Raw genomic sequence first — 57,671 nt, 5'->3', positions numbered from 1 at the left:
CAGTATTGAATGTATAACTTAGTTGCTCTAACTCTAAAATTGACATTGCCCATAAAATTGTTTCGAATATTAGCTTGTTACTACGATACTCCTCCATCGCTTTTGATTTATGGATATCAATAACATTTAAAATTAGTCTACTAAAGTTTTGAAACTCTTCATTAATATCTTGCGAACTGTTATTGGTGAAATCATATAAAATATTTGTAATAGCGGCCCTATCAGTAGCACTAGCATACGTAGCTATTGGAAATTGGTTAAGAATTCTGTATTTTCGGATAATATCTAAATTTTGGGATATTATTGACGCACGATTATTATCTAACTTAGCTTTAGGGAAAAAACAATTGTTAAAACTCTCATAAAAAGAGTTATCATTTTGCAGTTTACTTTTAAACAAATCTGAGAATTCATCAGTATCATATCTAGCATTGTCTAGCTCATCTCTTGTAAGAGGTGTAATGCCAGTATTATATCGCCTAAATATTTCTTTCTTTACTTTATCTATTATGTCATCACTTAAATTTGGATGATTGATAACTTCAAACTCAAAAACTCGAATATTAGAGTCAAGAAAAGTTCTTGAATAAAATTCTGGTAACTTTATGAAATTATTTCGAGAAAGGTTTTCAAGCTCTTTAAGTCCTTTGGAAGAAAGGGAAAAATCACCTTCCTTAAACTTTTTTAAAGTTTCAAAACGTTGACGCCCATCAATAACTTCTATTTTTGTACCCGTTTTAAATAGAATTAAAGGCGGAACTTCAGTTCCCAAGATTACACTCTCTATAAAGAAAGACTGTTTTTCATTATCCCATACATAGTTTCTTTGATAATAAGGACTGTAATTAATTCTCCTTAAATTCCTCTCGCTTAAAAGAGTTTTAACAGATAGACTTCTGGAAGTAATTTTAAGAGAGTCTTGAAATACATCCCTAAATTGATCTGCTTTGGTTGTTTTATCCATTAAAACTTGTCCTCATTTAAACTAATTAACTCTTCTGTATTTATGGCTATGCAAAACGCTTTTTTATCTGCAAATTCTATTTTGGATTCTTCAATAACTATGACTTTCTCAACTAAATAAGTTTTAAAAATAACAAATTCATAAAAAAATAGTTTTATGAACCTAATTAATTCATCTTCACTAAGATTTATTTTATTTTCCTTTATATCTAAATTTGTATAAATCTTAATTTCGATTCCGTCATTAAAGTACACCCCAAGGATTATACCCAGCTCATTAAATTCCTCTTCAATCTTGCTTTCTTCAAATGTAACATCATAGAAAAGTGGGATATTTTTCATCATAAATTTGCATAAAATATCTACCAAAACCATTAGAACATGATCGTCTTGTTTAGATTGATATTCTTTTAATGACGGCAAGTTTAAAAGAGGTAGGTGTTTAAAAATATTGTACTTTAACGCGAAATTTTGAGTTTTCTTACCTAAGAAAGTAAATGAATTATAAAATAAAATCACAAGTTCATAATCAGATAACTGTGCGCGTAAAATTTTAGCATAAAAGTACTTTTCCTCTTCCGTCAGAGCCTTAGATGAATCAATTATGATTATCAACCTATAAAAAGCTCTAAAATAGCGAGACAGTGCCTCTCTTTCATTATTGTAAATATCTATAAAACCAGAAACTAATGACACATGTCTTTTAATTAAGCAAAGTTCATTTTCGTCATAGAAAGACTCCAATTTATCTGTGAGCTGCTTAAAATACTCAGGGTTCTGGTGACTTAGGGTATTTTTAATAGTTAGGTATACATTCAATAATGAATAAAAACTTGAATCAAACTGTTGAATTTTTGCAGTCTTACTTTGTTCTTCGTAAACCTTTCGGCTTAACCTTTGCTCTTCACGATTTAGCTTGAACTCTTCGATTTGTTGATTTAAAGCAGAGACTTGCAACTGCAATGTATCTTTATTGTTTTTAAAGTCCACTCTTTGTTCAGTTAGAGCTTTATAAAACAAAAAGACCCCTGCCAGTGCCCAAAGAGAGCCTACTACACCACCTATAAAATCTCCTAATTGTGCAAACTTTTCTGAATTAATAACTTCTTCGGTGTTAAAAAAGCTTTCATTCCATGCAAACGCTATAATAATTGTAAATGCAGTTAATAACCCCGTAATTATTACAGTTGAGATGACGGTTTCTTTTTTTAGAATAGCTAGCATATTCATCGTTGTATTGCTTCCATCTTCCATCCTTGTACTTATATGTAGCATTAACCCCTTTCTAAAAAAGAAATGCAACTTATTAATTAATAAAAAGAAAAATATTCTTATTCATTAAATATTTTAAAATTAAATCAACATTACGTTAACAACTTTAAGTGATATCTACTCCTTTAGTTATGAAAACTATAAGGCACCAAGCTAAAATTTTAATACATTAGGTTTTATTAGTGATTAGTTATTATTAGGCAACTTAAATGTGTCTTTTCTTTCACAATTGTCAACAAAGAATCTGTATCCCTTTTTTTCAATAGGTTTAACAGCAGATATTTGATTATTTTTAATGAAAGAGATAATAATTGTTTCATCAATAATATTGTCACAACTCTCATAACCCTTTACATGATAGGAACTGAAAACCAATGTATCTGCAATAATTTTGTCAAGATCAATATGCTTTTCACTAACAAAGCTACTCAACATATTAGGTAAGACAAATATTAGAACAATAAGCCCAATGAGAAGTGCGACATCAACCTTTTCATCGTTGTTTTGCTCCTTATTAATTTTTTCTCCCCTTATTACATAAACAATATTTCTAATCAGACTATTCAAGTAATTAAAATTTCTTATCTGTTTGATAAAAATATGAAAAGCATGAAAAAAATAGAACGTTAATATTCCATATAATGAAAATATGATTGCGAAAAACGGTGCTAAGCAAAAGAAAATTAATTTTTGAGCGTTCGGAAAGTTATTGGCGTTTAGTTGAGTGTATCTGAAAATTTCTGCGTCAACATATACATTAACATAGATACTAAAAGCAATGCCTACAAAAGTTGCTATCGGAGTAATAATTTTCCATTTATTTTTTACAAATTCGTGTAAATTGTATTGGGTTAAAACAAGTATGATTACGGTTAACATTATCAATAAAAATAATGGCTGAATTAATATACTAGTTTCACTTACCTCATCATTAAAAACTTTCTGAAATCCATAAGATATGCTCAGCAGCAATATACAAAGCCACATGATATTAGCCGCTATATCTCCAGCAGTAATCGACATGAAAAACTTTCTAAGAGCTTTAATTTTACTGACACTACTAAAATGAGCAATTTGACCGAATATTACTGCTGTAAATACAATGCCCAATATTAAATAAGTAAGTTCCATTTATTGTTTTCGCTTTTAATTAGACGAATATAACTTATTAAGCATATTCTCTTTTGCTTTCTTAATGAGTAAATTTGAGCTTTCGAAAACACTTACCAATGTATGCCAAAACTTGTCATTAAGCTCATATTCCTTTTGACCTCCAGAGTAATACTTTAACAAGCACCCTGCTTTAGTATTATGAGTTACTTTTCCATGAGCAAATGCGTTCCTCCAATCTATAATCGCTTTTAACTGCTGATTTAATTGGTCTTTTTCTTTTCCTTTAATAAAGCTTCTGGAATTTAAGATATTAAAAAGCAATTCTTTCTTATTTGATAACGTCAACTTATTAGACTTTAAAAGCTCGTTTTCAAGTATGGTTCTTCTTGGATCTTCTTCAATGAATGGCCCCATGAAGTAATTCAAAAGAAAGTTTTCAATTTCTTGCTCTAAAGATGTAGTTGCGTACAAAACTTTACCGCCATTAGACCTACAAATAAGCATGTTTTTAGAAATTTCATCATTAACGATATAACCAATCTCGTTAACGATATTTCCTTCGCTATCAATTTCTAATGTTGCTGAAACGGTTTGAGTGATTGGTAATTCAATTTCTTTCATTAATCTATTCACTGACATCTACCGCTCTTCTTTTATCTTTTACCCACGTAGATGAACCATGCGTTTGTTTCATTTCAAATAAATCAATCGCTGAGATTAAATCACTCAGCTTTTTATAACCATAATTTCGCTGATCAAATGATGCCTGATTAGAAATATGTTGCCCTATGGTTCCTAGCTGCGCCCATCCATCATCGTTTTCCACCGACTCAATAGCTTGTCTTATTAATGTAATCAGCTTTGTATCCCTTTTTAACTTTTGACCAGTGATTGGTTCAACTTTAGAGTTACTATTTACTTCGTCAACGAATAGAAACTTAGAGCAACTATTAACAAAAGGAGTTGGAGCTTTACGCTCACCAAAACCGATCACGAATTTACCGTCAGCCAAAGCACGAGTTACTAAAGGTGTGAAATCACAGTCGGAAGAAACTAAACAAATAATATCTACGTCTTTTGTATAAAGAGTGTCCATTACATCTATAACAAGCGCTATATCTGTGGCATTTTTACCTTTGGTCAGATCAAATTGTTGTATAGGTTGAATTGCGTATTCATGAAGAACTTCTTCCCATGACTGAATACATGGACTTTTCCAATTACCATAAGCTTTACCTATATTAACAACGCCATAACGAGCTAACTCAGAAAGTATCACATCGATTTTCTTAGCTGGCGCATTATCAGCATCAATAAATAGTGCTATTTTTTCCTTTTCTTTCAACTATACGTCCTTTTATCAATTTTCCACCTTATCTTTATGCCACAAACTGACATTCTTTTAAAACTATTTCCAATAAAATCAATCGGTTTTCTCATGTTTTAAACTGTGTTAACTACTTCTTAACACTAAACTGCAAAAAAGCTGGGATTAGATCCACGCTTTCGCTATGTTTTTAACCCGGTTATAGCTAATCTAAACAAAAACTAAAGACAGTGAGTAACTTATGGAAACATACGTAAAAGATTGGCAAATCGTAGAAGTTTTTGACGCAGAAACAGTTATAGGTGATGTTCTTTGGGGTATTGTAGAAGATGACCAAACTTATCGGTTCTACACAGGTGATTATGTTTGTAGTTCAAAAATAACCAGAGTTGATATTGTAAATCATGTTGTTATTACCGCTTCTAAAAGCATTTATAAGCTAGTTGGAGAAGGCATTAAAAGTAAGGTGGCTTTTTCTAATTTTGAACTGCTTAGAAATGGGTTTAGCCCCCAAGAGATTGAAATACTGAACCAATCGCCAACAACACTACATTAGCAGAACCAAGGCTCTGCTACCCACTTTTGAATAACCTTGATTTCTTTGTCGCCAAGCACACGCATTGCTCGAAACAGGTTGAATTCATATTCTATATTTAAACCACCTGTCCACACCTGAATTGCAAAACAGCACATTATGGCTTCACTAGAAGAGCAAACGCCAAGAAAGTTATCAACCAGTTCTTTTTCATATCTAGCCTCTGTAAAGTCCCATAATTTTGAAAGGTATGGCATGTTATCTTTTAGCCAATATTCGAATCTTTCTTCATGTGGTGTTAGGTAATTTGACTTGCTCATAAACTTTCCTCAGTAAACATTTATCCATTAACGTTTAACCATGTTCAGCAAAAAATCAAATCACTCTCTCTTATGGTTTTAATGACCTAGCTTAAAAAACTTAATGAACCTGTTGTTTTAAGTAGTCTTTATTTCATATTTAACCATTTGATTAGGTTAAAACTTTAAGTAAAAAGGAAGACAAAAATAAATAATAAAGCAATAAATAATTATAAATTAGTAATTTAGAATAAAAGTGTAACAAACCACAAACCTTTTGATATTAAAAAAGTCCCCTCTTATCACTCATAGTATTAAAAAACCTCTTAAAACTAACATTAGATAATTTTTATAAAAATATTTACTGACGATATTTATTAATATTTACAACGCTGTATGTATCCAGATTTATTTAATTAAAAATTAACAGACATATATTTTAATGATTATTAATCATAGAGTTACCGCCTTATTGCCCGTTGATTTTTGAAAATTATTACTCTTAACTTAAATGTAAGTTCTAACTTTCATATCAGAATGGTGACTCAAATGAAAAAATCAAAAAACACATCTTTACCAATACCAATTTTGGCCTACGCAAGAACTAACAGCTTAGATACAACCAACTCTTTGTGCGGCTCTATTGAGCAGCAATTTGAAGCTATCAACTATTGGGCTAGATATAACGACTGCGAAGTCGTGGGCAGATACCAAGATGCTGCTGTATCTGGCACACATGAGCGACCTCCCGGCTTAACGGAAATGATTGACACTTTAGATCGTTTTGAATTGTTTGCTAGATACATTGTTGTTTGTAGCACCACCAGAATTACTAGAAACCTAGTTGTTTATGACTGGTACAAATGTATGACTGACACTATTGATATAGAAACTATTTCTTTGAGTGATTCTTGGTCAGGCGTACCAATTTCCAAAGAAAAAACCATTTGTTTTAGCTGCTTATGGCAAGGTCTTCAAAAAAATAAGCACTGAGATATAGAGCGCTCTGCTCTTACGTTGGTTTAGAGGACTCATTATGAAGAAATTAACAATAAGTATAGGAAAACATAAAGCAGTCATACGCTTTAAAAACATTCCGCTAAAAGATTTTACTAAATTGAGGTGGCGGCTCGTTGAGCAAAACATTGCCGAAATAACTACTGATTGTTTTGAACAAATTGAAAGTTCGAAAAACTTGGCTCAAAACCAAACAAAATACAAACAGCACTTAAACGGAAAAACTGAGGAGTAAATAATGGCATTTTTACAAACGTTTTTGAAGATTGTTATTTACATACGAGTTAGTACGCTTACTCAAGTAAAAGAAAATATGTCTCTAGATGACCAACTCGCCACCCTATTAAAGTGGGCAGAAGAAAATGGTCACGAAGTTATAAAAGTCTATCAAGACGCTGGAGTATCTGCATTCAAAGGTAAAAGACAGCAATTTGATATGATGTTGAATGATATAGATTCCAAAGCAATAGATGTTGATTTGGTTGCTGTTTATGATTCAACGCGATTCAGTCGTAACGAAGCGACAAGATATAACGCAGAAAAGATACTTGAACGAAATGGCGTAAAACTATTTTACTTTATGGAATCAATTCCTGAGGACGCAGATGATGCTTTTATCATGAAAGGGATAAATGGCATTTTTGCCGAAACCTTCAGTAGAAAAAATAGTAAAAAATCAGCAGTAAAATTAAATAGCGTAGCAGAGCAAGGCTATGCTACAGGAGCTATACCACCTTTTGGCTACCAGACAATAGATGCACCTGACTTTGAAGGCAGCAAAAAGCGTAAAGTATATGCTTTGCACCCCGAAAATGCCGAAGTTGTAAAAAAGATATTTTCTTTGGCTGAGAATGGTGAATCAGGCTGCTCTTACGGCGTAAAGAAAATTGCAGCGTACTTAAATAAGAAAAAGATATTCAAGAACGGAGCTAGATGGACCCCAAACGCTATACATACGATATTAACCGATACTACTTATTATGGTGAAAGACGTTATGGCAAAAATAGAACAAGAAAGGATTTGAATAAAGATGTAGTTATTATACCTGTACCGAAAATCATTGAGAAAGATACGTACTTAGCAGTCAACAAGTTACTAAAAAGTCGTGCCCCAAATAAGTCTGACTCTTCAAACAAAGCAGTTGAATCGCCCAAATTACTGACCAGCATAATTAAATGTGGCTGCTGTGGCTGTAACATGGTCATTAACACTGGGAAAGGAGGTCGATACGACTACTATAAATGCCGAGATAAAATTAAGCATTCGGTAGATGTATGTAACACCCCAAATTTGCCTAGAGCAAAAATAGAAAAAGCAGTGCTTAGTGCTTTAACTGAAAACATATTTACAGCAGATTTCATTGAGGATAACTATCAGGAGCTTAAATCCCTTCTTGCAGCAGAGAAAAATAAGAACGCTCTGAAAAAAGCAAATTTGCAACGTAAGTGGAACAACGTAGATAGTCAGGTTTCGTCATTAATCAGTGAAATAGCAAACCAGAAACTAGGTACGTCAACAATGATTCAACGTCACTTAAAAGTCTACGAGGAAAAGCTTAGTGATATTGAAGCCTCTATTGATGCACTAGACAAAAAAACGTCCTTACCGATCATGCGCTTTGGTCGTAACCATATAGAAAACTTTGTTAGTTCTTGCAATAAAGTTTTATTAGGCGGCAATACAGAAGCAACAAAGGCATTATTGTTAGCTTTGGTAAAAGATATAACAGTCTACAAAGATAACGTTGAGATAAGAGGCGGACATTTGCCGCTACTAGCAAACGTTGCAAACAATAAGGCTGGGAACCCCGAAGGAGTGCCCAGCCTCATATCAATATGGCGGTGAGATAGGGATTTGAACCCTAGAAGGGCTACAAACCCTTGCCGGTTTTCAAGACCGGTGCTTTCGACCACTCAGCCATCTCACCAAATATTCGCTTTTATAAAAGCGGTGCGAATAGTAATAATTCGCTCGTCTGTTGTAAAGCATTTTTACATGTTTTTTTAAAGTAAAAAGCCTCGATTTCGCGAGGCTTTTATATATGGCGGTGAGATAGGGATTTGAACCCTAGAAGGGCTACAAACCCTTGCCGGTTTTCAAGACCGGTGCTTTCGACCACTCAGCCATCTCACCTGAAAAACATGTCTTGCTTAAAGACGGGGCGAATATTAAAGTGTCCCTACCCGCTTGTAAAGGGTTAATTTCACTAAGGTTGCTTGTTTGCTAAAAATTTAATCATTTTGCATAGCATTCAACCACAATACACAATTGAAGATAATAATAATGTCTGAAACACAACCACAATGTCGATGCCCTTGGCTCGATGAAACCAAACCTGATTACGTTGAATATCATGATAAAGAATGGGGTGTACCTGTTTATGATGACGTTAAGTTATTTGAATACCTAACACTTGAGTCAGCACAAGCAGGGCTTAGTTGGTACACTATTTTAAAACGCAGAGAGGGTTATCGAAAAGCATTTCACAATTTCGATGTGGTGCTTGTCGCTAAAATGAGCGAAGACGATGTTGATCGATTGGTGCAAGATACAAGCATTATTCGACACAGAAAAAAAATCGAAGCGACTATTAATAATGCTCAACGATTTATTGAGATTCAAGGCGAGTTTGGTAGCTTTAGTCAATATCAATGGCAATTTGTGAATCATAAAACCATTGTTAACTGCCCTATTACATTACAAGATTATGCCGCAACAACAGCAGAGTCTGATGCTTTTAGTAAAGATTTAAAAAAACGAGGGTTTAAATTTGTTGGTTCAACAATATGTTATGCTCATATGCAGGCATGCGGCATGATTAACGACCACAGTGTGAACTGTTATCGAAAGCAACAAATAATAGATAGCTTTGATCAGTAAAAAAGCGATAGCAATTTATAATTCGTATGTCATAATATGTCACAAGGTGTTAATAAGAAGATATTTAACTTGAACTTCTTAAATTTGGCCTTATCTTAAAATTACAACGTAAAAGTTCTTAGAGGAATATATATGAGACCTGATATGAGTTTTCAAACGGCGAGCAGAAGCTCTGCGATTGAAATCAACAAAGTGTTGAAGAACACCTACTTGTTATTGTCAATGACCTTAGCTTTTAGTGCCGTTACTGCCGGTGTTTCTATGGCCATGGGCTTGTCTCATATGGCTGGCTTAGTCATGACATTAGTTGCATTCGGTTTACTGTTTGTTGTTAATAAACAAGCTGACAAAGCAAGCGGTATCTTTTGGATATTTGCTTTTACAGGTTTAATGGGTGCCTCTTTAGGCCCTATTCTTAACTACTACCTGTCAATGGCAAATGGCGGTAGCATGATAATGCAAGCACTTGGTGGTACAGCCCTGATCTTCTTTGCTTTATCTGGTTATGCATTAACAAGTAAGAAAGACTTCTCATTCATGGGCGGCTTCTTAATGGTTGGCCTACTTGTTGTTATTGTTGCAGCCATTGCAAATATCTTCTTTGCAATTCCTGCATTGTCATTAGCATTAAGTGCAGCCATTATTATGATAATGTCTGGTTTGATTTTATTTGATACCAGTAGAATTATTCACGGTGGCGAAACTAACTATATTCGTGCAACCGTAGGTTTATACCTTAATATCTACAATATTTTCACTAGCCTATTACATTTATTAGGTGCATTTGGCGGCGACGATTAAATTTGTCTGAAAATTTGTTTATAATGAAAAGCCTCGTTTAACGAGGCTTTTTTTATGAGGTTAATGTGAAAAAAATTGCGGTTATAATTACTACTCCACCAACTAGTCATTTAACTAAAACTGCATTGCAGTTTGTCAAAGATGCTGAAGAACAGTTTAACGTGATAGGTGTATTTTTTTATCAATCTGGAGTGCTTAATGCTGCTCGTAATATCGACATTGCCAGTGATGAGGTTAATATAGCAGTTAGCTGGAGTACATTTGCTCAAGAAAGTAAAATTCCCATGCATTTATGTAGCACCGCCGCTGAGCGTTTTGGTTTAACCTGTTACCTTCAAAATGGCCAACCTGCAAAAGATACCCTACAAGATGGCTTCCAACCTTCTGGGCTCGGTGAATTAGTTTCGTTAATGAATAACGCTGATAAAGTAGTGCAATTATGACAAATAAAACATTAGCAATCCTTAACCAAACTGCACCATTTAGCGACTCTTCGGCAAAAGACTCGTTAGATATTGCATTGATTATGGGAAGTTATGAACAACCTACCTGTTTATATTTTCATGGAGATGGTGTTTGGCAGTTAGTTGATGGCACTCAACCCGAGATACTTGGCATTAAGAATTTTTTAAAAACGTTTGAGGCGTTTGCTTTTTACGATATCGAACACATTTATGTCTGCCAACAAAGTTTAGTACAGCGTGGATTAAAAGCGGTAAAAAGCTTAGCGGGTATAACACTATTAGATGAAGCAGAATTTGCCGCTTCTTTAAAACAACACCACTTTATTTTGAATTTTTAATCTTATGTCGACATTACATTTAATTAGAGGATCTGCGTTAAATAACAATTTTGATCATTATCAATCACTCGTTAGTGTAGATGATGACGTTATTTTAATGGATGATGGCTGTTACAACGTTAATATCCTATGGTTAGCCACTCTTTCAACAAACCGTATTTTCGTGGTGACAGAGCACATGCAAGCAAGAGGGTTAACCGTACCAGAAGGCGTAATGGAAATAACCGCTAAACAACTACCAAAACAACTATTTAAGCATACAAATAATATTACCTGGACTTAGCAATGACAATTGAATTCAACGGCAAAGCAATTGATTTAGATGAACAAGGGTATTTATTAAATGTGCATGATTGGAATGAGAGTATCGCAAGTCAATTAGCAACAAAAGATGGTGTTAATTTGTCTGAAAACCATTGGGAAGTCATACGTTTTGTACGTGAGTTTTACCTAACATACAACACATCACCAGCAATTCGTGCTTTAACCAAAGCGATGAAGCTTGAGTTTGGTGAAGAGAAAGCAAATAGTCGTTATCTGTATCGGTTATTCCCGGATGGGCCAGCAAAACAAGCAACAAAGTATGCAGGCTTACCTAAACCTGCACGCTGTATTTAACGTAGAACGTTTATTATTTAAGCTTTAATATTGATATTATGGCCGCTATTTCCTACTGGAGTTTGCGTGTTGATGACGCTCGATTCAATTAATTTTAACGCCATTTGTCCTTCTAACGCTTGTTGATCATTTGCTTTCTTAGCCACAATAACACCACCGCCTTTAGTGGTATTTTGTTGAACAGCATCAACCGTGTTTGAAATTGTTATTGACATAAAACCTCTCTTCTAACGACTACGTTTAATAACCCCTTCTTTATCGACTGTAACTTAATTTTCTTGATTAAAAAAGGCGCAATTAAGCGCCTATTTTAAAATCTATAACAATCAACTATTTACTCGGTAATGTAGGTACGTTGATCCCTGCCATTTCGTGCATTACACGAACAACCTGGCAGCTATAACCAAACTCATTATCATACCAAACATATAAAACTGCTCGGTCATCTTCAACAATCGTTGCTTGTGAATCAACCACTCCAGCATAACGAGAGCCCACGAGATCAGTCGAAACAATTTCAGTTGAAGCGGTATAATCTACTTGGTTTTGTAGATCAGAATTTAAAGAAATATTACGTAAATAATCATTTAACTCTTCAGTTGTTGTTGTTTCTTTTAAATTTAGGTTCATTATCGCCATTGAAACATTCGGCGTAGGCACACGAATCGCATTACCTGTTAATAAACCTTTTAATTCTGGTAAAGCTTTAGCAACTGCTTTTGCTGCACCCGTAGACGTGATCACCATGTTCAACGGCGCACTTCGGCCACGACGAGGTGATTTATGATAGTTATCGATTAAGTTTTGGTCATTAGTATAAGAGTGTACTGTTTCAACATGGCCATTTTTAATACCGAAACGATCATTTAGTGCTTTTAAAACAGGAGTTATTGCATTGGTTGTACAACTTGCTGCTGAAATAATCTTATCTTTCGCCAAGATCATATCTTGGTTTACACCGTAAACGATATTTTTGATATCACCTTTTGCAGGGGCTGTTAATAATACTTTTGAAGTACCCTTTGATTGCAAGTGTTGGCCAAGACCTTCTTCGTCACTCCAAATACCCGTGTTATCAACGACTAAAGCGTTATTAATTCCATATTTAGTATAGTCAATATCGGCGGGTGATTTCGCATAAATCACTTGTATAAAAGCACCATTTGCCTTTATTACATTATGCTCTTCATCGATAGTAATACTGCCGTTGAATGCACCATGTACAGAATCACGGCGTAATAGACTTGCACGCTTTGCTAAATCACCATCTTTACCCGGACGAATAACAATAGCACGTAAACGTAGTTTAGAGCTTGGCCCCGTACGTTCTATTAATAAACGAGCAAGCAAACGACCAATACGGCCAAACCCGTAAAGTACAACATCACGTGGCTCTTCTTCTTGTACGTTTTTACAAATCTGAGTTAATTCTTTTTCAAGAAATTGTTCAATTGATACACCATTGGCCTCACCTTTAAATAAATATCGGTAAGCAAGTTTACCAACATCGATGCGGGCAGGTGCTAAAGACATTTTTGTTAATGCTTCAATAAAAGGAAAGCTTTCACGCAATCTAAGTTTGCTTTCTTCATGTAACGCTACCGACTTATGCGCTTTGATAATATCAATAGCAGAAGCATTTACCAAAGGACGACCATAAACGGTGATTTCTATACCTTTATTACGAAATAGCTGCCCTATAATAGGTTGCATGTTTTCCGCGAAAGTTTGGCGTTCTAGCCAACTTGTTTGATACTGTTCCTCTAAATGAGAAGTCATTGCTTAAACCTTTTTATTTCAGTCAATTGAACCACGTACTATTATTAATTATAGTGTTAATTAATAATAGTGAATTGCGGCGCGTATTGTAATCGAATATGAAAGTTTTCTCTATAGATTACATAATATTTGTCGCAACATAATGGATTTACCAATGATAATTCGTTACCTAGTTGTTTTTACAGCTTTTTTATATCTTTCTGCCTGTGATTCTGGCCCTAATTTTGCCGCATTATGTAAAGAAAACCCTGAAATTTGTGAAGAATTTACTGAAGATTCTTGGTGTAAACGTGAGCGAATTGCGGTAGGAATCGCTAACGTGGAAGCAAAACTATCACCAAATAATGACTTACCAAAATTTAATCAACTAATTGCTTACGAAGGTTATGAGAAGTGTATTTCGCATGCAGCAAAAATTGAACATATAAAGTTAAAAGAAAAGAAAACACGCCGCATTAATAATATGATACTGGCGCGAGCAAGAATAGAAGAATTAACCCAAAGCACTAAAGGCTCAGAACACCCTCGCCTGTTATATTATCATTGGACAAGAGAGCTTGACGAACAAGCACTTGAAAAATTTTTAGCGTTAGAAGGAACTAAAGCGCTTGAAACATCAGAGTCTCAATATGAATTAGCCACGTATTATATAAAAAGAGATCCGACGAAAACATTACAACTACTGTTTAGATCACTAGAGCTTTTAGAAGATAGTACCGATATTAATGATGAGGTATTTAAATCATTATCATCAATTTTTGCGAAAAAAAATAAAGCTAAGCAAGCCTATATTTGGTTAAAGGTACTAAGTCTTTATGACCCTGAAGATCCAGTGCTAAATCATAATGCACTAGAAAATTATATTGCAACCCATGATTTAGATTATGAATTTTTAGATCAAGTGGCTGAAGCAACTCTCAATAAAATTGAATCATTACAATTTATTGCGCCGAAGTTTTAACAACAATAGGCAATTATCGTTACTGATCAGCAATAAAGTTTAAACTTAATGAATTAACACAATAACGTTTGCCCGTTGGTTGCGGACCGTCTTCAAATACATGCCCTAAGTGTGACTGGCAATGTTTACATTGAATTTCGGTTCTGACCATATGATGTGTATGATCAGGCAAATAATTAACCTGATTTTCAATACTTTGGAAAAAGCTCGGCCAGCCGCAACCGGCATTAAATTTTGCTGTTGACTCAAATAAAGGTTGTTCGCAGCAAGCACAATGATAAACACCTTTTTGCCAGTGATCATTATACTTGCCCGAAAAAGGCATTTCGGTCGCCCCTTGACGACAAACGTTAAAGGCTTCAGGTGATAGCTGCTTTTTATATTCGTCGTCAGTTTTCATATTATACCTTTATCATCTCTTTGGTATCAGTAGACCATTGCACATGATATTTCTTACCTTTAGGTTTATCTACTCTTTCAAAAGTATGTGCACCAAAATAATCACGCTGCCCTTGCAGTAAATTAGCTGGTAATACGTCAGATCGCATTGAATCGTAATAAGACAACGCAGAAGATAACGCCCCAGCAGGAATCCCCATTAAGGTAATATTCGCAATTGCATGACGCCAAGACTGCTGATTTTCATTAAGTTGTTTAGCAAAGAATTCATCTAATAATAAATTCTCTAAGTCATCATTGCGCTCGAATGCATCAGTAATAGATTGTAAAAATACTGCTCGAATAATACAGCCTGCACGCCATATTTTAGCTATACTGGCAAAATCTAACTTCCAACCGTGCTCTTTCTCAGCTTGTTTCATTAATTGAAAACCCTGCGCATATGCACAAATTTTAGCACAATATATTGCGTCATGAAGTTCATTAATAAAGGTTGCTTTTTCTTCATCAGAATAATGTTTTTGTACAGGCCCGGTTAAAATTTCACTTGCCTGTTCTCTCAGTGATTTGAAAGAAGATATTGAACGTGCATATACCGCTTGTGAAATTGTTGGTGCCGGTGCTCCTACTTGTAAACTACTAACAGCAGTCCAAAGTCCTGTTCCTTTTTGGCCGGCAGTATCCAAAATCAAATTAACTAAAGGTTCACCATCAACTTTGTGACGTAACACATCAACGGATATTTCCATTAAATAGCTATCTAGCGGGCCCTGATTCCATTTTGCAAAAATATCCGCAATTTCTTCGGTAGGTAACGATAAACCATTACGAAGCACGTGATATGCCTCACAAATTATTTGCATGTCAGCGTATTCAATACCGTTATGTACCATTTTAACATAATGACCTGCTCCAGCAGGGCCAATATACGCTGTACAAGGATCGCCTGACTCAACAATTTGTCCAGGCTTTGTTCTTTCTAAAGGTTTTCCTGTACTTGGATCAACTTTAGCGGCAATAGCTTCCCAAATAGGCTTGATTCGTGTCCAAGCATATGGTGAGCCACTTGGCATTAAAGATGGACCAAATCGTGCACCTTCTTCACCACCTGATACTGCTGAAGAAAACAAAATAAAATTATTTTTATACTTTTCTTCACGTGCAACTGTATCTACCCATAAGCTATTACCGGTATCTATTACTATGTCGTCTGGCTGTATGCCAGCTCCAATTAAGCTTTCTGAGACTTGATCAACAGGCTCACCTGCAGGTACAGATAGCACAATAAGATGCGGAGCCTTAAGTTTAGAAAGTAGCTCTGTATAAGAAAAGCAGCCCGTTACTCGTGCCACTTCAGAGGTGTTTTCTTCTTTATCAAGTGCGATAGCTTCTTTGACTTTTTCGTGGTCTAGGTCAAATGCAGCAATGCTATAACCATTATCAGCTAGGTTTAACACTAAGTTTTTACCCATTACGCCTAGCCCGATAAATCCTATATCGCAAAGTTGTTGTTCTTGTGTCATGTAATTTCCAGAGGGTCGCTAATATAAATGTTAAGAATCATTATTTTTTTATACTTTGCAGTACATTTTATCACGGTATTTTTAATAGTTCCTAGCCTATTTAGCGATATTTTTTAAAAATGTAGTATATTTTTATTTATCTGTAATTAAATTCACGTTAACCCGAGTTGTTTTTACTAAAATATAACTTTTTCTTGTTTTTTTTCTCAAATGATGTAATTTTACTACATTATCATTTTTTGGGAATTATTATGACGATTAAAGTAGGTATTAACGGTTTTGGCCGTATTGGCCGTTTCGTATTTAGAGCAGCAGCAGAGAGAAATGACATTGAAATAGTGGGTATCAACGACTTAATAGACGTTGAATACATGGCTTATATGTTAAAGTATGATTCTACGCATGGCCGCTTTAAGGGCACTGTTGATGTCGAAGGTGGCCAATTAATCGTTAATGGTAAAGCGGTTCGCGTAACAGCTGAGCGCAACCCAGCAGACTTAAAATGGGATGCGATTGGCGTAGATGTTGTTGTAGAATCAACAGGTTTATTTTTAACGGACGAAACAGCTCGCAAGCATATTGAAGCAGGCGCTAAAAAAGTAGTCATGTCTGCCCCGTCTAAAGATGCTACACCAATGTTTGTAATGGGTGTGAATAATGACAGTTACCAAGGGCAAGACATTGTATCAAATGCGTCTTGCACAACAAATTGTTTAGCGCCAATTGCAAAAGTATTGAATGATAAATGGGGTATCACTGATGGCCTAATGACAACGGTACACGCAACAACAGCGACACAAAAAACCGTTGATGGACCTTCCGTTAAAGATTGGCGTGGTGGCCGTGGTGCCAGCCAAAATATTATTCCTTCTTCAACCGGCGCAGCTAAAGCTGTAGGTAAAGTTATTCCAGAATTAAATGGCAAACTAACAGGTATGTCTTTTAGAGTACCTACCCCAAATGTTTCAGTTGTAGACTTAACAGTTAACTTAGCAAAACCCGCTTCATATAAAGAAATTTGCCAAGCAATGAAAGATGCTGCAAACAACGAATTAAATGGCGTGTTAGGTTATACAGAAGATCAAGTAGTATCTAACGATTTCATAGGTGAAACATGTACATCTGTCTTTGATGCAGGTGCTGGTATTGCCTTAACAGATACATTCGTTAAAGTTGTATCGTGGTATGATAATGAAATTGGTTATTCAACAAAAGTATTAGACTTAGTTGCTTTTATCTCTGAATAATTAAGCTTTTACGGCTTATATCATGATTTTGTATGATGTAGTAATGCTACATCATACAACGTAAATATTTCCTTCCTTGCACTATTTTAGGTTTCCCTACCGTTCAACACTTTAAACAAGGCTCAGCAATGCTAAGCGAAAAGTGCTGACTGCTCTACATTAATTGATATGAAGTTAAAAAGAATTAACAATAAACGCAAAAAGAGTTACTTATACCAATTCTATTAAATGCATTAAATGACAACCCGTAATTTCAACACCCTAGATAACCTTGACTGAGCACATGATTAAATTTTTGGACAAAAAAAGCGCTATCTAAATATAGCGCTTTTCACAACATTAAACATCAAACAATTACTTTTTAGTAAAGCGTCTTGCAAAACCTAATAAACTTAACAGCATTAAACTGATAATGCCTGTACTTGCACCTTTACGTTCAACATCTTCAACGACTTTTGCACAATCTTCGATTTCACCAGCAATAGGTTGCATTTTAATCGCTCGTACAACATCTTCTGTCAATGCGTCACCATCTTCATCATACATTATGTTACCTTTCGCATCTCGTCGTTCCACTTTTATTACAGCAGAGCCCGAAATTTCATTATTTTCATTAATATCTCTCACTTCAATAATGGTATATGGAGAGTCACATGATAATAATTCATTTAAATTCGTGAAGGTATCGGTATTAATATCGTACATAAAACCGTGAGTTCGGCGAGGGTTTGATGAGCTATCATTGTGCGTTTCTACTTCACCTTGACCTACTACAATGCCATGCTCATTAATTGCTCGAGCTGAACTAGAAGAACCGGTAAAAAAATCTTGTGGTAGTACCATTTGAGGGTTTTCCTGATTAGTATCTACGTAATAGAATTTTTTACGATAAGAGCCATTACTTAAAGTGGTTGCATGCCCGACAGCAATACCTGCATCATTAATATCATAAGCTCTTGAGTCAAAGTATTCCGTATGATCTTCAGTAAAGTCTTTTACTACACCGTCTTTAAAAACCACCGCATATAAGCTGGTTCGCTCATTTTCACTTGGGTTGGTTTCCGTTTCATCTTGCCAACCCGTGGCATAGCCAACAGCAACACCATGGCTATTTACCGCTTGTGCAATACTGATATGTTGTCTTGTGTCATCGGGGTGTGGGGTCACTAACAAGCCTAAGGCTTCTTTTGATACTTCGCCATTGACATCTAAATTCCATTTAAACGCTTCGTTGTTATACATGCCATTGGCACGTAATTGCACGCAAGCTTCAAAAGGTAGATCGTCTAAAACCTCAGGATCGCGACAACCTCCATCTTCACTTTCTATCAATTCTACAATATCTTCAACAATACTGGTACTTGCGTACCCTACCGCAATGCCGTTATTACTGATATCTAACACTGCAGACTCGCCACCATAAGTTGTTTCTGGCGGTAGTATAGGAATAATTGAGTTCCCACCATCAGTGGATAAGAAGCCACGCGTAGTGAATTCACTTAACCATAACGTTACTTCGTTATCATTTGAATCAGTAAAATCAACCGGTAAGAATGGCGCAGAGCCGTTGCCATACACCCAACCTTGATCAGTTATGCCATTAATATAATCAACGGTTGATCGCGTTAAGGTATCAGTACCATCAAAGTTGACATCAAAAACAGTAAACTCTGTGGACTCTTGGCCAGAATTTGTCATGGCAACAATATCGCCGTACTTTTGATAGAACAAACTGCTTTTTTGGGTGTCTTTTAAGTAATAAATCGCCCAAAACAAATCATTGGCTGTTGGGTTACCATTTCGTAAAGCAGTTTCATCTTCAATATCATTGATACCGCTGACTAATTCATGACTACGTTCTGCAGAAAGAACAATGTTATCGTAATCATTTTCGTCAAAATACTGAAACTGAACAGGAAAATTATAAGCATCTGTTGCTGATATAGCCATTTGGCCAACATTATTTTCTTGTTGAGAATACGTAAATTTAAATTTATCTGCAGCACCCTTATCAATAATTTTATAAGTGGCTGCTTGTGCCGTTGTTAGGGCTAATGCACTACTAATGCTGAGTGTTAAGACCGATCTTACCAATGTTTTCATGTAACTACTTAACTCTTTTGATTTCTATATTTCATCTAATTCTTGCCACCTTGCATAGGCAACTTCGAGTTTCGACTCATTTTCTTCAAGCTGGTTCAATATTTTCTGCGTGACGTTTTGTTCTTGCGTGAAAAAATCACCTTTATTCACTTGTGCTTGTAATTCTGTTATCTCATTTTCTAAATTATCGATAAGCTCGGGTAAAGCGTCGAGCTCTCTTGAATCTTTATACGATAATTTCTTTTTAACCGCTTGCTTTGGTTGTTCTTGCTGACTGTTATCTTTTGTAACGGAATGATGTGTATTATCTTCGTTGCCATGATGAGCTTTACGAGAAGCTTCAACACGTGCAACATAATGTTCAACATCATCATATCCTCCCACAATCTGGGTAATGTTGCCGGTACCATCAAAGTACAAACAAGCATTGACACAATTATCAACGAAATCGCGATCATGGCTGACTAAAATAACGGTTCCTGCATAATTTGCAACGACTTCTTCCAATAATTCCAAAGTTTCTATGTCTAAGTCATTGGTTGGTTCATCTAAAATCAACAAATTACTTGGTCTTAAAAATAACCGTGCAAGTAATAATCTATTTTTTTCGCCACCTGATAAAGCTCTAACGGGGGTTCTTGCCCGCTTAGGACTAAATAAAAAGTCTTGAAGGTAACCTAAAACATGTCGAGTTCGACCGTTAACCGTAACATCTTGCTTACCGTCTGCTACGGTATCTTGCACAGTTTTATCGGGATCTAACGCCTCGCGATGCTGATCAAAATAAGCAATGTCTAGATTAACACCGCTACGCATTTTTCCTTTAGTTGGCGTTAATTGCTCCATTAAACACTTGATCAGTGTTGATTTACCTGTGCCATTAGCACCAATGAACGCTAACCGATCGCCACGAGTAATTAATAAATCTAACTGATTAATAATCACTTTATCGTCAAAAGCAATGGTTAATTGCTCGGATTCAAACACTAACTTGCCCGAACGCTCACCTGTTGATATTTTCATATCACTTTGATGCGTTAATTCTCGGCGCTGCTTTCGAACGCTTCGAAGCTTTTCTAGTGCTCTAACCCTACCTTCGTTGCGAGTTCTTCTCGCTTTTATACCTTGTCTTATCCACACTTCTTCTTCAGCTAATTTTTTATCGAAAAGTGCATTTTGTTGTGCTTCAACCTGTAAATCATGCTGTTTTTGTTCAACATACACATCATAATTCCCTGGGTAGCTGGTGAGTTTACCACGATCTAAATCAACAATTCGTGTTGCTAAACGACGAATAAATGCTCGGTCATGGCTAATAAAAACAATAGTACCTTTAAACTCTTTTAAGAATTGCTCTAGCCATAACACACTGTTAATGTCTAAATGGTTGGTCGGCTCATCTAGTAATAATATTTCAGGATTTGATACTAACGCTTTTGCCAAAGCAAGTTTGCGTAACCATCCCCCTGATAGCTCACTGACTTTACTTTCAGCATTAAGAGCTAACGTTGTTAATACTTGCTCAATACGTTGCTCATCTTGCCAAGCATTGGCTTGTTCAAGTGCTTGTTGAATGACAGAAAGTTTTTCTAAGTTTGCTTCTGATGGTGATTCTGCAATAACCGCAATTAAGTGATGATATTGCTGAATCAGCTCCGCATTTTCGGCAATACCTTGTGCAACATAGTCAAAAACCGACATATCACATGATTCAGGCGGATCTTGCTCAAGCATGGCGACACGAACATCATTTGATATAACAAATTCACCATCATCAAGTAATTGCGATTTATTAATAATTTTTAATAATGATGATTTACCAGCACCATTGCGGCCAACTAAACAAACACGTTCACCTTGCTTTATTCTTAGTTCAGCATGATCGAGTATGCTATCAGTACCAAAAGCTAATTCGCCTTGTGTAATTCTTATTAATTCCATTCTGTTATTAATTCATTTATTTGATGTGGTGTAAATGGCCAGTAAAGTTTTTCGCCGTTATCTAATCGTTCTAAAACAGGAATATGAACCCCGTACTGTTCAACAAGTTCTTCTTGCTCAACAATATCAATCACACTTAGCTTTCCATTTGCAATAAAAGGGTTACACATCTGTAACGCTTGCTCACATAAATGACAGCCTTCACTACTATATAAATAATATTCAGCCTGCATTTATTTAGATGCTCGCGTAATTAGCCAACTGTTATGAATATGTTTATTACGCTGAAAATCTTTATCACGTGTTTGATCAGAAATATTCTTTGCAGTAAAACCTAATGCCGATAAGCCTTCGTGATCTATTTTAAAGTTGCGTTTATTATTGGTAAAAATAATTTCACCATTTTCACTTAAGCAATTAAGGGCATCGCGTATCACATCTACATGGTCTCGTTGTACGTCAAAACTGTCTTCCATACGTTTTGAATTTGAGAATGTTGGCGGATCGATAAAAATAACATCAAACGATTGTTTATTTTCTTTTAGCCAGGCTAAGCAGTCTGCTTGAACAAACTGGTACTGTTCACCCGATAAGTTATTAAGGCGAAAGTTCTCTTGTGCCCAAGATAAGTAAGTATTTGACATATCAACGGTTGTAATTGATTTAGCACCATGCAATGCCGCTTGAACAGACACAGAACCCGTGTAAGCAAACAAGTTTAACAATGATTTATTTTTTGCTTTTTCTGCAACAAGCTGGCGTGTTTTTCGGTGATCAAGAAAAAGCCCTGTATCAAGGTAATCCCATAGATTAATTGAAAATTTCGCACCATATTCAGTTAACGTAATGGCTTGTTTTTTCTGTGCTAATTTTTGATACTGATTAGTGCCCTTTTGTTTTGCTCTGGTTTTAATAACGACTTTATCAGCCGGTACATTGAGTGTTTTAGGGGCAAAGTAAAGCACTTCTTGCAACCGTTTTGCGGCTTTACTAGGATCAATATTTGCAGGTGCGGCATATTCTTGGATAACAAGATAATCACCATATACATCAACAGCTACATTGTATTCTGGAATATCAGCATCATAAAGGCGATAACATTCAACGTGTTCTTTTTTAAGCCAGCTTTTTAGGTTCTTACGATTTTTTAATAAGCGATTAGCAAACGCTGAGTCTTTACCATCAAAATCAGATTGAGGCGTTATTTGATCTTTTTCTCGTTGTTTATCATTGATGTCATAACAAGCAAGTTGACAATCTAAAGGTCCATTTTTAAATTTATAGCGTTTTTTACTACTCAACTTTAATAGTGTTAGTAATTCCGTATTCGCAGTGAAAATTGCTATTTTCCACTGATCAAAATTTTCTTTAAATGACTGACCTAAATGAACAAATGTTTCAACAAGCTCGGGTAATTCACCTATCCGTTCACCATAAGGTGGATTGAATACAATATGTCCATCTTCACTAAATTTATTTGTTAAGTGGTTTGCATCTGCTTCGGTAAACTCGATAAAATCTGAAAACCCAGCGTTACGTGCATTTTGTTTTGCTGCTTTTAGAACACGCCCGTCTGAATCGTATCCATAAACTTTCCCATTAAACTGCTTAAGTGCTTCTTCTGTTGCTTCGTAAGCTTGGTCGTATTGTGTTTGCCATAATTGTTCATTATGTTGTAACCAATGCGCAAAGCCCCAGTTTTCACGACGAATATTTGCAGCACAACCAATGGCCATCGACACGGCTTCAATCAATAACGTACCTGAACCACACATTGGATCAATCAAGGGTTTGTTTTGATTGTCTAACCAACCACTTCTCGTGATAATTGCAGCGGCAAGATTTTCTTTAAGGGGTGCAGCACCCGTAGTTTCACGATAACCACGCTGGAACAATGAACGACCTGAAAAATCAAGATAAAAGCGCACCTGCCCTTTTAGCAATCTTGCTTGAATTCTTATCTCTGGCTGATACTTATCAACATTTGGACGAGCTAAGCCACTATCGCGAAAGTGATCTACAATGGCATCTTTGACCGTTAAACCACCAAATTGACTGTTTCTTATTTCACTACTTTTACCGACAAAATCAACCGCAAAACTTGTATCACTTTCAAAGACTTCTGACCAAGCAACTTCACTAGCAGCTTGATGCAATGTTTCTTTATTATCCGCATCACTAGAAGACAACTGTAATAATACTCTTGAAGCATATCGAGTCCATAAACATATATGGTAAGCCTGCGAAATTGACGTTGAAAAATAAACACCCTCAGGTTTTTGTACGACATTCTCTGCACCAAGTGAACTAAGCTCCTGCGCTAATAGTATTTCAATACCAGGTGACGTTAATGCTAAAAATTGTTGTGTAGAGTTGATTTCCATACAGGGTTCCAAATGAGAGTAGAGCGCAATTATAAACAATAAGCATAGATACGAATAGTGCTTTTCAGTTAAAGGGGGTGATAAAAGAAGAAAAAAAGAACGAGTTGCTTAACTAACGTACGAACAGAAAAAAAATTACGAAAACGCCTTGCATTCTCAACCAAGTATCACTAACATACGCCTCGCTTTCAACAAGGTTGGAAGATACAGGCGCGGGATGGAGCAGCCTGGTAGCTCGTCGGGCTCATAACCCGAAGGTCGTCAGTTCAAATCTGGCTCCCGCAACCAATTCTTTACTAAGTTTAGAATTAAAATAAAGCTTAAATGGGATGTACGACCTTAGGTCGTCAGTTCACTCTCTTCAAAAATAGTGGCTCCCGCAACCAATTCTTTACTAAGTTTAGAATTAAAATAAAGCTTAAATGGGATGTACGACCTTAGGTCGTCAGTTCCTTTCTTAAGTTTGAATCAAAACAACTTGGCTTTCCTACTTTTTGTAGGTCATTCGGACGCGGGATGGAGCAGCCTGGTAGCTCGTCGGGCTCATAACCCGAAGGTCGTCAGTTCAAATCTGGCTCCCGCAACCAATTCTTTACTAAGTTTAGAATTAAAATAAAGCTTAAACGGGATGTACGACCTTAGGTCGTCAGTTCACTCTCTTCAAAAATAGTGGCTCCCGCAACCAATTCTTTATTAAGTTTAGAATTAAAATAAAGCTTAAATGGGATGTACGACCTTAGGTCGTCAGTTCACTCTCTTCAAAATAGTGGCTCCCGCAACCAACTTTTTACAAAGTTTAAAAATGTAATTCTTTTATAACAGAATCAAACAGTTATAGGCTTTCTTGATAAGTTCTTATCAAGTCATTCGGACGCGGGATGGAGCAGCCTGGTAGCTCGTCGGGCTCATAACCCGAAGGTCGTCAGTTCAAATCTGGCTCCCGCAACCAATTCTTTACTCAGTTTAAAATTAAAATAGACCTTAACCGATATGTACGACCTTAGGTCGTCAAGTCACTCTCTTCAAAAAAGTGGCTCCCGCAACCAATTCTTTACTCAGTTTAAAATTAAAATAGACCTTAACCGATATGTACGACCTTAGGTCGTCAGTTCACTCTCTTCATAAAAGTGGCTCCCGCAACCAATTCTTTACTAAGTTTAGAATTAAAATAAAGCTTAAACGGGATGTGCGACCTTAGGTCGTCAGTTCACTCTCTTCAAAAATAGTGGCTCCCGCAACCAATTCTTTACTAAGTTTAGAATTAAAATAAAGCTTAAACGGAATGTACGACCTTAGGTCGTCAGTTCACTCTCTTCAAAAAATAAAGGCTTTCCTAAAGTAGCCAAATATATTTTTCAATTGGTATAAGCACTTTTAAAAGAATAGTTAATTTTAGTCGCCTCCCCTATTATGCACTGTTAAAATAAAGCTCTATTTTATTCACACTTAAATAAGGCCTATGATGACTATTCCTATCGGTCGTTACCAACATTTTAAAGGGAACTATTATCAAGTTCTCCACATTGCAAAACATAGTGAAACGGAAGAATTGCATGTGGTATATCAACCAGAATATGGTGAAAAAGGTATTTGGATAAGGCCATTATCAATGTTTGACGAAACCATAGAAAGAAATGGTGTAACAATGAAGCGTTTTCAATACATAGCAGCATCTACGAATTAACAGCGTTACATCTGTTGAGTGTTTACAATTAAAGTAATGGAGTAAACTGCTAATAACTGTGCTCCATTACTTTTGTTTATAAGATTTCTACTAACCTATCGAAAAATGATTATACTGCTGCCAAGGTACTTTTTTGGTCTTAACAGCAATTACTTTTGCTTGTGGCGGACCTGTATTTAACCAATCTAGCATTTTATCAACGTTTTCTTCTTCTCCACATAATAAAATCTCTACTTCGCCATCTGCCAAATTATGTGCATAACCGCTTAACCCATATTCTATTGCCATTTGTTGGCTCGACGCGCGAAAATAAACGCCCTGCACTAATCCGCTTACATGAGCAAGGTAACTTACATTCATAAATTCATCCCTCAATTATTGAAATTATAAATTCTTTAATTGCACCTTATACAATGATTGACTAAACTCGGCGCAATTTTTATCGCTATGGTTAAGTATAGAATGTCAGCAAGAATTTATTTAAAAGATGGACGAGAAAAATCATTAAAAAGAAAACACCCATGGATATTCTCTAAAGCGATAAACAAAATCAAAGGTAAACCCATGCTAGGCGATACTGTAGATATCCTTGATAACAAAGGAAAATGGTTAGCTAAGGGCGCATATTCACCAGAATCACAAATAAGTATTCGAGTATGGTCTTTTATTGAAAATGAAGATATTGATCAATCATTTTTTTACAAAAAAATTCAAGATGCGCTAACTAGGCGTCAATGGTTCATTAATCGCGATGGCCTAACAGGCTACCGATTAATTGCAGGCGAGTCAGATGGTTTACCAGGGATTACGATTGACAAGTACAATAATTTAATCGTTTGTCAGTTACTAAGTGCTGGCGCTGAATCCCAACGTTATACGTTAGTTAATGTGTTACAACAATTGTTTCCAGATTGTCATATTTATGAACGTTCAGATGTTGATGTACGTAAAAAAGAAGGCTTAGCACCAGTCACGGGTTGGTTAACAGAAGCGCAAGACTCTACCGCTACGATAATTGAAGAACACGGATTAAAAATTCATGTTGATGTTGCTAAAGGCCATAAAACTGGATTCTATCTAGATCAACGTGATGCGCGTGCACTTGCAGGAAAATACTCTTCAGGAAAAACAGTGCTTAATTGCTTTTCTTACACCGGAACATTTGCACTACACTGTGCGGCAAATAACGCTAAAGAAGTGACAAATGTTGATGTTTCCCAGCAAGCTCTTGATTTAGCAAAAGAGAATATAGCACTTAATGGTTTATCAGACTGCAAAGTAAATTATGTTAAAGAGGATGTATTCAAACTACTTCGTCAATATAAAAAAGAAAATACGAAATTTGATATGATCATTTTAGATCCGCCAAAATTCGTTGATTCTAAAGCACAGTTAACATCAGCTTGTCGCGGATATAAAGACATTAATATGATTGCAATGCAATTACTTAACCCCGGTGGCTTATTGTTAACCTTTTCATGCTCAGGACTGCTAGAGGTGGGGTTATTTCAAAAAGTTGTTGCTGATGCCGCCTTAGACGCAGGAAAAACTGTTCATTTTATCGAACGAACAATGCAAGCGGCAGATCACCCTATTGCCAGTAATTATCCAGAAGGCTATTACTTAAAAGGGTTAGTTTGCCAAGTAAGTTGAACTGCATTAAACGTATAAACGTCAAACTTATCGTTAGAGCATATTATACGTAATATGTTCTAATCAATTTCAGAGATATTAATACCAATTAAGTAGTTATCAGCGGACTCTTCCTCTACACGAACAACTTTACCACTAACATCTAAAGGCTGAACATTACTACCTGAAGATTCCATATTAACGCGTACGTCTGTATTAAGCTCGATTGGATGTGCCATTTCTATTGCCATCCCAGTTGCACTCAAATCTCGACATGTCGCTAAAATAGTACTGTTTGCTTCATCGTCGATAATAGTAACTGTTACATCACTATTTAGCATCATTCGATAGAAATCACGTTTATCATCGTAACTTACAACCATTATACTGCTCCACCAAATCTACATTTATGAGTTTGCTGCCTATCGCTCTTTTTAGACGGCCTGTTGATCTTGCGCATTTATTTTTGCAGCAGTTTACTAGTATTTAGACAAGGCATTGCGATTAATGTGCGGTTATTCCACAAGAAAAGCAATAACGACGTTTAAATGACAAATATGCTGCCCTTTGGGTCCAACAACATTTAATCTCGAAAGATCAGCAGCCCCGATCCTTTACTCTTTATACGCAAGCAAAAAAGCCATGTCAAATGACAAAATAGCGAGGTTATTTTAACAATTGATTAATGTGGCTTTTAATTCGCTTTGCAGATATAGGGTACGGCGTGCCTAAATTTTGAGCGAAAAGTGAAACCCGTAATTCTTCTATCATCCACCTAACGCCTTCTAATTGCTCAATGAGAGTAAGATCATGTTTATGTTTACTTAGGGCATCTTGATATAAAGCGTATATTTTTTCTATTTCGATTACTTTCAATCTATCTTGGTTTGGATCAATAGCAAGTTTTTCTAAACGACGCGCTAATGCTTTTAAATATCTTTCAATATCTGAGATCCGTTGATACCCTGTCGCTGTTACAAACCCTTTATAGACTAATGATCCAAGATGACTTTTAACATCTCCATGCGCTTGAATCATATTTAAAGGGACATTGCCCTTCAATTTTTTGTTGATCTCATGTGCTAAACTCAATACCCGCTCAACTTGAATAGCGAGTGCTAAAACCGAATCAGCTAGTTCTGCACGAACAAATTCTTTTACTTGTTCAAACGCTACTTTATCTCTCGGATAATCACCCTGTTGTTGGATCAACTGTTGACAAGACGCAATAATGCAGTCATTTAAAAGCTCTGAAATTGAACCAAAAGGATTAAAATACAAACCTAGCTTTGACTTATTTGGCAGCTTCTCTTGTAAATACTTAATGGGTGATGGAATATTCAATAATACCAATCTCGCTACACCAAAATGCATCGCTTTATCTGCTAAAGGTTTATGCTCAAAGAGTTCAATAGCAACGGTATTATTGTGATCCACTAATGCTGGATATGCCTTTATCGCTAAATTAGCAACTTTCTTTTCATAATGCTCTGGTATTGATTCAAAATCCCATGTTTTAATATCTGCTCGTTCAATGCCTTTATCTGCTACTTTCTTAATAGATGCTTTTACTTTCCCTTGTAAACGTTCTTGTAATGCAATGAGATTACGGCCTTGAGCAATAAGTTTATTTTTTTCACTGATGACTTTAAAATTCATTTGTAAATGAACAGGTAGTTCAATTTTCCCCCACGCATCTTCTGGAATACGAACACCTGTCATACGTAATAACTGCTTTTCCATTGCTTGCTGTAACGTAAGTTCGCTTGGTGAAAGTGCATCAAAACACGCCTGAGCATAATTAGGCGCAGGAACATAATTACGTCGAACACTTTTAGGTAATGCTTTAATAAGAGAGATGATAAGCTCATATCGCAACGCAGGTATTTGCCAATCAAAACCCTGATCGGTCACCTGATTTAATACCCCTATCGGAATATGTACACTAACCCCATCATCTTCATCACCAGGCTTAAAATGGTAACTTAGCGGTAAGGTAAAGTTTCCTTGCTGCCATACGTCTGGGTAATCCGCTTTTGACAGTTTTTCACTGTTTTCATTTAATAAAAAAGCTTTGGTAAAATCGAGTAATTTAGGCGTTTGTTGTTTTTGGTTTTTCCACCATGCTAGAAAGCTACGTTGACAAACCACCTGTTCAGGTAACTTTTCATGATAAAATTGACAAAGTAACTCTTCATCTACGAGAAAGTCTTTACGCCGGGCTTTTTGTTCTAACTTTTCAATATCTTTAATTAAGTCTCTATTGCGCTGAAAGAATGGTTCCTGAATATTGGCGTCACCATTAACCAATGCCTCCCGAATAAAAATTTCTCGACAAGTACTTGGTTCAATTTTATTGAACACAACTTTACGTTTTGCAACTAACACTAAACCATAGAGTGTAACTTGTTCATACGCCATCACAGCGCCTTGCTTACGCTCCCAATGTGGCTCACTATAATTTCGTTTAACCAGGTGTTCGGACAGACTTTCAACCCATGCAGGGTCAATTTTTGCAACAACTCGGGCAAAAAGTCTACTCGTTTCTACTAACTCCGTTGCCATTAACCACTTAGGTGTTTTCTTAGCTAAATTAGAGCCAGGAAAAACATAAAATCGAGTGTTTCTCGCCCCTTTGTATTCTCGGTTTTCATCCAGTTGACCTAAGTGACTTAGTAAGCCTGACAATATAGCTTGATGAATAAGATCTCCTGATGAGTCATTATCCTTTGACCAACCAGTGGTTGTCAGAGCAATTTTTTGCTCTTTTAACGTCATCGATAGTTGATGATAAATGTCTTGCCATTCTCTTATACGGATATATGAAAGATATTCTTTTTGGCAAAGTTTACGAAACTGATTGTTAGTGAGTAACTTTTGTTGTTCATTAATATATTGCCAAAGTAGTAAAAAGCTAAAAAAGTCTGATTCTTTCACTTTAAAACGACTATGTTTTTCATCTGCTGCTTGCTGCTTTTCATGAGGTCGTTCTCGTGGATCTTGAATACTTAACGCACTGACAATAATAAATATCTCTTCAATACAGCCATATTGAATAGCCGTTAAAATCATTTTTGCTAAACGAGGATCAACTGGAAATCTAGCAAGTTGTCGGCCGCTAATTGTCAGCTGTGTTTTACCATGGTTTACTTGAATAGCAGCGAGTTCTTCAAGTAACCTAACGCCATCTTTTACTGTTCGGTTATCAGGTGATTGAACAAATGGAAATTGATCAATATGGCCAAGATCTAACGCTAGCATTTGTAAAATAACAGTAGCGAGGTTAGTACGTAATATTTCAGGATCTGTGAATTCATCGCGATTAAGAAAATCATCTTCAGCATATAGCCGTATACAAACCCCTTCAGATACACGACCACAACGACCTGCTCGTTGGTTCGCGCTGGCTTGTGAAATCGGCTCGATTGGAAGTCGTTGCACTTTAGTTCGATAGCTATAGCGAGATATTCTCGCCGTACCTGGGTCAATAACATACTTAATTCCAGGCACCGTGAGCGATGTTTCTGCTACATTAGTTGCAAGTACAATATTTCTGCCGGTATGGCGCTGAAAGATTCGGTTTTGCTCTTGCACCGTTAAACGAGAATAAAGTGGCAAAATTTGGGTATGTGCTAAATGTTCTTTTTCTAAAGCGCTTGCTGTATCACGTATTTCTCGTTCACCGTTAAGAAAAACCAAAATATCACCTAATGGAAGTTCTGATAATTCTTCAACAGCTTGAATAATGCCAGTGATCACATCTGAACTTTCATTGTGCTCATTTAACGGCCGGTAACGCATTTCAACGGGAAATGTTCGTCCTGATACTTCGATGATTGGAACTGGCTTTTTGTTATCTTGTTGAAAATGCTTAGCGAATCTCTCAGGGTCAATCGTTGCAGAGGTAATAATAATTTTTAAATCAGGTCGTTTATTTAGAATTTGACGTAAGTAACCCAATAAAAAATCAATGTTAAGACTTCGCTCGTGTGCTTCGTCGATGATAATTGTATCGTATTGTCTTAATAAACGATCACGTTGCATTTCAGCTAACAAGATACCATCAGTCATTAGCTTGACGTAACTGTTATCGCTGACTTGATCAGTAAAGCGTACTTTATAGCCAATAACATCACCTAAGGGTGTGTTTAACTCTTCAGCGATTCGCGTTGCTACAGTGCGAGCAGCAATTCTTCGCGGTTGTGTGTGGCCTATCATACCTTCAATTCCGCGCCCCAAAGCCATACAAATTTTTGGAATTTGAGTGGTTTTACCTGAGCCTGTTTCACCAGCAATAATTACCACTTGGTTTTCATCTATTGCTTTAGATATGCGTTCAACACTTTGTGATACTGGCAACCCTTCCGGGTAAGATATCGAAAGTTTACGATTAAGTTTATGTTGTTTTTTTGCAATTGAATTGTCAATTTGATCAGCTATTTGGCCAAGGACTTTTTGCTTTTTTCCCACATCCGATATTTTAGCAAGACCAGCTAATCGTTTTTTGAACAGACCAATATCGGCCCGTCTAACATCAGACAGTAATGCATTTAATTTTGCTATGGTAGGAGCATCGCCAGTGTTAATAGTTGTAGTTAATGTACTGTGTGAATTTTCGGAAGGCAAAATAGGCTCAAAACAACGTTTAAAACGCTTATTTTATCAATTATGTGTAGCAATACCAATACTAGAACACGTTGAACCTTTAACTTTGTTAATGTAGACAAGTATTGAGTTGAACTTATTGATCAGCATGTTGATTCGTTTTTAACGTGTTAGCCTGCTTTGTGAAGATCAATTACACAATAACCATGGAAGCTTTGTAAGTCATGAAACAATACAGAAAAACACACGCCGAAGCTCAACTCACCTATTTAGCTACTTAAACTTTATACGTAAGTGTTTATCCATCGCCATTAATACATCATTACGACAGATTGTTCCTAATAAATGACCATCGTCGTCAACTACTGGATACACCTTAGGTTTATTTCCTAACATTTTTTGTGCTAACTCAAGCACACTGTCATAAGGCTTTACTGATAACACTTCAGTACGCATAAGTTGTGCAACATCTGCAATATGTTCACTATAATAACTCGACTCCATCATTTTTCGCATGATGTCGCTTTCAGAAAGAAACCCTACTAAATGATTTTTATCATTAACAACTGGACCACCTATTTGTTTTGTTTTCAAAAACCTAAGTGATGCTTCTTCTATAACCATGTCAGGTGTAAATGTGACAGGATAATAGTTCATATAGTCTTTAACTTGTAATGATTCCATGCATTTGCCTTTTTATTACTTTGCTATTATTGTCTGTTCTTTTTAAGCGTAGACCTAATCGGTAATAATTCCCAAGATTATCATGCGATTGTCAAAATATTTTTTTCAGAACTACTTTGAAGTAGTTGTACTTGTTTAAACATTTTTTTGTATGAAGACCGTAAATGTTTTTTCAAATGTGGGGTTACATTCTTATAGTGTTCATTTTTAAGCACACAAAATATAGCAAGGGCGTAAAGCATATCGTTTTCAGGTAACGCTACTTGACGATTTGCCCGAGGGTTATAACATGAACCACACCCCCCTTTAAATTGATAAGCTGTATTTGTAAACATAACACCAAAGCCCATCACACATGCTAATACATCAATTGCTTGCGGTATCATAGGCTTACCTCCAGGAGGTAACACTTTCGCAGATAACACCAAGACACTAGCAAATTGCTGAACGTAAGTGGCAATCATATCTTGCGGTTGATTAATTTGTGCTGCTAGATACCCAACTTCAATTAGGGATGATTCATCATTGGCTATTACCTTACACTGCTCACCTCTTAAGGAACCGGTGATAGTTAAATGAGGTAATTGTTGTTGCGTTTTATATTGAAAAGGCTTCAACATAAAAGGCCAATTGGATAAGCCACAATAGCTTTTAGTATTTTCAAAAATTGTTCGCGCCATCTGTTCAACACTTGCAACTCTACCGGGGTAAAATTTATTCGTGGGTAATATAAGTTCGGTGTGATCCGTAAAGTATTGCTGTTCAAAAGTGCTTATTGCCCATTCAACACACGAAAATAACCATTGTTGAGTCTCTGAATCAATCAGTGGTTTACGGGAAAAAATGAAGTTAAACATACATTAATTATTCAATGTTCTACTTGGCAATGACCCAGCTTGCAATGCTTGGCTACCGAACAAAGGAACCGTCGAAATAGAATGGTGATGGCTGCCACTAGATTCTTTGGTTGAGTACGATAAATATATTAATGTTTGGTTTTCTTCATCAAAAATACGACGTACCTTTAAACTTTTAAATAAAATACTTTTAGATTGTTTAAAGACAATTTCACCATTTTTAGAACGATCTATTTGCACAATTTGCGCTGCCGTTATCACACCCGTTTGCCGACAAGCAATACTCATATCGGAGGGATCTGCAAAATCTAAGTCAGCTTCAACATGACTAATGTGGCAAGTAACGCCAGGTATTTTCGGGTCTTTTTTAGCTTCAATAACCACATCTTTCGTGGTAAATAAGCCTAAACTTACTTTACCAACATCGTCAGAGCAGCCTGCTAATAAAAGCATTGGTATGCATAGGAATAGTTTATTCATTTCTAAAAATCGCTACGTTAATTTTACTAGTAGAAGAACGACTTGCACGGTACATTCCTTCTGTATTAAATGGCATCGTAATATTGCCGTGTTTATCAATAACAATAACACCACCTGTTCCACCAGCCTTAACAAGCACTTTATTAATCACCGTATCGGCAGCTTGTTCAACTGAAATATTCTGATATTCCATTCGGGCACAAATATCTGCGGCAACGTGGTAGCGAATAAAATACTCACCATGGCCTGTAGCAGAAACCGCACAACTGTTATTATTGGCATAAGTACCAGCTCCAATAATAGGTGCGTCACCAATGCGTCCGAATCGTTTCGCAGTCATACCGCCAGTAGAAGTACCTGCGGCTAGGTTTCCGTTTTTATCCAACGCAACAGCGCCGACGGTGCCTACTTTATATTCTACATCTAATGTTTGGTGTGCAGCTTGATAATCTTTCAGTTCCTGTGCTTTTTGTTGTAATTTCTTTTTCGCACGTAGTAACGATTTATAACGTCTTTCAGTATTAAAGTATTGGTTCTCTACTAATGCTAGGTTTTCTTGTTTAGCAAAAGCTTCCGCTCCTTCGCCACTTAACATGACATGTACAGAGTTGTTCATAACAGATTGTGCTAACGCTATCGGACTTTTGACTGTTTTAACGCCGCTAACGGCACCAGCATTTAATGTTTTACCGTCCATAATTGAAGCGTCAAGCTCATGGTGTTCATCATAAGTATAAACCGCACCTTTACCGGCATTAAACAGCGGCGACTCTTCCATAATTTGAATAGCTGCGATAATGGCTTGCTCGCTAGAAGCACCCTTTTCAAGTAACGCGTAACCAGTATTGACTGCTTCAGTAAGCTTAGCATCATACTGTGCTCTGACTTTTGGGGTCATTTTCTTTTGACTGATAGCGCCAGCACCACCGTGGATAGCAATAGCAAATTTCGCCTCTTCCTCGGCTTTTGATTGGGGAGTTAATGATAGGCAAATTGCCAGTGTGGTTAAATTTAAGGCAGTAAAAATTCTCATAAGCTTATTATTATCGTGTAGTTAGCAATACAAAAATAACTCGTATCGATTTAAAGGTTCAGATAACAATACAGCGAGTAGCAAAGATTTAAAAGAGGTAATCAACTTTACCTCTTTTATTTGAAGTTTATCAGTTTATTTTGGTTGTACGAAATGAAAAGCGTTCAGTTTATTTTGGTTGTACGAAATGAAAAGCGTTCAGTTTATTACCGTCTAAATCTCTAAAATAAGCCGCATAAAAACCATCAAATTCTCTTGGCCCTGGTACTCCTTCACAGGTAGCACCCAATGCTATCGCTTTATTGTAAAGTGCATCAACTTGCTCATTTGAATTCATTTCTAAAGCCACCATCACACCATTACCAACAGTGGCAGCTTTTTCATCATGAGGTAAAGTTACACTTAAACCTGCTTTATCTGGCGCTGTTGCCCAAACAACAAACCGGTCGGTTTCCATAAAACGCCCTGCACCTATCACCGATAATAATTCATCGTAAAACGACACTGAGCGCGGTAGATCATTCGTACCTAAAGTTACATAACCAATCATTCTTCTTCTCCTTGAGTAATGTCTTTTAACATGTTTTCAGTAAATTGTTCTTTATCCAATTGCAACTGCTGCTGTTCTGCCTTTTCTTTCACTGCTTGATGTTTTTGATTCACAGACGACATGGTCAGTGTATTATCATCAAGTTGGTAAACTTGTTTTAAACTTTGATAATAAAAGTTGAGTATTATTAACGCTTGGTGATCACCATTTTCCATCGCCATGTTATTAATAATATTTAGTTTACGATAAATCTTGTTATGTAGTTGTTTTAACTGCCACACATAGTATACCTGATGAAAATAAGCTGTTTTTCTTAACCGATGCAGTAATGCAGCACATACTACTAGTGCACAGATAACACCGGCTAAGTTATAAGAAAAATTACTTGGTGCATCAGTATTATTAGCCATTTCAAAGTTAATGCTATTATCACTAAAGACACTAATAAACAGTGAGCCGAACAATAACGATAACAATGTGAGGCTTAAAATAAAACTGATGATAATGCGATTTAAACGCTGGCGGTATAATGTTTTGTCAATATTTTGTAACTGCATATTAATCTATTAATTTAATTCCAGAAAATCTTGTTACCTTTGCTTCAATAGCGTTAAACCAACTTTCTTTGTTGGTAACAAGGGTTAGATGTGATTTTGCTCGTGTAATGCCTGTATAAACAAGCTCACGGGATAATAACTGATTTTCAGCCCGTTCAGGTAATACCATAACAACATTGGTAAACTCGCTACCTTGTGTTTTATGAATTGTCATCGCATAAACCTTATCAAAAGCGGGTAAACGAGAAGGTATATATTGTGAAAAGCCCCCTTCTTCATTTTCAAAAAATACAACAAGTTGTCTAAGCTCGTTAGGCCAAACAATACCAATATCGCCATTATATAAACCAAGTGTGTAATCATTGGTTGTGATCATAATAGGTTTACCTTGATAAAGTGCACCAGATAACTGCTGCGCTGGCACTTCAGCACGAAGTCGTTCATCAATCGTGTCATTGATGTCATCAACACCTAGCGGACCCACACGCATGGCCGTTAAAATACGAAAATCAGCCAATACACTAAAAGCTTGTTCAACCGATTCACTTCGCATTACTTGACGGTAATACTCGACAGCTTGTTGAAAGATAGACTGAATATGTTGGTACGAACATCTTACAAGTTCGCTTGCTTTTTCATCTACTTGTTGATTGATCAACTGCCAGCTTAGTTCTGCTTGCCCATTAATCACCTGAGCTGCTAACTGTCCAATCCCCCCTTCGCTAGAGAAGCGGCGACTATGTGTTAAGTAAGTAACATGATCAACGAATTGTGTTTTATGGCTACATAGACTTTCACTACCTGTAACCTGCATTAAATACGTTGCATTTTCTTTACTATAAACAGCTGTAGAGATTGGTGCTAAATCGGATAATAGACTGCCTGCTGCAACTGAAGGTAATTGTTGAGCATCACCCAATAAAATTACACGGCAACCTTCAGGTAAAGCACGTATGACCCTAGCCATCATTGGTAAATCGACCATTGACACTTCATCAATCAACAAGACATCTACCGACAGTTTGTTTTGTTGATGATGTTTAAAGTTTGGTGAATGTGGAATTACCCCTAATAAACGATGTAGGGTTTGTGCCTTTGTTGGAATTTTAGCTAATATGTCCGCAGATATGCTTTCACTAAACCCAGAAAGTGCTTTATTAATCGACTCAGACAAACGTTGAGCTGCCTTGCCTGTAGGTGCTGTTAGCGCGATTTTTAAAGGTATTTGCTGAGCTAGCATAACCAAGGCTGCAAGTAATTTAGTAACGGTATAAGTTTTACCGGTACCAGGTCCTCCAGCAATAATGCTGAAATGTTTAGTTAACGCATTAGCAACTGCAACTTCTTGCCAATCTATTGTATTTACCGCTTGAGTGCCTTGGTGACTTTCAACAAACAATTGTGCAAGCGTATTTTCTATTATCTTCAGTTTACTGGCGCTTAACGCTGTTTGTTGGCGATTCACTGAATGTAAATATTCAATAACTTGTCGCTCAAAACAATAATAACGTCTTAAATATAAATTTTCTTTACTTAACACAATGGGTAATTCGCCTGAGGCTAAATTATTACACTGAGTTAGCAACTCAATAAGCGCTGTAATTGAAGTAAAATGATACCCTTGATGAGTAATAACACCTTGTTTATCTGCAAAACGAAATAGAAAGCGCGTAGCAACGTGGTTTAAAGGCAAACAAGTATGGCCACTACGTAATGCTTGACTCAATGCAATAAGTAAATGAAATATTTCTGCTATGTTTTCATTGCTTAATGGCCTATTTTCATCAAATCTCATTGCTAACACAGGTGTTAACTGCACAGCCAAAAAGTAATCTATCGATTCTATCGCATATAAATGATTTTTAGCATGCGTTACCGAACTATATGGTGCTTTAAAGTCAGTATGCTGCTTAACGTTAACACTCAACATTTATGTGTTTACTCCTAACTCGACAAATTGGCTATCAAAAAGCGAATCTAGTTGGGTCAATAATAATGAAGATATCGATGTATAGAAAACTCCAGAGGTACCTTGTTCGGGCTGCATACCACGAAGATACAAATACAAAATTCCGCCAAAATGTTGATCTGGGTGGTAATTAGGAAGCTGTTTTTTTAAGTGCCTATGTAACGCCACAGCATAAATCAAATACTGTAAATCATAATGATGACGTTGAATATCACCAAGTAACGCAGAGGGTAGATAGTCACTAAAGTCGTTCCCTAAATGCGTTGATTTATAATCACAGACATAATATTTTCCTTGATGCTCAAAAACTAAATCAATAAAACCATGCATCATACCTTTTAATGACTTAAATGCTGGTAAGTACAACTGTCGTTGAATCTCGGGCATAAGATGTACCTGACATTGTTGTTTTCGATGATTTAGCAAAAAACTCGTCAATGCTTTGGTGCTGACTCTTTCTAATGGGAAGTAGAACTCTACTTCCTTTAAGCAGCGGGAATTGTCTATTGTCGATAAACTAAAATTATCGATAGTTTGTTGTTCAATTAACGGAGTACCAACAATATCATCAAGCCAATCATATAAATGGTTTTGTTCAAAGCCATCTGGTAGCGCTCCGTATTTATTCAATGGCCACTGGCAATCAACAGACCAATTAGGCTCTTTAAACGAAGCATGCTCTAAAATATCATGTAATAGGTTACCTGCAACTGCGCCTTTAGTTAATGCAAACCTTAATAGACCTTGATGATCAACATTAAGTGCTTGATTGGGTAATTCACTTTGGCTATTTAGGGGATCATCATTACGTTCAGGTTGCGAAACCCCTACATCACGTAAATTTCGATTTAAGGCGGTAAACGATGTTAACCACCAATCTCGCTCTATATTGCCTTTGAATTTAGCAACCTCAGCATTTTTTACATCGAGTTGTTTTTGCTGATAGTGCTCAACTAAAATGTCTTCAACTACCGTCACGGTGATCTCATTAGGCTGTTCATGAGCTAACTGCGTAATCGCATTTAATAAGTCATCATTGGCGGATAACATTAAGGTCTTGCCTAGTGGTGACAAATGATATTTATCAAATGATGTTGTAAGCACAAAGCAATGTTGTTCAGCTCTAGTAACCGCCACATACAATAAACGGATCGACTCAGCATAAGCTTCATTAGCCATCGCAGTTAATGCTTGTTCGTCTGCAGACAGGGTGACTCGCGCATGTTCATTTTCATCATGGTAAGTAATTGCTTGTATATTTTTAGTGCCGAAACGTAGCGGGTTCTTAGCTCGAGTACTAAAAGGAATAAATACAACAGGATATTCTAATCCCTTAGCACCATGTTGTGTCACTATTTTGATTAGATTTTCTTCACTTTCTAACCTAAGTTCTGTTTCTTGATCTGGTAATTCTTGTTGATACTGTTGCTCAAGCCAGTGCAATAATTCATCTGGTTGCCTTAACTGCTGACTTTTCGCTTGTAACAATTCAAATAAATGCAATAAATTTGTTAAACTCCGTTCACTTTCATGGCCTTTTATTGCTATTAACGTATGCATCAATTTCAATGCCATGGTGACAAAGCCTTGTGATACCCAAATAGCTTTTAAATCAATAAATAGCTGTTTATACTGTTGCCATTGCAAGTCATCACCACGAATTTTGTAATATTCGCTAGGCGATATAGCTAATAATGGATTAGCCATAGCGCTACAAAAATAACGGTCGCTTTCAGGGTTTAATATACCTTTTAATAATGGGATCAGGTGTTGGGTTTCTTCGCTGTGCCAAAGGTTAGTACGATCACTTAGGTAAACGGATGACAATCCAGCCTGCTTCAACGCCTGTTTAATCTCTTGTGCTTCCGCACCATCACGGACTAACAAAGCAATATCTTGAGCCCGCAATTCAGGTTGCTCTTTCAGCAAAGAAATAATTTTATTGGCACACCAATTCGCCATCGATTGTCTGAAAGACTGAGTAACCGGTTTATCATCTTCAGTTGGAAAATGAATAAAATTCAAGGCTTTTTCGCAATTAAGTATACTTGAACGAGGATTTGGCGACGCATCTACGACACTGTAATCAATACCAAAACCAAAAACAGCTTTAGCTTGGCCGGATAAAGCATTTCCATAAAAAAGTCTATTGTAACCCGTGATCATAGCCTTAGTTGAACGCCAGTTTGTGTTCATACGCCACCGGTAAGTTGCTGCCTTACGCGCCGCCATGTAAGTAAAAATATCGCCTCCCCTAAAACCATATATTGCTTGTTTAGGGTCACCGATCATTACTAATCCGGTGTTTTCTTGATCTTGATACAGCGCATTTAAAATACGATATTGATCTTGATCAGTGTCTTGAAACTCATCCACAAGGGCAAAAGGATATTGTGCCGTCAGTGTACGAATTAAGGGTTCAGCACTGCTATCTGTTAGCGTATCTGCTAATGACTGGATCAAATCATCAAAACTTAGCATTTTTTGTTGTCTTTTTTGCTCAACAACATTTTCATTAATGTTTGCTAACCCAGAAGTAATTGCCTTTAAAGCATACAGTTTTCGAATATCACTTAGTAACGAATCTTTACGCTTCTTAACAAGGTTTACGGTTGAAAATATCTCAACAAGTTGCTCTTTAACTTTTGAGCGCCCAAAGCGCCGTCCGTTAAAAAAACTGGTCGGCATTGTTTCTTGACTGTACTCGTAATTGTCACTACAGGCTTTTAACCAATCAAGTAATTGCGTAAATTCTAATGTTCTACTTTCTTGTTCTTTTGCGGGTTTAGCATCTACTAGCTGTTCAAATAAAAAAGGTTGGGCTGTGATTAAATCGCTATGAGCTTGCATTGCTAATTGACAAAACTGTGCAATTTCATCGCTAGGCTCTTTTACTTCAATGGGTTCACGGTACCCTATTAGCCGACTAAATTGCTGTGAAAACGCCTGTGGTGTTAACCAAAATTCGCTCACTAATGCAAACGTATCTGGCTCTTTAATAGATAAAGTTCGATACCAATCTTCAATCGCTAAGGTGATAATATCATGCTGTTGGGCTTCTAGATTTGCGTTAAACGCAGTGCCTGTGGCAAAAGCGTGTTGTGATAACACTGTTTTACAAAAGCCATGTATTGTATAGATTGCTGCTTCATCTAAAAATAATAAAGCCCTTTTTAATAAAGCCTTAACTTCATTAGATGGTGTAATTTTGGCAATTTCAGTAAAAAAATCATCAGATAAAATTAGCTCTTCCCACTCGTTTAACGTGGTCCGTAAAAACTGATCAATTCTCCCTCGAAGCTCTTCTGTTGCGTCTTTGGTGAAAGTCATCACCAATATTTGCTGTACAGTAAGTTTTCGCTCTAATAACAAGCGTAAATAAATCCGGGTAATGTTAAACGTTTTCCCTGTTCCTGCGCTTGCTTCAATTAAATGACGGCCTTTCAGGGGCATATTCGCCACCATTAAGGGTAAGAACTCAATAGCTGACATTACACTTTCTCCTTGGTATACAAAGAGAATAAATTGCCGTAAACCTCAAAAATTGATTGTGTGAATGATGATAGTTCCGGGCACTGCTGCCAAAAATATTGTAGATATGGATCTTGGTGTAATCCTTGATTGTTTGCGTCACCTTGCCATAATTTATCTAGTTGCTGTTGTTCGAATACTTTAGCATTTTCAATAGCTAATGCTAAATCTGCATTGGTTAAATATGCTGCGTTTTGTCCTTGAATAAAATGTAGTATTAACCTTGTGATTGTTTGCCAATCAACATGAGATAAAGATAATGTAATAATTTTTTGTGCCTTGTTATCAAAAAAATAGCCAGTACATTGGCTGGCATCAATATTCATAATAGCATCAGAGCTCTCAGCAGTTTGCTGTGCTTGTTGCAATAAAGCCAAGGAAAAATATAAATGAAGATAATCTTTTGCTTTTGGCGTACTTGCTCTCACTACGATTAATTTATTGTTTTTAGACATCACATGATGCGTTAAATCTATCGTGCGATTAAAAGATGAGTGCGCTATTGTAACGGGTACTTGAAGCTCGTGCTCGATAACTTCACCTAATAATGTCTCATTAATATGATGATAGAGCGCTTCGCTATCATTAAGCAGTTTAGCAATATCTTCTTTTCCTGTTGAAGAATCTGCAAATTTACCCGATAACCCTGCGTATTGCTGCCAGTAAGATAACACCGCTTGTTCAGCCGATGTTAAATCTTTTGTTGCGTGTTGCAATAAATCAATAAGCGCATGCTGTTTAAGCAAGTATTTACTTATGTGATCAGCAACGAACGGTTCACTGTTTGATAATTCAACGGTTTGTTGGGCTAAGAACAAACCTAATTGTTGCTCTGCAAAGTATTTACTTGGATGAGCTAAAAAACGAAGCAGTTGCTTAACATCAATGCTCTCAAGTGACTTTTCAGGTTGTTCAGGAATATTAAATGGCATTGAATCTTGCTGCTCTGTTACTTGAGCAATGCTGACTTTTTGACCTAATGTAAACCAATTAGCATCAAAACTCGCATATTCATTTTCATAATTCGCCAGGCTATATGGATGCATAGCTAGCTGCCTAATATGTTGGTTTTGATCAGCAAAACATTGCCAGCCGTAACCTAAATGCAAGTATTCACATAGTTCATTGAGTACAATAGAGGGTTGTTTTTGTTTATTATTTTTTATACTACGACCTTGATAGCTTAAATATAATGCTTGCCTAGCTGATAACAGCCCTTCTAAAAATAGATACCTGTCATCTCCCCGACGTGACCGATCACCGATTCGCGATTTTGCTTGAGAAAGCAAGTCAAAACCAAACGGTGTTCTAACACGTGGAAAGTCACCATCATTAAGCCCTAATATGCATATCACTTTGAAGGGAATGCTACGCATCGGTAACATAGAACAAAACGTCACTTGCCCTATCATAAAATGGCGACCTGGATCAGGTTGACTAAAATGTTCCGTGAGAAACTCTCTAACGATACTCAGTTCAATGTCTTCATCAAAACTTCCTTGTTTGGTATACGTTAATAAGTTATCAATGGCTGTCGAAATTAGCGCAATACTATCATGACTTTCATCAAAAAATTCCAGTAACATCTCGCTCAACAATAGATGCCACTTTTCAGGCGTTTTACTTCGATTTAACGCCTGTCTAAACTGTTGTAACCGTTCGATTAACTCCATTAACAAACCGAGTAATACTGCGTCTTGACCTTCTATATCTGGTAACAATAAATGCTCATCGAAAATAACTTCATTGTCACCATAAGCAAAGCCCTGTAATAGGCGAGAAAAACCGTTTTGCCAAGTAAATTGAGCAGAGGCATTTTCAACGTTAAGCACTTGCGACTTATGTTGCGCATCTAACCCCCAATGAATGGCACTTTTTTCCAGCCATAACGCCATTTTATCTACATCAGCAGGCTGTAACTTAAAACGGCTTTGCAATGCTGCTAATCGCAACCAAGAAACTATTTGACTGACTTGAAATCGACTATCAGGTAAAGACAGCATTTCAGTAAAAGCGATGACTAAAGGGTCTGAATTCTTTGCAACACGATCTGCAATGGAGCACGGCAGCGGCGGCACATCATTCTCATAATCTTGCCAGCCCTGGGCGAATACAGCATTTACATATGGCGCATAATCTTCAATTTGAGGACACATGACCAAGACATCTTTCGGTGTTAACGTATCATCCTTATTAAATTGGTGTAATAACCAATCATGAACACCTTGAACTTCACGAAGAGCGCTGTGAGCGCTAGTGATCACAATAGAGTCATCGAGCTGGTTTACAGGTTGTTGCCGTTTATCAGTTAAGGTTAGAATATCGTGTTGAATAGATTGTAACACTGTTAATGTCAGATCATTTTGGGCGTCATCTCGGTCAAATGCCTCAATGCTAACTGTACTATATTGTTGTATTAAGGAAAGAAACTCTCGTCCTTGTTGCCCTAAATTAGCAAGTAAAGGGTTACCCACAGATTCATGCATCTGATCAAGGTTAGTTGTCCATTTATTTAATTGTTGGATAGCCTGTTTTTCACTAACAATATCGCCCCAATAGTCAAAACAAGGATTGAGATGATAAAAATGTACTTGTGTATATTGGCTCACTTGCTCCAGAAAGGATAACCAAATGGGTGCCATAGCATTTATGCCGAAGAAGCTAATACGTTTAGGTAGTAAGTCAGATTTTTCAGGCAATTGAGAAATTGCATGATTAACAAGTGCAATTGGATCATACGATTGTGTACGAGTTAACATCGCCCACAACTTTCGTTGCCAGCATTCATCTTTTGCTAAGGTACTCGTTTGATTGAATTCATCAGGTATTACGTTATTTTGCCACTGAGTTAACCAATCAGGACGATAAATTAAATACTGTTCATATAAATCAGCAACTTGGCAAGAAAGTTGATAGCGCTTTAACGGATCTTGCTGAGATATATTGCTAAACCAGTATTCTGTAACCGAGCTAAAGTCACTATCTTCGATAATCTCACTGGACGCTAACAACTGATAAATTCGCCAACTTAATGCTTCTCGAGTGAACGGATCTTGATCAATCATATGTTTTGGCAATACCAAAGCACGCATTAATTTCCACAAAAACTGGGCTGGCAATGCATATTGATGATTAAAGCTTATGCCTGATGATTGAGCTAAAGACATACTCAACCAGTGTTGCATACCTGCATTTTGTACAATATAAACGTCTTGTGAAAACAACGGTAAAGGCGAAACTTCTTGGATTTTACTAGCTAACAGCAATAAATTTTCCGTTTTATTTGCCGGGTAAAGGTATATCAAAATGACATCCACTAAAGCGTATTACTTTACGGTGAATTTAATCATATCAACCAAAGAAACTCTAGCGCCGTTTAATCCATAGCGTACCTTTCACGTTAAATTTCATTAGCTCTGTTTATTGCGAGTTATTTTAACGAATGAAATCTAGATGCTTTTGGTAGAAGTCACCAACAACCGGAAGATGTGTACGTTGGCCAGTTAATGCATGATAAAACCCAGTACACCAAAGTACGATAATACCTAAGCATAATACCCAACCAACAAAAGGGACTAATGCAAGCAGTGCTCCGGTGATAATTAACCCAAGTGAATCCCTTAAATGAAATTTGGCTAACGCAGAACGGTGATCACCATAGATGAAAAATGCAACTACCCATCCTAGAATAGTCATATAAGACAACACGGAAACGACTTTTACTACATCATATTTCAATCGACTATACGCACGGAAATACATAACGTTACCTCTTAATCGCTATTTTCTCGCCAAAATGAAATAGCATTCACACTAGCAAGAATCCTTGTATGTCTTAACCATAGTGAATAAATACACCAGCTTCAATTATGCTTATGTGAATAATTTGTTAAATCATCGTTAGCAATTAGGTAAGTAATTTATTTTAAAGTTAATCTAAGCTGGTGATTTTTTTAGATTGAATACTTATAGTGAGGTCATTTTTTATAGCAAAATACTAGAGCGTGTTGATCTTTCATGTTTACTTTTGCCGCAATTTGTTTGGTATTTATACAAGGCAACACTTGCGCCGTGTAGTTATTCTACTCCAGTCAAGGGTTAACACAGTAGAAATGCCAAACAGATACAGCCGGAAGGGTTCAACTAAACGCCTCCTGCTCTTTGTTACTTGAATTAACCATAGAATGACTATGCAATAATCCAAGTGCCTCGATCAAAAGGCGTTTAATTTGAACAAAATTTAAACAGCAAAGATCAACACGCTCTAGAGGCTATAGATCTATCGCGTTATTTTTTAGACATTTATTGGCTTTCAGACAAAGCATGCCTTTAATGTGTGGTTATTCCACATCAAAAACAATAACGGGCGCTATTTGCTTATTAGCGCCCATACGTATTCATTAGCGTTTAATATTAGCCATTTACACGTTTTTCAGCGGCAACTTTTAAGCCCGTATTAGCAAGTGCAGTTAAATTTTCAGATACGACACTTTTAGGTAATTTACCTATCATCATTGCACCTGTTTCATTAGCATTTGCTGAAGCAGCGAATTGCAAAAGGTTTTTACCATTACATTCTACCGTATCAAAAACACGGCGAATTTTAATTCGTTGTGATTTTAGGTAACTACGTAGTTTTGATTTTGCATCAGCAGCAACAAATTCACATAAATTTTGCGCCACATTATTGGCTTGAGCTTTAGGTGCTATAGTAGAAAGAAGGAATGTAACTAAAATAACAATAACGAAGTTTTTCATGATGACCTTTTCCAAAAAAGTAGATTAATAACTTTATAGAAACTGCAAGCATGATAAGCTTTTTGATCACTTAGGTAGCTCCACTGTCATAGAAAATCCGTAGACTGGTAGCTTTGCGTAATACCCTTTCAAGTATCTTGCCGTTTCTAGCTGCGCGCATTGTATAGATATCAACCAAAGATGCAAGCAATATTTTAACTATGTAAACTTACTGTTCAGGCAAGCGACAAAAAGATAAAATGTCTTAGAAAAATAAAATGTGTAAGGTTTAACATGACAATCGAAATAGAAGTTTCTTCTCAGCCCATCGAATTATATAAATTATTGAAGATAGCTAATCTTGTCAGTGGTGGCGGTGAAGCAAAAATTGTTATCACCGAAGGTTATGTGTATTTAAATGGTGAGCCGGAGTTTCAAAAACGTAAAAAAATTTTCCACCAAGATATCGTGCAATTTAATGGTGAAGAAATCCAATTGATATGTTTTCAAGCACCTAGTTCACCTCAAAAAAAGAAAAAACTTATTGGTGAGCACTCAACAAGTAAACCGTCTAATTCTATGCAAATAAAAGGTGGTCGTAAGAAAATATCACTGTAAATTGACAGTAAATATACAAGATTATGCTTTAAGATCTTAAATAATTGGACTGTATTTACTTCAATAGGTAATTAACTACATTTTTCTCTTTTGCACAATACCACCCCCTGTTAGAATAAAGGCACTATATTTATAATATTTTCATGATTCATACGGAACAAAAAACCCCATGCGTACTAGCCAATACTTACTTTCTACGTTGAAAGAAACCCCAGCGCACGCTGAAGTAATTAGCCATCAATTAATGCTACGAGCAGGTCTTGTTCGCAATGTTGCCTCAGGTTTATATACATGGTTACCCACAGGGCTTCGTGTGTTAAGAAAAGTAGAACATATTGTTCGTGAAGAAATGACAAAAGCGGGTGCTATTGAAACATTGATGCCAATGGTACAGCCTGCTGATTTGTGGCAAGAATCAGAGCGCTGGGAAGATTACGGTCCAGAACTGCTTCGACTTCAAGATCGTCACGATCGCTCTTTTGTTTTAGGCCCTACGCATGAAGAAGTTATTACTTCAATTGTGCGAAACGAAGTTAACAGCTACAAACAATTACCGTTAAATGTTTTTCAAATTCAAACTAAATTTCGTGATGAAATACGCCCACGTTTTGGTGTTATGCGAGGCCGAGAGTTTTTGATGAAAGACGCCTATTCATTTCATATTACCGATGAATGCTTGAAGAAAACGTACCAAACCATGTTCGATGCTTATTGTCGAATATTTGAAAGATTAGGTTTAGATTTCCGCCCTGTTGTTGCTGACAATGGTTCAATTGGTGGTGAAGGCTCGCATGAATTTCATGTGCTTGCTGATTCAGGCGAAGATGATATTGTTTTTTCTGATAGCTCTGAATACGCAGCAAACATCGAAAAAGCCGAAGCATTAGCCCCAGTAGGCGAGTGCCCTCAAGGCACTCAATCAATAACTGAAATAGCCACTCCTGATGCTAAAACAATTGATGCAGTGGCAACAACATTAAATATTGCAGCTAACCAAACCGTCAAAACGTTACTTGTCAAAGGTGCGACAGAAGATCAACCCGTAATAGCACTTGTTGTGCGAGGCGACCATCAACTTAATGAAGTTAAAGCTGAAAACCTACCACAAATTAGTAGTCCATTAACCTTTGCAACTGACGAAGAAGTACAGCAAGCGGTTAGCTGTAGTGTAGGTTCAATTGGTCCTGTAGGTTTATCAATTCCTGTGATTGTTGACCGAAGTGCAGTACATATCGCTGATTTTGTTTGTGGTGCAAATAAAGATGGCTTTCATTTCACTGGAGTAAACTGGGATAAAGATATAACCCGTTATACTGTTGCAGATATACGAAACGTTATTGAAGGTGATCCAAGCCCGTGTGGTAACGGGAATATCGTGATCAAACGTGGTATTGAAGTTGGACATATATTTCAACTAGGCAATAAATACGCTAAGGCGATGAATTGTGGTGTGCTGACAGAGTCAGGTAAAAACCAAACGTTAACCATGGGCTGTTATGGCATTGGTGTTTCTCGTATAGTCGCTGCGGCTATTGAACAAAACCATGACAAATATGGCATAAAATGGCCAAAAGCTATTGCGCCATTTCAAGCCGCGATCGTTCCAATGAACATGGCAAAATCAGAACGAGTGAAAGAAACGGCTGAAAATTTATACAAACAGTTATCTAATGTCGGGATAGATGTATTGTTCGATGATCGAAAAGAGCGCCCTGGTGTGATGTTTGCTGATCATGAACTAATAGGCACACCGATGTTACTCATCGTTGGTGAGCGAAATTTAGATGACAACAAAGTTGAAGTAAAAAATCGTATCACTGGTGAAAAATCATTGCTTGATATTGGTGATGTGTTAAGTCTATTTGAATAATCATACATAATATAAACGGCTAAACACCTCTCTTTAGCCGTTTATATTAACTTCGTATTCATATTTGATGTGATACACTTTAGTTGTATCATTTATAATATGGAGTTTATATGAAGTATCTTCTAGGTGCCTTAACCTTTCTCATCGCACCGCAATTATCGGCAGCTGATAATTTATTTAATTGGCGTCACGTACAGGCAGAACAACATACTAGCAATTCAGGTATAGGTGTTAAATATCAGCAAGGCGATAAATTTACGCTAAACTCCAGTACCCTGGCCTCTTTTAATATTGGTGATACGTTTACCGTAAATCTTAAAGATGGTAAAAGTTACCTCGCTAACATTATCAATATCAAAGAAAAAGCCCATACAAAACATATTATTGCTCATATTCATCAACAGCAACGAAACTTACCTTTGGTGATCACCCTAGGGGAAAAACAGTTTTTTATGCGAATTGTTGCACCAGAAAAAACATGGGTTGCGCAAGGTAAACAGCAATCAGGCTGGATAATCGAAGAAAAATTTAAACATCATGCACCACTTGTCAATGACGTAAAAACACCCAAAAAACGAATATTAACAAAGCACAAGAATATTGCAGCTCCTGAACAAAAACATTTTAAACATCACGGTAATATCAAACGTTCAGCACCAACCAAAGCAAGAAACTCTGCAGCAAACAATACAAATGTTGATGTATTATTTGTCTATGCCATACCACAAAGTTTTATCGACAGTGAATACAATGGTGATGTGTTAACGCGTATTGAACATCTAATAGAAGTAACTAATCAAATTTATATTGATAGCAATGTCAATATGCAAATAACAGCGGCTGATATTATGTCAGTCGATTACCCAACCGAATTAGATTCAGATACTGCACTTGATGATATAACCTTTAACGAACATGAAGCATTTAGTGATATAGAAAACATTCGTTTTGAACAAGGTGCCGATATGGTTGCCCTATTACGCCCTTTTGTTGATGGTGATACAGCTTGTGGTCTAGCGTGGGGTAATGCAACCATTGCTAATTCAACAAATTATATGTTTAGTCATACCAGTATCGATTGTGGTGATTATGTACTTGCCCATGAGTTAGGCCATAACATGGGGCTAGCCCACTCTCGTGCACAAGGAGATACAGGTTATACATTTCCTTACGCTTTAGGTCATCGAATACAAGATGTAGACAATGGTTTTTCATCGGTAATGGCTTATTCTGTTAACAACGCTGGTAAAATATATAAATTTTCAAATCCTGATATTTTATGTACAGAGTTACCTTGTGGTATCGATAGAAATGATCCTGTAAATGGCGCTGATGCTAGTTTCGCATTAAACCAAGTAAATACTGAGCTAGAAAACTTATTTCAGGCAGAGCCTAACTTAGCTCTTGCTAATGAAGCATTAGCCAATATAACCGATAACAATTTAAAACAATGTTTAAGTAATACCATTAACAACAGCGATATTAAATATGCTGGCCAAGTGACTGATCTTTATTGTAGTTTTAATAATGTTGATTTACTCAACGGCATTGAGCATTTTCCAAATATTGTTAGCTTAACGCTAGATAGTAATAACATAAGCGACTTATCACCACTTTCTGGGCTTACGAAACTTTCATACTTATCCTTATCAGATAACAACATTAACGATATTAGTGCGTTATCACAAACAAGCCAGTTGACCAATGTGTACCTTGATTTTAATAATATTGTTGATATATCTGCACTTTCAGCCAATAACCGAATGAAACAACTTTGGATAAATGATAATAATATTGAAAACCTTTCTGCGCTTGCTGGTAAAACCGAACTTTATTATTTATATGCAACCAATAATAGCATTCAATCTATTGAGGTATTAGAAAACTTAAATGCACTTGAATACTTGTATTTATCAAGTAACAACATAAGTGATATTTCTGCGTTAGCAAATCTCTCTTTTTTACGGTTTTTATATATAGGCTACAATGATGTAATAGATGTTTCGCCATTAGAGAACTTAAAAAAATTAGAAATTTTAGCACTTTATCACAATGAAATTACTGACATCTCGCCTCTCTTGAGTTTATTTTCACTAGAAACGCTTGAAATAGATCATAATGATATTGTTACGATTCCACTTGGCGAACAAATGCCGAGTTTGAACGTATTAGAAATTAACAACAATTCATTACAAAGCATTGAAAATATTATCCAGATGCCATTTTTGGAAAAATTATATTTAGCAGATAACAATATAAATAATATCAGTGCTCTTAATGCTTTAACTAATTTGGAAGAGTTAACGCTAAGCAATAACCCGTTCGTGAATACAACAAGTTTGGGCGAATTAACGCAGTTAACCAAGTTGCTGCTCGATAATACTCAAGTAAATTCTTTAGCATTTGTAAACAACCTACAGAAGTTATCCACCCTAAATATCACGAATACTATGGTTAATGATATTTCAGCTTTACAGTATGGCTTAGCGTTAAATAACTTGGACATCAGTAACTCGAATGTGACTGATGTTAGCGCTATATTTGAGCTTCATAATCAATGGCAAACTATCAATACATCAGGATTAATAGATATTCAATGCTGGCAACAAAACTATGTTGAACGTTTTATCAACGTCAGTAACTTCTTTAAAGCGTCATCGTGCGATCCAATCAGTGACTTACAAGATTTTGATGGTGATGGTGTGAGTAATGACGCTGAACTTGCGAATGATACCAACCCTATTTATCACAATACTCAGCCAGGTAGTATTCACTTTCAACTGACTCATTTTACCCTTGAAGAAAATAGTGAAATTAATTTGTTCAAAGTGATTCGATCTCAAGGTGGAAGTGGCGAAATAAGTATCGATTTAAAAGCAAATGCTGAAACAGCTACCGCTGGAAATGACTATGTAGAGTTATCGCAAACATTGACCTTTGCAGACAATGAGTTTTTTAAAGTACTTTATTTATCTTCAGTAAGAGATAATGAATTTGATCAGGGTAAAACCTTTAAGCTTTCCTTAGAGAATATATCTACTGGCAATATTGGCACCCCTGATAAAATTGATGTGACGATACAAGATACCGACCAAGCCAATATTTCTTGGTTAACAGAAAATTTAGAAGTTTCCGAGAGTGAAGCTAGTGTTACAGTGACCCTACAACGGCCGAATCAAGCACCTAACGAAGCATCAATAACGGTTGGAGCGATAGATGCAAGTGCAGTAAATGATGTGGATTATCAATTTGAAGAACAAGTGATCAATTTTGCACAAGGCGAATACACGAAAGAGGTTACTGTTAACATCATCAATAACTCTGATTATTCCGGCGATCGGGTTTTTTACTTATCACTTTCAAATGCCAATGGAGCTGTAATCAATGATGAGGATAAAAACCTTTCAATCACCATTTTAGAAGATGAACAACCCGTTGTTGGAAAAGTTGCATTCACAACGGCGAGTACTTCGATAAATGAAAATGATAATGAAGTATCATTAATAATATCCCGTTCAAATGGCTCATATGGAGCGTTATCGGTTAACTATCAAACCCATGATGCTAGCGCATTAAATGGCAGTGATTATGAGTTAACCGAAGGTACAATAACCTTTGAAGACGGTGAAATACAAAAAACGATCACCGTTAATATTACCAATGACACCCTTGATGAAAGCGATGAAACATTTACCGTGACACTGACGGCAGATGACATGAGTTTACTTGGCGAGAACGATACTGTTACAGTCACCATTATTGATAATGACAGTACTACTCCACCTCCAACTACTGGAGGTGGCAGCAGCAGTGGCGGAGGCGCTATATGGTACCTGATCTCGTTACTTATCTTTAGTACATTTGTTAAACGTAAAAAATAAATAAGCAATAAAAACGCCACTATCATGTGGCGTTTTTCCTAGGATAAAATTACAAAATAAATAATAACTTTAATGCTCAACAAGTTCTTTTTTAGATTCAAAACTTAACACTAACTTATCTTTTTTCACCCCTACTTTGGCTACACCACCTTGCACTAAATCCCCAAATAGCAATTCATTAGCCAATGGTTTTTTCAAGTGCTCTTGAATCAGGCGAGACATAGGTCTAGCTCCCATCGCTTTATCATAACCATTAACGGCAAGCCATTTTTTCGCATCTTTGGTTAATTCAAGAGAAACGCCTTTATCATCAAGTTGAGCTTGTAGCTCTACAATGAATTTATCTACGACTTGATGTATTACATTATCATCTAGATGATTAAACCAAATAATATTGTCTAAGCGGTTTCTAAATTCAGGTGAAAATATTTTATTGATTTCATTCAGTGCATCAAAACTATGATCTTGTTGTTTAAAACCAATTGATTGTCTTGTTGTTTCTGCTACACCAGCGTTTGTCGTTAGTACTAGCGTAATATTTCTAAAATCAGCTTTACGGCCATTGTTATCCGTTAGCGTACCGTGATCCATCACTTGCAATAGAATATTGTAAACATCAGGGTGTGCTTTTTCTATTTCATCTAATAACACAACGGCATGAGGATGTTTGATCACCGCATCTGTTAATAATCCGCCCTGCTCATAACCGACATAACCAGGAGGTGCGCCAATTAAGCGACTAACTGCGTGCTTTTCCATGTACTCAGACATATCGTAACGTAATAACTCAACTCCAAGCACTTTAGACAACTGTTGAGTCACCTCAGTTTTACCGACTCCTGTAGGACCTGCGAATAAAAATGAACCAACGGGTTTGTTTTCTTGGCCTAAACCAGCACGAGATAAACGTACCACTGATGTTAATTCATCAATCGCGTGATCTTGACCAAAAACGACTAATTTAAGGTTTCTATCTAAGGTATGTAAACTATCTTTCTCTGACGATGATACTGACTTTTCAGGGATCCTTGCCATTTTCGCCACTATTATTTCAATATCACCATCATTAATCACTTTTTTACGTTTAGAGCTAGCAAGCAATTGTTGTTTCGCACCGGCTTCATCAATAACATCTATTGCCTTATCAGGTAAAAAGCGTTCATTGATATATTTAGCCGATAACTGTGCTGCCGCACGCAATGCTTTATTGGTATAGCGAATACCGTGATGCGACTCATATTTTTCTTTCAAGCCTTGTAAAATTTTTGTGGTGTCATCAATACTTGGTTCAACAATATCAATTTTTTGGAACCTTCTTGCTAACGCGCGATCTTTCTCAAAAATATTTTGATATTCCTGATAAGTGGTAGAACCCACACAACGTAATTTACCTGATGAAAGTAATGGCTTAATTAAATTTGAGGCGTCCATCATACCGCCAGAAGCTGCACCAGCGCCAATAATTGTATGTATTTCATCAACAAATAAGATGGCATTCCCTTCTTGCTCAAGTTCTTTCAATAACGCTTTGAAGCGTTTTTCGAAATCACCACGATATTTAGTACCGGCAAGTAATGCGCCTAGATCTAAAGAATATATGATTGTGTCAGCTAAAAACTCAGGTACTTTTTCTGAAACAATCAGGTTTGCCAGACCTTCAGCAATCGCTGTTTTTCCTACCCCTGCCTCCCCGACAAATAAGGGGTTGTTTTTGCGACGACGGCCGAGGACTTGTAACGTTCTTTCTAACTCACTTGCACGACCAATAAGCGGATCAATTCTGCCGACTTTTGCTTGTTCATTTAAATTTGTGGCAAAATTTTCCACTGTGCGCGGTTCTTCTTCTTGCTGATTTATTTCTTCATGTGCTTTATTACTTGGCTGCCCTTCCGCCTTCGCGATACCATGGGAAATATAATTAACAATATCTAAACGGTTAATATCAGATTTTTTGAGAAAATAAGCCGCTTGAGATTCTTGCTCACTGAATATGGCAACTAAGACATTTGAACCACTAACTTCGCTTTTCCCTGACGATTGCACATGAAAAACTGCACGCTGTAATACTCGTTGAAACCCTAGGGTAGGTTGAGTTTCACGTTCTTCCTCTTCCGCAGGGATCACAGGTGTAGTTTCGGCAATAAAGTCGAGCAACTCTTGCCTAAGCTTTATCATATCAGCGCCACAAGCCTTTAAAGCTTGTATTGAAGACGGATTGTCTAACAACGCTAACAATAAGTGTTCTACCGTCATGAATTCATGACGAGACTCTTTCGCCTGACGAAAGGCCATATTTAACGAAATTTCTAAATCTTTATTTAACATAGGCTACTCCACTTCGACACTACGCAAAATCATACTTTTTCCATCGTACACATTAAAGGATGCTGATTTTCTATCGCATAATCGCATACTAAACTGACTTTGGTTTCAGCTACATCTGCAGTAAATGTGCCACAACGACCTTTACCTTTGTAATGAACTTCAAGCATAACATCGGTTGCTTTTTCTTCGTTCATACCAAAAAACTTTTTTAAAACGTCGATGACAAAATCCATCGGCGTGTAATCATCATTTAACAACACTACATTGTACATAGGCGGTTTTTGATGTTGATCAACAACCTCATCTTCCAACAATTCTTGGTTGTCGAATATTTCTTTCCAATTGCTCATTCTTTTATATTAGTCTGTGGTAGAAAAATTTGCTTTAACAATTTTGTTAAAAATTAAAAATAATAGGTTAATTAGTTGTGAATAAAACTTGACTAATTTATTTTATTATCTACGATTTAATCAGTGACTATTTTTTAGTCACTATTTACTGAACTTAATGTTTCTGGGGAAGCATAACGAATTACCGATGAATTTAGAAGGAAGTTGATGTATGGCTCACGGTAAAGTGAAGTGGTTTAACAACGCAAAAGGCTTTGGTTTTATCCGTCCTGATGACGGTGGTGAAGATATTTTCGCGCACTATTCCACAATCGAAATGGACGGCTATCGTACATTAAAAGCAGGACAAGATGTTGATTACGAACTAAATGCGGGGCCAAAAGGCCATCACGCATCTGTGATCAAACCGTCTGACTTTGACGATGTAACTGAATAGTAATACCGATATTAAAAAAACACAGCTGAGGCTGTGTTTTTTTATGTCTGCTATATGAAAAATATTATTGAGTAATTTTCATATGTTCAATGATGCAATCACCAAAGCCAGAGCTAGTTAGCATGGTACTATCTGCTATTTTGTTTGCTAGATCATAAGTGACTGTTTTAGCCCTGATCGCATCACGAATTCCTTTTACAATATTATCCGCCGCTTCGTGCCATCCCATATGTCTCAACATCAACACAGCAGCAAGTAATAAAGCGCTTGGGTTTACTTTATTTAATCCAGCATACTTTTGAGCAGTACCATGTGTTGCTTCGAATACAGCTGCATCATCACTTAAATAGCACGCAGGAGTAATACCTGTTGTATTGCTTAATGTAGATAATAAACTTTGTAAGCTTGGTCCGTAAGCAAACGGTGCAACTAACACTTGATATTCAGCAGGGTTTAAAACAAGTTGTGCTATCATCGACTCCACACTGATGTCTTTAATAATGATTTCAGTACCTGTTTTAGGGTTAACAAGACTCACCCAAGGACCACCATTAATAACTTTGCCATCAAATTCTGTTTTTGCTAACTGATATCCCCAACGACAAATCGCATCTGTAAAGTCTGCGGTATTTCCGCCATCATGTATTAAGGCAACACTTCTTTTATCTTGTGCAACCGCATGCTCAATCGCTTTTTTTAATAATTGTTCCACATCAGAACGATTAATAGCGATGGTACTCGTAAAGCTTTCATCATCCGTTTGTTGATTGAGTTCTTTATTCGAAAATAAAGAGGGTTGGCCTTGAAACACCTCAATATCTATTTGTTGTTGATGATTAATGAATTTAGGTAATCCATCAAAGCACTGAAACGAAAATATACTATGTTTCACTTTTAACTGTTCACGCAGTTGAATACTTAACGATTGTAAGCCACTACCTATTGGTGCATCTAACGGGCCTTTAATCCCTACTTTATATTGTTTAAATGCCTGAACCGTTTCATCAGGCAGCCAAATATCATCATTGAAATGTTCCGTAGCACTAACGCCTGCGTAGGTTTTCAACCAAACTATTCGTTTATCACCACCATATGCCTTTGCTACGGCAGCATCCACTACTTTTAACATCACTGGTGTAATATCAATGCCAATGCCATCACCGACGATATACGGAATAATAGGTGCATTAGGTACGTTTAAACTGCCATTGGTATTCAGCGTGATTTCTTGCCCATGTTTAGGAGTATTTTGTGTTGTTGTCATTTCGCCTTCCTCATCATTAAACCAAGCATAGTGGTATGACCTTTAAGCTAAACGACTTAGGTTTATTTCTCTAATATAGAATCAGTGATATTCATTATCACGCGGGTTAATAGTAGTAAATTTGAAGGGCTGTTCTCTATGGTCTGTTGATCACCATACGAATGCTTTTTCTGTGTTAATTGTTACTTTTTGACAATATTTTACAGCTTAAGAAAGGTTATAAATACCTTTAAAAATTGATTGATAAACTAAAAGCGCGATCAAAAATAAGCCTAGCATTTTGCTTTAAATTTAATGACACTCCTTCACGTTTCACGTTACCTTGTATCGATTTATTGTTAAACATGCATTCAAACATGCCCTGAGAAATAAACGATTAAAGATCAAAACTTGGAAATTTTTTTATAATTAACAATATATCACGCATAAAGTGACAACAGTCTAAGCTTGATATTAACATCACTAATGATCTAATCCCTTTTTGGGGGCGCTTGCGTTTCCAGAAAGGGGTTTTAAATCGTTACTTGTATATGCGTCTACCCATGGTAGCTCAAGGGTTTTAAAATTGAATTAGAATGATAAAAAGAGCATGCAAATGGTACCCGGGGCCGGACTTGAACCGGCACGCTGTTACCAGCGAGGG

At 36.5% G+C, this 57,671-nt stretch carries 49 protein-coding genes, 5 tRNA genes and 1 riboswitch (1 of these 55 running past the window's edge); of the genes, 21 read left to right on the top strand and 33 right to left on the bottom strand.

The features are described 5' to 3' along the window. The 5 genes from BI291_RS16395 to BI291_RS16375 form a co-directional block, all read right to left on the bottom strand. Positions 1 to 964 carry the 5' end (the start) of a DUF262 domain-containing protein gene (locus BI291_RS16395; RefSeq protein WP_074500161.1) on the bottom strand. 1,349 nt of this gene lie to the left of the window's left edge, so only the first 964 of its 2,313 coding nucleotides appear in the window; the start codon lies at positions 962 to 964; the stop codon falls past the left edge of the window. Continuing rightward, a complete protein-coding gene (locus BI291_RS16390; RefSeq protein WP_074500158.1) occupies positions 964 to 2,217 on the bottom strand; it encodes a putative phage abortive infection protein in 1,254 nt (417 codons plus the stop codon). Before BI291_RS16390 ends, BI291_RS16395 begins: the two co-directional genes overlap by 1 nt. Before the next feature lie 204 nt (positions 2,218 to 2,421). Next, positions 2,422 to 3,366, bottom strand: coding sequence for a hypothetical protein (locus BI291_RS16385; RefSeq protein ID WP_074500155.1), 945 nt, complete (start codon positions 3,364 to 3,366; stop codon positions 2,422 to 2,424). 15 nt (positions 3,367 to 3,381) lie between these two features. Then, positions 3,382 to 3,969, bottom strand: a complete 588-nt coding sequence (locus BI291_RS16380; RefSeq protein ID WP_139302647.1) for a hypothetical protein — start codon at positions 3,967 to 3,969, stop codon at positions 3,382 to 3,384. 4 nt (positions 3,970 to 3,973) lie between these two features. After that, positions 3,974 to 4,693 carry an NYN domain-containing protein gene (locus BI291_RS16375; RefSeq protein ID WP_074500150.1) on the bottom strand — a complete coding sequence of 240 codons (720 nt, stop codon included), beginning with the start codon at positions 4,691 to 4,693 and terminating at the stop codon, positions 3,974 to 3,976. Positions 4,694 to 4,916: 223 nt separating this feature from the next. On the opposite strand from BI291_RS16375, the gene BI291_RS16370 reads away from it, so the two are divergent. Continuing rightward, entirely contained in the window at positions 4,917 to 5,231 is a 315-nt protein-coding gene (locus BI291_RS16370) for a hypothetical protein (protein WP_074500148.1), read from the top strand. Here BI291_RS16370 and BI291_RS16365 read toward each other — a convergent pair. Then, a complete protein-coding gene (locus tag BI291_RS16365; protein ID WP_074500145.1) occupies positions 5,228 to 5,530 on the bottom strand; it encodes a hypothetical protein in 303 nt (100 codons plus the stop codon). The two genes, BI291_RS16370 and BI291_RS16365, sit on opposite strands and share 4 nt — an antisense overlap. A gap of 528 nt (positions 5,531 to 6,058) precedes the next feature. Here BI291_RS16365 and BI291_RS16360 point away from each other — a divergent pair. The 3 genes from BI291_RS16360 to BI291_RS16350 are packed head-to-tail and all read left to right on the top strand — an operon-like array spanning position 6,059 to position 8,372. Then, positions 6,059 to 6,502, top strand: coding sequence for a recombinase family protein (locus tag BI291_RS16360; RefSeq protein ID WP_074500143.1), 444 nt, complete (start codon positions 6,059 to 6,061; stop codon positions 6,500 to 6,502). 43 nt (positions 6,503 to 6,545) lie between these two features. Further along, positions 6,546 to 6,761: a hypothetical protein gene (locus tag BI291_RS16355; protein ID WP_074500140.1), complete on the top strand. Its 216-nt coding sequence runs from the start codon at positions 6,546 to 6,548 to the stop codon at positions 6,759 to 6,761. A 3-nt stretch (positions 6,762 to 6,764) separates the two neighbouring features. Continuing rightward, positions 6,765 to 8,372, top strand: coding sequence for a recombinase family protein (locus tag BI291_RS16350; RefSeq protein ID WP_074500138.1), 1,608 nt, complete (start codon positions 6,765 to 6,767; stop codon positions 8,370 to 8,372). On the opposite strand, the gene BI291_RS16345 is transcribed toward BI291_RS16350, so the two are convergent. Then, positions 8,364 to 8,454, bottom strand: a tRNA-Ser gene (locus tag BI291_RS16345). The two genes, BI291_RS16350 and BI291_RS16345, sit on opposite strands and share 9 nt — an antisense overlap. Before the next feature lie 115 nt (positions 8,455 to 8,569). Beyond that, positions 8,570 to 8,660, bottom strand: a tRNA-Ser gene (locus tag BI291_RS16340). Positions 8,661 to 8,810: 150 nt separating this feature from the next. On the opposite strand from BI291_RS16340, the gene BI291_RS16335 reads away from it, so the two are divergent. The 6 genes from BI291_RS16335 (at position 8,811) to BI291_RS16310 (ending at position 11,628) form a co-directional block, all read left to right on the top strand. Beyond that, a complete protein-coding gene (locus tag BI291_RS16335) occupies positions 8,811 to 9,407 on the top strand; it encodes a DNA-3-methyladenine glycosylase I (protein WP_074500136.1) in 597 nt (198 codons plus the stop codon). A gap of 132 nt (positions 9,408 to 9,539) precedes the next feature. Continuing rightward, on the top strand, positions 9,540 to 10,208 hold the full coding sequence (locus tag BI291_RS16330; RefSeq protein ID WP_074500133.1) for a Bax inhibitor-1/YccA family protein: 669 nt from the start codon (positions 9,540 to 9,542) through the stop codon (positions 10,206 to 10,208). Between the two features lie 65 nt (positions 10,209 to 10,273). Beyond that, positions 10,274 to 10,651, top strand: coding sequence for a sulfurtransferase complex subunit TusD (gene tusD, locus BI291_RS16325; protein ID WP_074500131.1), 378 nt, complete (start codon positions 10,274 to 10,276; stop codon positions 10,649 to 10,651). Continuing rightward, complete coding sequence (gene tusC, locus BI291_RS16320) at positions 10,648 to 11,010, top strand: sulfurtransferase complex subunit TusC (protein ID WP_074500128.1); 363 nt, start codon at positions 10,648 to 10,650, stop codon at positions 11,008 to 11,010. Before tusD ends, tusC begins: the two co-directional genes overlap by 4 nt. 4 nt (positions 11,011 to 11,014) lie before the next feature. Next, the gene (locus BI291_RS16315; protein WP_074500125.1) at positions 11,015 to 11,293 is read left to right on the top strand and encodes a DsrH/TusB family sulfur metabolism protein; all 279 of its coding nucleotides are present in this window, start codon (positions 11,015 to 11,017) and stop codon (positions 11,291 to 11,293) included. Between the two features lie 2 nt (positions 11,294 to 11,295). After that, positions 11,296 to 11,628: a TusE/DsrC/DsvC family sulfur relay protein gene (locus BI291_RS16310; protein ID WP_074500122.1), complete on the top strand. Its 333-nt coding sequence runs from the start codon at positions 11,296 to 11,298 to the stop codon at positions 11,626 to 11,628. Positions 11,629 to 11,645: 17 nt separating this feature from the next. Here BI291_RS16310 and BI291_RS16305 read toward each other — a convergent pair whose 3' ends face one another. Next, complete coding sequence (locus tag BI291_RS16305) at positions 11,646 to 11,843, bottom strand: hypothetical protein (protein WP_074500120.1); 198 nt, start codon at positions 11,841 to 11,843, stop codon at positions 11,646 to 11,648. 115 nt (positions 11,844 to 11,958) lie between these two features. Continuing rightward, complete coding sequence (locus tag BI291_RS16300; protein WP_074500117.1) at positions 11,959 to 13,407, bottom strand: glyceraldehyde-3-phosphate dehydrogenase; 1,449 nt, start codon at positions 13,405 to 13,407, stop codon at positions 11,959 to 11,961. 154 nt (positions 13,408 to 13,561) lie between these two features. On the opposite strand from BI291_RS16300, the gene BI291_RS16295 reads away from it, so the two are divergent. Beyond that, positions 13,562 to 14,368 (top strand): DUF2989 domain-containing protein, encoded by an 807-nt coding sequence (locus tag BI291_RS16295; RefSeq protein ID WP_083602140.1) that lies wholly within the window; start codon positions 13,562 to 13,564, stop codon positions 14,366 to 14,368. A 19-nt stretch (positions 14,369 to 14,387) separates the two neighbouring features. On the opposite strand, the gene msrB is transcribed toward BI291_RS16295, so the two are convergent. Beyond that, positions 14,388 to 14,768, bottom strand: coding sequence for a peptide-methionine (R)-S-oxide reductase MsrB (gene msrB / locus BI291_RS16290; RefSeq protein ID WP_074500113.1), 381 nt, complete (start codon positions 14,766 to 14,768; stop codon positions 14,388 to 14,390). A 1-nt stretch (position 14,769) separates the two neighbouring features. Further along, positions 14,770 to 16,290, bottom strand: a complete 1,521-nt coding sequence (gene gndA / locus BI291_RS16285; RefSeq protein ID WP_074500110.1) for an NADP-dependent phosphogluconate dehydrogenase — start codon at positions 16,288 to 16,290, stop codon at positions 14,770 to 14,772. Positions 16,291 to 16,541: 251 nt separating this feature from the next. Here gndA and gap point away from each other — a divergent pair, with 251 nt between their 5' ends. After that, positions 16,542 to 17,537 carry a type I glyceraldehyde-3-phosphate dehydrogenase gene (gene gap, locus BI291_RS16280; protein WP_074500108.1) on the top strand — a complete coding sequence of 332 codons (996 nt, stop codon included), beginning with the start codon at positions 16,542 to 16,544 and terminating at the stop codon, positions 17,535 to 17,537. 354 nt (positions 17,538 to 17,891) lie between these two features. Here gap and BI291_RS16275 read toward each other — a convergent pair whose 3' ends face one another. Genes BI291_RS16275 through rlmKL form a run of 4 tightly spaced genes read right to left on the bottom strand, consistent with a single transcriptional unit; the run spans position 17,892 to position 23,965 of the window. After that, positions 17,892 to 19,640, bottom strand: a complete 1,749-nt coding sequence (locus BI291_RS16275; protein WP_074500106.1) for a DUF3466 family protein — start codon at positions 19,638 to 19,640, stop codon at positions 17,892 to 17,894. 24 nt (positions 19,641 to 19,664) lie between these two features. Then, positions 19,665 to 21,581 carry an ABC transporter ATP-binding protein gene (locus tag BI291_RS16270; RefSeq protein WP_074500104.1) on the bottom strand — a complete coding sequence of 639 codons (1,917 nt, stop codon included), beginning with the start codon at positions 21,579 to 21,581 and terminating at the stop codon, positions 19,665 to 19,667. Then, positions 21,572 to 21,814: a glutaredoxin family protein gene (locus BI291_RS16265; protein WP_074500101.1), complete on the bottom strand. Its 243-nt coding sequence runs from the start codon at positions 21,812 to 21,814 to the stop codon at positions 21,572 to 21,574. Before BI291_RS16265 ends, BI291_RS16270 begins: the two co-directional genes overlap by 10 nt. Next, positions 21,815 to 23,965 carry a bifunctional 23S rRNA (guanine(2069)-N(7))-methyltransferase RlmK/23S rRNA (guanine(2445)-N(2))-methyltransferase RlmL gene (gene rlmKL / locus BI291_RS16260; RefSeq protein ID WP_074500099.1) on the bottom strand — a complete coding sequence of 717 codons (2,151 nt, stop codon included), beginning with the start codon at positions 23,963 to 23,965 and terminating at the stop codon, positions 21,815 to 21,817. It lies immediately after the preceding gene. Positions 23,966 to 24,176: 211 nt separating this feature from the next. Between rlmKL and BI291_RS16255 the strand changes: the two genes are divergently transcribed. The 4 genes from BI291_RS16255 to BI291_RS16240 all read left to right on the top strand — a co-directional run bounded on the left by BI291_RS16255 (position 24,177) and on the right by BI291_RS16240 (position 25,649). Next, positions 24,177 to 24,253, top strand: a tRNA-Met gene (locus tag BI291_RS16255). A gap of 222 nt (positions 24,254 to 24,475) precedes the next feature. Next, a tRNA-Met gene (locus BI291_RS16250) sits at positions 24,476 to 24,552 on the top strand. 285 nt (positions 24,553 to 24,837) lie between these two features. After that, a tRNA-Met gene (locus BI291_RS16245) sits at positions 24,838 to 24,914 on the top strand. A gap of 510 nt (positions 24,915 to 25,424) precedes the next feature. After that, on the top strand, positions 25,425 to 25,649 hold the full coding sequence (locus BI291_RS16240) for a DUF1653 domain-containing protein (protein WP_286272803.1): 225 nt from the start codon (positions 25,425 to 25,427) through the stop codon (positions 25,647 to 25,649). Between the two features lie 90 nt (positions 25,650 to 25,739). Here the strand turns inward: BI291_RS16240 and BI291_RS16235 are convergent, their stop codons facing one another. Continuing rightward, complete coding sequence (locus BI291_RS16235) at positions 25,740 to 26,009, bottom strand: acylphosphatase (protein ID WP_074500093.1); 270 nt, start codon at positions 26,007 to 26,009, stop codon at positions 25,740 to 25,742. 102 nt (positions 26,010 to 26,111) lie between these two features. Here BI291_RS16235 and BI291_RS16230 point away from each other — a divergent pair, with 102 nt between their 5' ends. Next, positions 26,112 to 27,302: a class I SAM-dependent methyltransferase gene (locus BI291_RS16230; RefSeq protein ID WP_074500091.1), complete on the top strand. Its 1,191-nt coding sequence runs from the start codon at positions 26,112 to 26,114 to the stop codon at positions 27,300 to 27,302. A gap of 59 nt (positions 27,303 to 27,361) precedes the next feature. Here the strand turns inward: BI291_RS16230 and BI291_RS16225 are convergent, their stop codons facing one another. From BI291_RS16225 to BI291_RS16165, 13 genes are all read right to left on the bottom strand, one after another. Then, positions 27,362 to 27,664: a PilZ domain-containing protein gene (locus tag BI291_RS16225; RefSeq protein ID WP_074500089.1), complete on the bottom strand. Its 303-nt coding sequence runs from the start codon at positions 27,662 to 27,664 to the stop codon at positions 27,362 to 27,364. A gap of 283 nt (positions 27,665 to 27,947) precedes the next feature. Continuing rightward, complete coding sequence (gene hrpA / locus BI291_RS16220) at positions 27,948 to 31,823, bottom strand: ATP-dependent RNA helicase HrpA (RefSeq protein WP_254849603.1); 3,876 nt, start codon at positions 31,821 to 31,823, stop codon at positions 27,948 to 27,950. Between the two features lie 336 nt (positions 31,824 to 32,159). Further along, entirely contained in the window at positions 32,160 to 32,570 is a 411-nt protein-coding gene (locus BI291_RS16215; protein WP_074500086.1) for a CBS domain-containing protein, read from the bottom strand. A gap of 80 nt (positions 32,571 to 32,650) precedes the next feature. Beyond that, a complete protein-coding gene (locus BI291_RS16210; protein WP_074500083.1) occupies positions 32,651 to 33,427 on the bottom strand; it encodes a hypothetical protein in 777 nt (258 codons plus the stop codon). Between the two features lie 3 nt (positions 33,428 to 33,430). After that, positions 33,431 to 33,907, bottom strand: coding sequence for a CreA family protein (locus tag BI291_RS16205; protein WP_074500081.1), 477 nt, complete (start codon positions 33,905 to 33,907; stop codon positions 33,431 to 33,433). Then, positions 33,900 to 34,940 carry an isoaspartyl peptidase/L-asparaginase family protein gene (locus tag BI291_RS16200; protein WP_074500078.1) on the bottom strand — a complete coding sequence of 347 codons (1,041 nt, stop codon included), beginning with the start codon at positions 34,938 to 34,940 and terminating at the stop codon, positions 33,900 to 33,902. Before BI291_RS16200 ends, BI291_RS16205 begins: the two co-directional genes overlap by 8 nt. Before the next feature lie 169 nt (positions 34,941 to 35,109). Next, entirely contained in the window at positions 35,110 to 35,490 is a 381-nt protein-coding gene (locus tag BI291_RS16195) for a VOC family protein (protein ID WP_074500076.1), read from the bottom strand. Beyond that, on the bottom strand, positions 35,487 to 36,047 hold the full coding sequence (locus tag BI291_RS16190; RefSeq protein ID WP_074500074.1) for a DUF3087 family protein: 561 nt from the start codon (positions 36,045 to 36,047) through the stop codon (positions 35,487 to 35,489). The genes BI291_RS16195 and BI291_RS16190 overlap by 4 nt, the downstream gene beginning before the upstream one ends. A 1-nt stretch (position 36,048) precedes the next feature. Next, complete coding sequence (gene recD / locus BI291_RS16185) at positions 36,049 to 37,977, bottom strand: exodeoxyribonuclease V subunit alpha (RefSeq protein WP_074500072.1); 1,929 nt, start codon at positions 37,975 to 37,977, stop codon at positions 36,049 to 36,051. Beyond that, entirely contained in the window at positions 37,978 to 41,508 is a 3,531-nt protein-coding gene (gene recB / locus BI291_RS16180) for an exodeoxyribonuclease V subunit beta (RefSeq protein WP_074500069.1), read from the bottom strand. Next, positions 41,508 to 44,852: an exodeoxyribonuclease V subunit gamma gene (gene recC, locus BI291_RS16175; RefSeq protein ID WP_074500163.1), complete on the bottom strand. Its 3,345-nt coding sequence runs from the start codon at positions 44,850 to 44,852 to the stop codon at positions 41,508 to 41,510. The genes recB and recC overlap by 1 nt, the downstream gene beginning before the upstream one ends. A gap of 130 nt (positions 44,853 to 44,982) precedes the next feature. Next, positions 44,983 to 45,309, bottom strand: coding sequence for a hypothetical protein (locus BI291_RS16170; protein ID WP_074500067.1), 327 nt, complete (start codon positions 45,307 to 45,309; stop codon positions 44,983 to 44,985). Positions 45,310 to 45,960: 651 nt separating this feature from the next. Beyond that, complete coding sequence (locus BI291_RS16165; protein ID WP_074500065.1) at positions 45,961 to 46,305, bottom strand: DUF3718 domain-containing protein; 345 nt, start codon at positions 46,303 to 46,305, stop codon at positions 45,961 to 45,963. Positions 46,306 to 46,375: 70 nt separating this feature from the next. Further along, a riboswitch (cyclic di-GMP riboswitch) is annotated at positions 46,376 to 46,457 on the bottom strand. A gap of 121 nt (positions 46,458 to 46,578) precedes the next feature. Between BI291_RS16165 and BI291_RS18250 the strand changes: the two genes are divergently transcribed. The 3 genes from BI291_RS18250 (at position 46,579) to BI291_RS16150 (ending at position 52,653) form a co-directional block, all read left to right on the top strand. After that, positions 46,579 to 46,902, top strand: coding sequence for an RNA-binding S4 domain-containing protein (locus BI291_RS18250; protein WP_083602136.1), 324 nt, complete (start codon positions 46,579 to 46,581; stop codon positions 46,900 to 46,902). Between the two features lie 169 nt (positions 46,903 to 47,071). Continuing rightward, positions 47,072 to 48,772, top strand: coding sequence for a proline--tRNA ligase (locus tag BI291_RS16155; protein WP_074500064.1), 1,701 nt, complete (start codon positions 47,072 to 47,074; stop codon positions 48,770 to 48,772). A 110-nt stretch (positions 48,773 to 48,882) separates the two neighbouring features. After that, positions 48,883 to 52,653, top strand: coding sequence for a Calx-beta domain-containing protein (locus BI291_RS16150; protein ID WP_074500061.1), 3,771 nt, complete (start codon positions 48,883 to 48,885; stop codon positions 52,651 to 52,653). A 69-nt stretch (positions 52,654 to 52,722) separates the two neighbouring features. Here the strand turns inward: BI291_RS16150 and clpA are convergent, their stop codons facing one another. Together clpA and clpS are read right to left on the bottom strand one after the other, a co-directional pair. Beyond that, a complete protein-coding gene (gene clpA / locus BI291_RS16145; RefSeq protein WP_074500059.1) occupies positions 52,723 to 54,978 on the bottom strand; it encodes an ATP-dependent Clp protease ATP-binding subunit ClpA in 2,256 nt (751 codons plus the stop codon). A 29-nt stretch (positions 54,979 to 55,007) separates the two neighbouring features. Beyond that, positions 55,008 to 55,328, bottom strand: a complete 321-nt coding sequence (gene clpS, locus BI291_RS16140; RefSeq protein WP_074500057.1) for an ATP-dependent Clp protease adapter ClpS — start codon at positions 55,326 to 55,328, stop codon at positions 55,008 to 55,010. Positions 55,329 to 55,539: 211 nt separating this feature from the next. Between clpS and cspD the strand changes: the two genes are divergently transcribed. Next, positions 55,540 to 55,764 carry a cold shock domain-containing protein CspD gene (gene cspD / locus BI291_RS16135; protein WP_074500054.1) on the top strand — a complete coding sequence of 75 codons (225 nt, stop codon included), beginning with the start codon at positions 55,540 to 55,542 and terminating at the stop codon, positions 55,762 to 55,764. 64 nt (positions 55,765 to 55,828) lie between these two features. Here cspD and BI291_RS16130 read toward each other — a convergent pair whose 3' ends face one another. After that, on the bottom strand, positions 55,829 to 57,028 hold the full coding sequence (locus BI291_RS16130) for an isocitrate/isopropylmalate family dehydrogenase (RefSeq protein WP_074500052.1): 1,200 nt from the start codon (positions 57,026 to 57,028) through the stop codon (positions 55,829 to 55,831). Positions 57,029 to 57,671 lie beyond the last annotated feature (643 nt).

The organism is Thalassotalea sp. PP2-459 (assembly GCF_001913705.1).
Classification (GTDB): domain Bacteria; phylum Pseudomonadota; class Gammaproteobacteria; order Enterobacterales; family Alteromonadaceae; genus Thalassotalea_C; species Thalassotalea_C hakodatensis.
Note: the sequence above shows the minus strand (reverse complement) of the source record. Positions and strands in the feature narration are given on the sequence as shown.

Excerpts from the sequence above, each read along its gene's own strand:
- BI291_RS16315 (WP_074500125.1), top strand. The coding sequence starts at position 11,015 with ATGTCGACATTACATTTAATTAGAGGATCTGCGTTAAATAACAATTTT.
- BI291_RS16230 (WP_074500091.1), top strand. The coding sequence starts at position 26,112 with ATGTCAGCAAGAATTTATTTAAAAGATGGACGAGAAAAATCATTAAAA.
- BI291_RS16225 (WP_074500089.1), bottom strand. The coding sequence starts at position 27,664 with ATGGTTGTAAGTTACGATGATAAACGTGATTTCTATCGAATGATGCTA.
- BI291_RS16385 (WP_074500155.1), bottom strand. The coding sequence starts at position 3,366 with ATGGAACTTACTTATTTAATATTGGGCATTGTATTTACAGCAGTAATA.
- BI291_RS16390 (WP_074500158.1), bottom strand. The coding sequence starts at position 2,217 with ATGGAAGATGGAAGCAATACAACGATGAATATGCTAGCTATTCTAAAA.
- BI291_RS16200 (WP_074500078.1), bottom strand. The coding sequence starts at position 34,940 with ATGAGAATTTTTACTGCCTTAAATTTAACCACACTGGCAATTTGCCTA.
- BI291_RS16355 (WP_074500140.1), top strand. The coding sequence starts at position 6,546 with ATGAAGAAATTAACAATAAGTATAGGAAAACATAAAGCAGTCATACGC.
- BI291_RS16240 (WP_286272803.1), top strand. The coding sequence starts at position 25,425 with ATGATGACTATTCCTATCGGTCGTTACCAACATTTTAAAGGGAACTAT.
- BI291_RS16360 (WP_074500143.1), top strand. The coding sequence starts at position 6,059 with ATGAAAAAATCAAAAAACACATCTTTACCAATACCAATTTTGGCCTAC.
- BI291_RS16370 (WP_074500148.1), top strand. The coding sequence starts at position 4,917 with ATGGAAACATACGTAAAAGATTGGCAAATCGTAGAAGTTTTTGACGCA.
- BI291_RS16150 (WP_074500061.1), top strand. The coding sequence starts at position 48,883 with ATGAAGTATCTTCTAGGTGCCTTAACCTTTCTCATCGCACCGCAATTA.
- BI291_RS16265 (WP_074500101.1), bottom strand. The coding sequence starts at position 21,814 with ATGCAGGCTGAATATTATTTATATAGTAGTGAAGGCTGTCATTTATGT.
- BI291_RS16210 (WP_074500083.1), bottom strand. The coding sequence starts at position 33,427 with ATGTTTAACTTCATTTTTTCCCGTAAACCACTGATTGATTCAGAGACT.
- BI291_RS16380 (WP_139302647.1), bottom strand. The coding sequence starts at position 3,969 with ATGAAAGAAATTGAATTACCAATCACTCAAACCGTTTCAGCAACATTA.
- BI291_RS16330 (WP_074500133.1), top strand. The coding sequence starts at position 9,540 with ATGAGACCTGATATGAGTTTTCAAACGGCGAGCAGAAGCTCTGCGATT.
- BI291_RS16270 (WP_074500104.1), bottom strand. The coding sequence starts at position 21,581 with ATGGAATTAATAAGAATTACACAAGGCGAATTAGCTTTTGGTACTGAT.
- BI291_RS16215 (WP_074500086.1), bottom strand. The coding sequence starts at position 32,570 with ATGGAATCATTACAAGTTAAAGACTATATGAACTATTATCCTGTCACA.
- BI291_RS16275 (WP_074500106.1), bottom strand. The coding sequence starts at position 19,640 with ATGAAAACATTGGTAAGATCGGTCTTAACACTCAGCATTAGTAGTGCA.
- BI291_RS16195 (WP_074500076.1), bottom strand. The coding sequence starts at position 35,490 with ATGATTGGTTATGTAACTTTAGGTACGAATGATCTACCGCGCTCAGTG.
- BI291_RS16170 (WP_074500067.1), bottom strand. The coding sequence starts at position 45,309 with ATGTATTTCCGTGCGTATAGTCGATTGAAATATGATGTAGTAAAAGTC.
- BI291_RS16155 (WP_074500064.1), top strand. The coding sequence starts at position 47,072 with ATGCGTACTAGCCAATACTTACTTTCTACGTTGAAAGAAACCCCAGCG.
- tusC (WP_074500128.1), top strand. The coding sequence starts at position 10,648 with ATGACAAATAAAACATTAGCAATCCTTAACCAAACTGCACCATTTAGC.
- rlmKL (WP_074500099.1), bottom strand. The coding sequence starts at position 23,965 with ATGGAAATCAACTCTACACAACAATTTTTAGCATTAACGTCACCTGGT.
- gap (WP_074500108.1), top strand. The coding sequence starts at position 16,542 with ATGACGATTAAAGTAGGTATTAACGGTTTTGGCCGTATTGGCCGTTTC.
- BI291_RS16305 (WP_074500120.1), bottom strand. The coding sequence starts at position 11,843 with ATGTCAATAACAATTTCAAACACGGTTGATGCTGTTCAACAAAATACC.
- clpS (WP_074500057.1), bottom strand. The coding sequence starts at position 55,328 with ATGAGCAATTGGAAAGAAATATTCGACAACCAAGAATTGTTGGAAGAT.
- BI291_RS16295 (WP_083602140.1), top strand. The coding sequence starts at position 13,562 with ATGATAATTCGTTACCTAGTTGTTTTTACAGCTTTTTTATATCTTTCT.
- gndA (WP_074500110.1), bottom strand. The coding sequence starts at position 16,290 with ATGACACAAGAACAACAACTTTGCGATATAGGATTTATCGGGCTAGGC.
- BI291_RS16300 (WP_074500117.1), bottom strand. The coding sequence starts at position 13,407 with ATGACTTCTCATTTAGAGGAACAGTATCAAACAAGTTGGCTAGAACGC.
- msrB (WP_074500113.1), bottom strand. The coding sequence starts at position 14,768 with ATGAAAACTGACGACGAATATAAAAAGCAGCTATCACCTGAAGCCTTT.
- BI291_RS16165 (WP_074500065.1), bottom strand. The coding sequence starts at position 46,305 with ATGAAAAACTTCGTTATTGTTATTTTAGTTACATTCCTTCTTTCTACT.
- BI291_RS16190 (WP_074500074.1), bottom strand. The coding sequence starts at position 36,047 with ATGCAGTTACAAAATATTGACAAAACATTATACCGCCAGCGTTTAAAT.
- BI291_RS16235 (WP_074500093.1), bottom strand. The coding sequence starts at position 26,009 with ATGAATGTAAGTTACCTTGCTCATGTAAGCGGATTAGTGCAGGGCGTT.
- recD (WP_074500072.1), bottom strand. The coding sequence starts at position 37,977 with ATGTTGAGTGTTAACGTTAAGCAGCATACTGACTTTAAAGCACCATAT.
- BI291_RS16310 (WP_074500122.1), top strand. The coding sequence starts at position 11,296 with ATGACAATTGAATTCAACGGCAAAGCAATTGATTTAGATGAACAAGGG.
- recB (WP_074500069.1), bottom strand. The coding sequence starts at position 41,508 with ATGTCAGCTATTGAGTTCTTACCCTTAATGGTGGCGAATATGCCCCTG.
- clpA (WP_074500059.1), bottom strand. The coding sequence starts at position 54,978 with ATGTTAAATAAAGATTTAGAAATTTCGTTAAATATGGCCTTTCGTCAG.
- BI291_RS16205 (WP_074500081.1), bottom strand. The coding sequence starts at position 33,907 with ATGAATAAACTATTCCTATGCATACCAATGCTTTTATTAGCAGGCTGC.
- BI291_RS18250 (WP_083602136.1), top strand. The coding sequence starts at position 46,579 with ATGACAATCGAAATAGAAGTTTCTTCTCAGCCCATCGAATTATATAAA.
- BI291_RS16350 (WP_074500138.1), top strand. The coding sequence starts at position 6,765 with ATGGCATTTTTACAAACGTTTTTGAAGATTGTTATTTACATACGAGTT.
- BI291_RS16335 (WP_074500136.1), top strand. The coding sequence starts at position 8,811 with ATGTCTGAAACACAACCACAATGTCGATGCCCTTGGCTCGATGAAACC.
- BI291_RS16130 (WP_074500052.1), bottom strand. The coding sequence starts at position 57,028 with ATGACAACAACACAAAATACTCCTAAACATGGGCAAGAAATCACGCTG.
- cspD (WP_074500054.1), top strand. The coding sequence starts at position 55,540 with ATGGCTCACGGTAAAGTGAAGTGGTTTAACAACGCAAAAGGCTTTGGT.
- BI291_RS16365 (WP_074500145.1), bottom strand. The coding sequence starts at position 5,530 with ATGAGCAAGTCAAATTACCTAACACCACATGAAGAAAGATTCGAATAT.